At 68.7% G+C, this 57,671-nt stretch carries 41 protein-coding genes (2 of these 41 running past the window's edge); 30 read left to right on the top strand and 11 right to left on the bottom strand.

The features are described 5' to 3' along the window. The 4 genes in view from H0A72_RS06080 to H0A72_RS06065 are tightly spaced (at most 27 nt apart) and all read right to left on the bottom strand, a layout consistent with a single transcriptional unit that may run on beyond the window. A protein-coding gene (locus H0A72_RS06080; RefSeq protein ID WP_180154179.1) for an amino acid adenylation domain-containing protein crosses the window boundary here: on the bottom strand, positions 1–4,751 show its 5' portion. The gene continues 4,345 nt to the left of window position 1, outside the view; 4,751 of the gene's 9,096 nt are visible here — the first part of the coding sequence; the start codon lies at positions 4,749–4,751; its stop codon lies off the left edge, out of view. Further along, positions 4,748–6,886: an AMP-binding protein gene (locus H0A72_RS06075; RefSeq protein ID WP_343060148.1), complete on the bottom strand. Its 2,139-nt coding sequence runs from the start codon at positions 6,884–6,886 to the stop codon at positions 4,748–4,750. The genes H0A72_RS06080 and H0A72_RS06075 overlap by 4 nt, the downstream gene beginning before the upstream one ends. A 15-nt stretch (positions 6,887–6,901) precedes the next feature. Next, positions 6,902–9,715, bottom strand: a complete 2,814-nt coding sequence (locus tag H0A72_RS06070; RefSeq protein WP_180154178.1) for an ATP-binding cassette domain-containing protein — start codon at positions 9,713–9,715, stop codon at positions 6,902–6,904. Positions 9,716–9,742: 27 nt separating this feature from the next. Beyond that, positions 9,743–10,480 carry a thioesterase II family protein gene (locus H0A72_RS06065; protein WP_180154177.1) on the bottom strand — a complete coding sequence of 246 codons (738 nt, stop codon included), beginning with the start codon at positions 10,478–10,480 and terminating at the stop codon, positions 9,743–9,745. Positions 10,481–10,715: 235 nt separating this feature from the next. Between H0A72_RS06065 and H0A72_RS06060 the strand changes: the two genes are divergently transcribed. The 4 genes from H0A72_RS06060 to H0A72_RS06045 all read left to right on the top strand — a co-directional run bounded on the left by H0A72_RS06060 (position 10,716) and on the right by H0A72_RS06045 (position 22,449). After that, positions 10,716–11,558 (top strand): phytanoyl-CoA dioxygenase family protein, encoded by an 843-nt coding sequence (locus H0A72_RS06060; RefSeq protein ID WP_246436867.1) that lies wholly within the window; start codon positions 10,716–10,718, stop codon positions 11,556–11,558. A gap of 188 nt (positions 11,559–11,746) precedes the next feature. After that, positions 11,747–12,073, top strand: coding sequence for an antibiotic biosynthesis monooxygenase family protein (locus H0A72_RS06055; protein WP_180154176.1), 327 nt, complete (start codon positions 11,747–11,749; stop codon positions 12,071–12,073). Between the two features lie 117 nt (positions 12,074–12,190). Further along, positions 12,191–15,436: a non-ribosomal peptide synthetase gene (locus H0A72_RS06050; protein ID WP_180154175.1), complete on the top strand. Its 3,246-nt coding sequence runs from the start codon at positions 12,191–12,193 to the stop codon at positions 15,434–15,436. Further along, positions 15,433–22,449, top strand: a complete 7,017-nt coding sequence (locus H0A72_RS06045; protein ID WP_180154174.1) for a non-ribosomal peptide synthetase — start codon at positions 15,433–15,435, stop codon at positions 22,447–22,449. Before H0A72_RS06050 ends, H0A72_RS06045 begins: the two co-directional genes overlap by 4 nt. On the opposite strand, the gene H0A72_RS06040 is transcribed toward H0A72_RS06045, so the two are convergent. Further along, positions 22,438–23,211 (bottom strand): 4'-phosphopantetheinyl transferase family protein, encoded by a 774-nt coding sequence (locus tag H0A72_RS06040; RefSeq protein WP_180154173.1) that lies wholly within the window; start codon positions 23,209–23,211, stop codon positions 22,438–22,440. The genes H0A72_RS06045 and H0A72_RS06040 overlap by 12 nt on opposite strands. A 137-nt stretch (positions 23,212–23,348) precedes the next feature. Between H0A72_RS06040 and H0A72_RS06035 the strand changes: the two genes are divergently transcribed. Genes H0A72_RS06035 through alr form a run of 3 tightly spaced genes read left to right on the top strand, consistent with a single transcriptional unit; the run spans position 23,349 to position 26,757 of the window. Beyond that, entirely contained in the window at positions 23,349–25,121 is a 1,773-nt protein-coding gene (locus H0A72_RS06035; protein ID WP_180154172.1) for a solute carrier family 23 protein, read from the top strand. Between the two features lie 20 nt (positions 25,122–25,141). Continuing rightward, entirely contained in the window at positions 25,142–25,579 is a 438-nt protein-coding gene (locus H0A72_RS06030) for an ATP-binding protein (RefSeq protein ID WP_180154171.1), read from the top strand. After that, on the top strand, positions 25,576–26,757 hold the full coding sequence (alr, locus tag H0A72_RS06025) for an alanine racemase (protein WP_180154170.1): 1,182 nt from the start codon (positions 25,576–25,578) through the stop codon (positions 26,755–26,757). The genes H0A72_RS06030 and alr overlap by 4 nt, the downstream gene beginning before the upstream one ends. Here the strand turns inward: alr and H0A72_RS06020 are convergent. Beyond that, positions 26,694–29,144, bottom strand: a complete 2,451-nt coding sequence (locus H0A72_RS06020) for an MFS transporter (RefSeq protein WP_180154169.1) — start codon at positions 29,142–29,144, stop codon at positions 26,694–26,696. The two genes, alr and H0A72_RS06020, sit on opposite strands and share 64 nt — an antisense overlap. Before the next feature lie 147 nt (positions 29,145–29,291). Between H0A72_RS06020 and H0A72_RS06015 the strand changes: the two genes are divergently transcribed. After that, the gene (locus H0A72_RS06015) at positions 29,292–31,316 is read left to right on the top strand and encodes a SpoIIE family protein phosphatase (RefSeq protein WP_180154168.1); all 2,025 of its coding nucleotides are present in this window, start codon (positions 29,292–29,294) and stop codon (positions 31,314–31,316) included. Next, a complete protein-coding gene (locus H0A72_RS06010) occupies positions 31,313–32,488 on the top strand; it encodes an ABC transporter substrate-binding protein (protein ID WP_180154167.1) in 1,176 nt (391 codons plus the stop codon). The genes H0A72_RS06015 and H0A72_RS06010 overlap by 4 nt, the downstream gene beginning before the upstream one ends. Positions 32,489–32,533: 45 nt before the next feature. On the opposite strand, the gene H0A72_RS06005 is transcribed toward H0A72_RS06010, so the two are convergent. After that, positions 32,534–33,466: a LysR family transcriptional regulator gene (locus tag H0A72_RS06005; RefSeq protein ID WP_180154166.1), complete on the bottom strand. Its 933-nt coding sequence runs from the start codon at positions 33,464–33,466 to the stop codon at positions 32,534–32,536. A 133-nt stretch (positions 33,467–33,599) separates the two neighbouring features. Between H0A72_RS06005 and H0A72_RS06000 the strand changes: the two genes are divergently transcribed. Genes H0A72_RS06000 through H0A72_RS05980 form a run of 5 tightly spaced genes read left to right on the top strand, consistent with a single transcriptional unit; the run spans position 33,600 to position 38,657 of the window. Further along, a complete protein-coding gene (locus H0A72_RS06000) occupies positions 33,600–35,186 on the top strand; it encodes a class I adenylate-forming enzyme family protein (RefSeq protein WP_180154165.1) in 1,587 nt (528 codons plus the stop codon). 39 nt (positions 35,187–35,225) lie between these two features. After that, positions 35,226–36,206 (top strand): Bug family tripartite tricarboxylate transporter substrate binding protein, encoded by a 981-nt coding sequence (locus H0A72_RS05995; protein WP_180154164.1) that lies wholly within the window; start codon positions 35,226–35,228, stop codon positions 36,204–36,206. 29 nt (positions 36,207–36,235) lie between these two features. Next, on the top strand, positions 36,236–37,123 hold the full coding sequence (locus H0A72_RS05990; RefSeq protein WP_180154163.1) for an SMP-30/gluconolactonase/LRE family protein: 888 nt from the start codon (positions 36,236–36,238) through the stop codon (positions 37,121–37,123). Between the two features lie 2 nt (positions 37,124–37,125). After that, positions 37,126–38,256 (top strand): thiolase family protein, encoded by a 1,131-nt coding sequence (locus tag H0A72_RS05985; protein ID WP_246436868.1) that lies wholly within the window; start codon positions 37,126–37,128, stop codon positions 38,254–38,256. Continuing rightward, positions 38,253–38,657 carry a Zn-ribbon domain-containing OB-fold protein gene (locus H0A72_RS05980; RefSeq protein WP_180154161.1) on the top strand — a complete coding sequence of 135 codons (405 nt, stop codon included), beginning with the start codon at positions 38,253–38,255 and terminating at the stop codon, positions 38,655–38,657. The genes H0A72_RS05985 and H0A72_RS05980 overlap by 4 nt, the downstream gene beginning before the upstream one ends. Here the strand turns inward: H0A72_RS05980 and H0A72_RS05975 are convergent. Together H0A72_RS05975 and ilvA are read right to left on the bottom strand one after the other, a co-directional pair. Then, positions 38,644–40,179, bottom strand: coding sequence for a glutamate-cysteine ligase family protein (locus H0A72_RS05975; RefSeq protein ID WP_425502487.1), 1,536 nt, complete (start codon positions 40,177–40,179; stop codon positions 38,644–38,646). The two genes, H0A72_RS05980 and H0A72_RS05975, sit on opposite strands and share 14 nt — an antisense overlap. Before the next feature lie 4 nt (positions 40,180–40,183). Further along, positions 40,184–41,692 (bottom strand): threonine ammonia-lyase, biosynthetic, encoded by a 1,509-nt coding sequence (gene ilvA / locus H0A72_RS05970; RefSeq protein WP_180154159.1) that lies wholly within the window; start codon positions 41,690–41,692, stop codon positions 40,184–40,186. A gap of 127 nt (positions 41,693–41,819) precedes the next feature. Here ilvA and H0A72_RS05965 point away from each other — a divergent pair, with 127 nt between their 5' ends. Continuing rightward, complete coding sequence (locus H0A72_RS05965) at positions 41,820–42,341, top strand: YqaA family protein (RefSeq protein ID WP_180154158.1); 522 nt, start codon at positions 41,820–41,822, stop codon at positions 42,339–42,341. Between the two features lie 77 nt (positions 42,342–42,418). Then, positions 42,419–46,360: a DUF3683 domain-containing protein gene (locus H0A72_RS05960; protein WP_180154157.1), complete on the top strand. Its 3,942-nt coding sequence runs from the start codon at positions 42,419–42,421 to the stop codon at positions 46,358–46,360. An 18-nt stretch (positions 46,361–46,378) separates the two neighbouring features. Here the strand turns inward: H0A72_RS05960 and H0A72_RS05955 are convergent, their stop codons facing one another. Further along, positions 46,379–46,927 carry an adenine phosphoribosyltransferase gene (locus tag H0A72_RS05955; RefSeq protein ID WP_180154156.1) on the bottom strand — a complete coding sequence of 183 codons (549 nt, stop codon included), beginning with the start codon at positions 46,925–46,927 and terminating at the stop codon, positions 46,379–46,381. A 68-nt stretch (positions 46,928–46,995) separates the two neighbouring features. Here H0A72_RS05955 and H0A72_RS05950 point away from each other — a divergent pair, with 68 nt between their 5' ends. The 10 genes from H0A72_RS05950 (at position 46,996) to H0A72_RS05905 (ending at position 54,780) form a co-directional block, all read left to right on the top strand. Beyond that, entirely contained in the window at positions 46,996–47,985 is a 990-nt protein-coding gene (locus tag H0A72_RS05950; protein WP_180154155.1) for a KpsF/GutQ family sugar-phosphate isomerase, read from the top strand. After that, a complete protein-coding gene (locus H0A72_RS05945) occupies positions 47,982–48,587 on the top strand; it encodes a KdsC family phosphatase (protein ID WP_180154465.1) in 606 nt (201 codons plus the stop codon). The genes H0A72_RS05950 and H0A72_RS05945 overlap by 4 nt, the downstream gene beginning before the upstream one ends. 4 nt (positions 48,588–48,591) lie before the next feature. After that, a complete protein-coding gene (gene lptC, locus H0A72_RS05940) occupies positions 48,592–49,215 on the top strand; it encodes an LPS export ABC transporter periplasmic protein LptC (RefSeq protein WP_180154154.1) in 624 nt (207 codons plus the stop codon). Continuing rightward, the gene (lptA, locus tag H0A72_RS05935; RefSeq protein ID WP_180154153.1) at positions 49,212–49,826 is read left to right on the top strand and encodes a lipopolysaccharide transport periplasmic protein LptA; all 615 of its coding nucleotides are present in this window, start codon (positions 49,212–49,214) and stop codon (positions 49,824–49,826) included. The genes lptC and lptA overlap by 4 nt, the downstream gene beginning before the upstream one ends. 29 nt (positions 49,827–49,855) lie before the next feature. After that, a complete protein-coding gene (gene lptB / locus H0A72_RS05930; RefSeq protein WP_246436869.1) occupies positions 49,856–50,665 on the top strand; it encodes an LPS export ABC transporter ATP-binding protein in 810 nt (269 codons plus the stop codon). Positions 50,666–50,888: 223 nt separating this feature from the next. Then, a complete protein-coding gene (gene hpf / locus H0A72_RS05925; protein ID WP_180154152.1) occupies positions 50,889–51,218 on the top strand; it encodes a ribosome hibernation-promoting factor, HPF/YfiA family in 330 nt (109 codons plus the stop codon). A gap of 155 nt (positions 51,219–51,373) precedes the next feature. Further along, complete coding sequence (locus tag H0A72_RS05920; protein ID WP_180154151.1) at positions 51,374–51,829, top strand: PTS sugar transporter subunit IIA; 456 nt, start codon at positions 51,374–51,376, stop codon at positions 51,827–51,829. Between the two features lie 20 nt (positions 51,830–51,849). After that, on the top strand, positions 51,850–52,779 hold the full coding sequence (gene hprK, locus H0A72_RS05915; protein ID WP_180154150.1) for an HPr(Ser) kinase/phosphatase: 930 nt from the start codon (positions 51,850–51,852) through the stop codon (positions 52,777–52,779). A gap of 91 nt (positions 52,780–52,870) precedes the next feature. Next, positions 52,871–53,743 (top strand): RNase adapter RapZ, encoded by an 873-nt coding sequence (rapZ, locus tag H0A72_RS05910; protein ID WP_180154149.1) that lies wholly within the window; start codon positions 52,871–52,873, stop codon positions 53,741–53,743. Beyond that, positions 53,740–54,780 (top strand): septal ring lytic transglycosylase RlpA family protein, encoded by a 1,041-nt coding sequence (locus H0A72_RS05905; protein WP_180154148.1) that lies wholly within the window; start codon positions 53,740–53,742, stop codon positions 54,778–54,780. The genes rapZ and H0A72_RS05905 overlap by 4 nt, the downstream gene beginning before the upstream one ends. On the opposite strand, the gene rsmI is transcribed toward H0A72_RS05905, so the two are convergent. Then, on the bottom strand, positions 54,763–55,704 hold the full coding sequence (gene rsmI / locus H0A72_RS05900) for a 16S rRNA (cytidine(1402)-2'-O)-methyltransferase (protein WP_180154147.1): 942 nt from the start codon (positions 55,702–55,704) through the stop codon (positions 54,763–54,765). The two genes, H0A72_RS05905 and rsmI, sit on opposite strands and share 18 nt — an antisense overlap. Positions 55,705–55,749: 45 nt before the next feature. Here rsmI and H0A72_RS05895 point away from each other — a divergent pair, with 45 nt between their 5' ends. The 4 genes from H0A72_RS05895 to H0A72_RS05880 all read left to right on the top strand — a co-directional run. Continuing rightward, entirely contained in the window at positions 55,750–56,247 is a 498-nt protein-coding gene (locus H0A72_RS05895; RefSeq protein WP_180154146.1) for a YraN family protein, read from the top strand. 107 nt (positions 56,248–56,354) lie between these two features. Then, positions 56,355–56,948, top strand: coding sequence for a phosphoheptose isomerase (locus H0A72_RS05890; protein WP_180154145.1), 594 nt, complete (start codon positions 56,355–56,357; stop codon positions 56,946–56,948). Further along, entirely contained in the window at positions 56,948–57,655 is a 708-nt protein-coding gene (locus tag H0A72_RS05885; protein WP_180154144.1) for a BON domain-containing protein, read from the top strand. Before H0A72_RS05890 ends, H0A72_RS05885 begins: the two co-directional genes overlap by 1 nt. Further along, on the top strand, positions 57,652–57,671 hold the 5' portion of the coding sequence (locus H0A72_RS05880) for a TlpA disulfide reductase family protein (RefSeq protein ID WP_180154143.1). 475 nt of this gene lie beyond the right edge of the window; the window shows 20 of its 495 coding nt (coding positions 1–20); its start codon is at positions 57,652–57,654; its stop codon lies beyond the right edge, outside the window. The genes H0A72_RS05885 and H0A72_RS05880 overlap by 4 nt, the downstream gene beginning before the upstream one ends.

Genomic DNA, 57,671 nt, shown 5'->3' with positions numbered 1-57,671 from the left:
GCCGACGCTTCGGGGCTGAACGCCGCCAGCATGCGCAAGGCGGTCTGGCCCGGCGCGGCGGGCAGGACCTCGGGCCCGGACGGCATGGCCATGAGCGCCTTGGCCTCGGGCGCCGGCGCGAACGCCTGCGCCGGCGTCTGTGTCGATGCCCGCGCGGGCGCCAGCATGCCGGCGGCCCGCATGCCGCGGACGGAATCACGCACGGCGTCCTCTATCGTCAGCAGGTCTTCTTCGCTGTGCGCGGTGGAAAGAAAGCAGGTGCGCCCTTCCCAGACGTAGACGCCGTTCTGGATCATGTGGTTGTAGAACAGGTCGCCGGCCCCGATGAAACGGAACAGGGAGGAAAAACTGTGCACCGATATGCCGCATGCTTCTTCCGCCAGCATGCGGTTCAGCCGCTCGGCGAATGCGCGCGTGCGTTCGTTCAAGGTTTCCTGCAGCCCGGGGCCGGCGGATTCCAGGTGTTCCAGCACGGCCAGGGAAGCGGCCATGGCCAGCGGGTTCTTGTTGAAGGTGCCCGCAAAAAAGGTGCGTTCGCCCCGGGGCGAGCCCGCGGCGTCCAGCGGCCAGGCGCCGCCGTCCAGGGCATCCAGGTAGCGCGCCTCGCCGGCCACGACCCCTATGGGCAGGCCGCCGCCCACGATTTTGCCGTAAGTGACGAGGTCGGCGCGGACATCCGCCCAGGCCTGGGCGCCGCCCAGCGCCACGCGGAAGCCCAGCAGCACCTCGTCGAAGATCAGGGCCGTGCCCGTCGAGCGGGTCAGCGCCCGCAAGCGCTGCAAGAACTCCCGCGGCTGCCGGTCGGGGCGGCGGCCCTGCACGGGCTCGACCAGCACGGCGGCCAGCGACTGCCCTTCGCGCGCCAGGCGCTCCAGCGAGCCGGCTTCGTCGCCGTAATCGAGCAGCAGGATGTCCTCGGCCATGCCGGGCGGGGTGCCGCCCGCCATCGGCGCGGCCTTGCCATCCGGCCCCGGCTGGGCGAGCACCCCGTCGAAATGGCCATGGTAAGACCCTTGGAACATGGCGATGCGCCGGCGCCCGGTGGCGTGGCGGGCCAGCCTGAGCGCGGTCATGACCGCCTCGGTGCCGCTGTTGCAGAAGGCGGCGCGGGCGTTGCCGGTCAGGCGGCACAAGCGCTGCGCCACGTCGCCGGCCAGGTGCGCCTGCGGACCGATGAACAGGCCGCGTTCGCCCAGGTGCCGGTTGATGGCCTCGGCGATGAAGGGCGCACTATGGCCGAAGAGCTGCACGCCGAACCCCATGGCGATGTCGACATAGCGATTGCCGTCCACGTCGAACAATTCGCTGCCCTGCGCGCGCGCGCCCACGATGGGGTACAGCATGTTCTTGGTTTCGGGGCGGAACCCCGCCACGGCGCGGCTGTCGGCCAGATGGGCGCCGTAGCGGATGCGCTGGTCGCGCGACGCCCGGCTGCGCTGAATGTAGGCCTGGGAAAATTCGGCCAGGCCGCTCGCCTGCTCGGCGCCGAGCTCCAGGCGGGCAAGCGTCGCCGGCACGGACGCGGCAAGCGACGCGGGCGCATTCGGCGCCTGGGCGCCCGGCGCGCCCGCAAGCGCGGCCCTGGCGTCCGGCACGGCGGCATTCGCCTCGGCGTCCGTCACCGGCGCCGGTGCCGCGGCAGGCGCCGGCGCGGCGGGCCGCTTGCCGCCGACTTGCGCCAGCACATGCTCGATCAGGCGCAAAGGAGTGTTCAGGGCCTCGAACAAAGCCCGGCGCGGAATCGAAATGCCCCACTTGCGCTCCATGGCGGCGACCGCCTCGGTGAGCGCCAGGGAATCGACCCCCATTTCCAGGAAGCCGCGGTCGGAACGCTGGTCGGCGGCCGGTAGCTGCAGGGCGCGCGCCAGGAAGGCGGCGATGTCGTCCGCGAGCGCCACGGCGGGCTGGGCCGCGGCCCCGTCGGCATCCGTGGCCGTGGCTGCAACGGCGGTCGCCGGGACGCCGGCCGTCGGGGAGCCGATCGCAGAAAATTCAGCCGCGCCCTCGGCGGCGGACAGCGCCATGACCGGTGTTTTTGCGATCCAGTGGCGGCGGGGCTCGAAGGGATAGCCCGGCGTCTCGCCGCGTTCGGCCGGGTCATAAAGCGCTTCCCAGCGCAGCGGCACGCCGGCCGCGTACAACTGGGCCAGCATGCCGCCCAGCGAGCGCCAGGCGGGCTGGTTGCGGCGCAAGGTCGGGACCAGCACCGGCGGCGCATCCGCGTAGCCCGGGCAGCGCGCCGCCGAGCCGACCAGATTGGGCGCCGCGCCCACCTCGATCAGCACGTTCGCGCCCATGCGGGCGAGCGCGCCTATCCCATCGGCGAAACGGACCGGCTGCCGGATGTGGTCCGTCCAGTACTCAGGCGTATCGAAAGCGGCGTCCGCCGTGCCGGTCGAATTGGAAATCAGGGCCAGCCGAGGCCGCGACAAGCGCAGGCCGGACAAGGCCCGGGCGTAGGGCTCGAGCGCGGGCTCCATCAGCCGCGAATGGAAGGCGTGCGAAGTCCGCAAGGCCTGGGATGCGATGCCCCGGGCTTCCAGGGCCTCGCACACCCGGCCGACGGCGGCCGACTCTCCGGAGATCACGCACTCGTCGGGCGAGTTGACGGCGGCAAGATCGATGGCGGCCGCAAGGCCGCCGGGCAGTTCGGACAAGCAGGAGGGCGGCGCGAAGACCGCCGCCATGGCGCCGCCGGGAGCGGCCGCCCCCATGAGGCGCCCGCGCTCGGCCACCAGACGGAGGGCGTCCTCCAGGGAAAACACCCCGGCCCGGCAGGCCGCCACGTATTCGCCCAGGCTGTGCCCCATGACGAACTCGGGCTCGATGCCCCAGGCCGCCAGGCGCTCGGCCAGCGCATAGCCAAGCACGAACAGCGCGGGCTGGGCGATGCGCGTGTCGGTCAGGGAAACGCCCTCCTGGGCGGATGCGTCGTCGAACATCAGGCGCGTCAAGGACGCGCCGATCAAGGGATCCACCACCGCCGCGCAATGGTCGACGGCTCGCCTGAACACGGGGTCGTCCTGGTACAGACCCTTGCCCATGCCGGGCCATTGGCTGCCCTGCCCCGTGAACAGGAAAGCGATGCGCGGAGCGGCCCGCATGGCCGTTCCACGGGCGCCGCCGGCGGGCGCCTGCCCGGCCGCGACCTCGTTCAGCCCGGCCAGGAGCGCTTCGGCGTCCTCGCCCGCGACCGCCGCCCTGAACGGATGTCCGCCGCGCCCCAGAGCCAGGGAGGCCGCGACGCCGCGGGGATCGGGCTGCTCTTGCGCCATCCATGCGGCCAGCCGCCGGCCCAGCCGCGCCAGCCCCGCCTCATCGCGCGCCGACAAGGGAAGCACCAGCGGGCCGGCCCGCTCCGCGGCCGCCGCGGACGGATCGCGCGGCGGCGCGGCTTCGAGTATGAGATGGGCGTTGGTGCCGCTGAAACCGAAGCTGCTGACCGCCGCGCGCCGGACGGGCGCCGGCGGCCAGGCCTGAGCGCGATCCACCACCCGCAAGGGCAGCCGGTCCCAGGGGATGCGGGGATTGGGCGATGACTGGTGCAAGGTGGGCGGCAGCCGCCCCGCTTCCAGCATCAGCACGAGCTTGATCAGGCCGGCGATGCCGGCGGCCGCCTCCAGATGCCCGATATTGGTCTTGACCGCACCCAGCAGCAGGGCCTCGCCGCGCCCGGGGCCGTAGGCTTCGGCCAGCGCCTGGGTCTCGATGGGATCGCCCAGCGGCGTGCCGGTCCCGTGGCATTCCACCACCTGCACGTCGGCCGGCCGCAGACCGGCGTCTTTCAGCGCCGCGCGTATCAAGCCCGCCTGCGCGGATGCATTGGGCGCCGTCAGGGAGCTGGCGCGCCCGTCATGGTTGACCGCGCCGCCGCGCACGACGGCCCGGATCCGGTCGCCGTCCCGCAGCGCGTCGGACAGGCGTTTCAGCACCACGAAACCCGCGCCTTCGCCGCGCACATAGCCGTCCGCGGAGGCGTCGAAGGTACGGCAGGCGTGGCTGGGGCTGAGCATGCCCGCCGCGGCGAAGCCGCGCGTCAGCGCATCGGAGACCAGGGCGTTGACCCCGCCGGCGATCGCCATGTCGCATTCGCCGGCCTGCAGGCTGCGGCAGGCCGCATGCACGGCCACGAGCGACGAGGAGCAGGCGGTGTCGATGGCCAGCGCCGGGCCGGTGATGTCGAGCAGATGGGCCAGGCGGCCGGCGGCCGCGCTGGCGGAATTGCCGGTCGTCGCCTGCGGCGTGAAGCCCTGGCCGGGCGCGTGGAAGCGCGCTTCGTAGTCATGGGTGCTGATGCCGACGAACACCCCGGCCGCCCGCGGACGCCGCCCGGGATCGGCCGCGCCGGCGTCTTCGAGCGCATGCCAGGCGACTTCGAGCAGCATTCGATGCTGCGGATCCATGTGGGCGGCTTCGCTGTCCCGCATGCCGAAGAACGGTGCATCGAAGCACTCCACGCCCCGCACATAGCCGCCGCGCGGCAGCGTATCGCGTTCGGGGCGGTCCGGCGGCGGCTCGCCGATCGCGTCCGCGCCTTCCTGCAGCAGGCGGCGGAAGGCGGCGGCGTCCTCGGCCCCCGGGAAGCGGCAGCCCAGGCCGATCACGGCCACCAGCGACGCGTCGTCCCGGCCCGCCTGGTCCGCGCGCAGCGCATCGATGCGCTGCTGCAGGCCGGTGACCAGCGCAACGACCTGGTCGGCGTCCAGCCGCGAAATGCGCTCGCGCAGCGCCTGCCTGGCTTGGTCCGTCACGGCTCCCCCCTTTCAATCGCGCTCAACAAGTCTTCGAGATCGCCGCCCTCGGACGGCGGCGCCGCAACCGGCTGCTTGGCGCCGGCAGGCGCGGCGGCGGCCCGCTCGCTGGGCGCGAAGTGCGCGACCAGCCGCGCAATGGTCGGATGATCGAAGGCGATGGTTTCCGGCACCTCGGCGCCCAGCCTTTCCCCCAATGCCAGCGCCAGTTCGGCGGAGCCGAGGGAATCCAGGCCCATTTCGGCGAAGCCCCGGCCCGCGTCCAGCGCGCGTTCCGGCAGCCCGAGCCGCCCGGCCAGCCAGCCCGTCAGCCAGCCGGTGAGGGAGGCCGCGTCCATTGCGCCGGCCGGCGCGGATGCGGCCGCGCCGGCCCTTGCGGGTTCCAGGCCCATGCGGCGCCAGCTTGCGATAATGGGCAGGCTGCCTTCCAGGAAGGCGCGCTTGTTCGCCAGGCGCTGGATCTTGCCGCTGGAGGTGCGCAGCACGGATCCGGGCATCACCAGCGCCACGTGCGCCAAGGGCAGCTCCAGGTTGCGCCATACCGATTCGACGATGGCCTGGATGATGGGTTCGGGCGCTTCCCCGCGCCGCGAACGCTCTAGCTCCTGCACCAGCACGACCTGCTCGCGCCCGCCCTCCACGTCGTCGGACGCGATGGCGAAGGCCGCGCCGTTGTCGCGGCGCAAGGCATCGTGGGCGTTCTGCGCCACCCGCTCGATGTCGTGCGGGTAGAAATTGGCGCCGCCGAGAATGATGAGGTCTTTGATGCGCCCCGTCACGAATAGCTCGCCGTCCTTCACGACGCCCAGGTCGCCCGTGCGCAGATACTGCGCGCCGTCCGTTTCGCCGGCGATCCGGGCGCCGAAGGTGTCCCGGGTTTCGTCCGGCCGCCGCCAATAGCCCGCGGCGATGGTGGGCCCGCCGACCCAGATTTCGCCGATTTCATGCGGCCCGCGACGCGCCAGGGTGTCGGGATCGACGATGGCGATGGGCACGTCGGGCAGCGCCCGGCCGCTGCCCGGCATCACGCGCCCGCCCGGGGCGCCGTCGGGCAGGATACGGGCCTGGCCGCGCTCCAGCGCCGCAACGTCGAAGCTGCGCATGACGGGGGCCGCGCCCACCGGGTTCGCCGTGACGGCCAGCGTGCTCTCGGCCAGGCCGTAGGCCGGGGCGAAGGCCTCGCGGCGAAAGCCCCGGGGCCCGAAGGCGAGCGAGAACTCCTCCAGCACGGCGGGGTTGATCGGCTCGGCGGCGTTCATGGTCATGGCGAGGCTGCTCAGGTCCAGGCCGGCGCGGTCCTCGGGCGCGATCCGGCGGCAGCAGAGATCGTAGGCGAAGCTGGGGGCGGCCGAGTGCGTGCCCCGGTAGCGGGTGATCGCCTGCAGCCACAGCGCCGGCTTCTGCAGAAAGGCATTGGGCGCCATCTGCACCGATGCGCAGCCGGAAAACAGGGGCTGCAGCAACCCGAAGATCAGCCCCAGATCATGGAAGGCCGGCAGCCAGCTGACCATGACCGAGGACGGGTCCAGCGCCCAGGCCCGCTGCATGCGCGCCATGTCCTCCACCAGATTGCCGTGGCTGACGCGCACGCCTTTGGGCGAGGCGGTGGAGCCCGAGGTGTACTGCAGGAAGGCGATGTCCGTGGCCGGGACGTCCGCGGGCTCCAGGCCGTTCGCCTCGGGCAGGCCGTCGGTCGGAATCCAGTCCAGCGCGCCGAGATGCCGGCTGGATTGGCGCCATTCCGCAATGGAATCGATGAGGTCCGCGCTGGTGAGCGCCACGCGCGCCGAGGAATCCACGGCGACGGCTTCGAGCCGCTCGATCAGGCGATTGCGCCGCGGCGGGTTGATGGGCGTGGCCAGGCGGCCGCTCCAGAGGCAGCCCATGAAGGCGGCGAGGAAGGCCGGCCCGGCCTGGAAGACCAGCAGGACCGGCTCGCCCGGCTCGGTGACCCGCATGAGGCGCGCCGCAACGGCCCGCGCCCGCGCCGCGAGTTCGGCGGCATTCCAGCGGCACTGCTCGCCGCCCTGGCTGTCCAGGAAAACATATGACCAGCGATCCGCTGGATCGGCCGCCCGCCGCGCGAGAATGCGCGGCAGCATGGCGGGCTCGGCTATCGGGGCGGGCGTCTTCACGATGGCTCCTCGAAGTCAGTCGGCGGCCTGGGCGGGCGCGGGCCTCTTGGGGTTGGCGGACCCCAGGCGACGGCTCATGAGCTCGTCCAGCTTGGCATCCAGCCGGCGGTCCAGAGTGGCGGCGATTTCTTTTTCCAGGTCGGACTGCTCGCTCGTGCTGCGATGCAGATCGGCGATGTGGCGCAGATCCTGCCGGCTCAGCGACAGCAGCAGGCAGGGGTGGCGCGTCCGGCAGGTGGTGGGGTTGGGCAGCCCTTCGATCAGGGCGAACTCGCCGAAGAAGTCGCCCACTTCCAGGATCTCCATGGTCAGCGAGCTGCCGTCGCCCAGCAGCACCGAGCTTTCGACCGTGCCGCGCGCGATGATGTAGAAGCGCCCGGCGGTCGTGCCTTCTATGCTCAGCACGGTATCGGCCTCGACCTCCTCGACGCGCAGCTTGCCGCGTATGCGTTCCAGGTCCGCGTCCGGCACGTTGGCGAACAAGGGGATCTTGCGCAGGCGGTCGACGGTGATCTCGACGTCCTGGCCGGCGTTCGCGATGGAGATGTCGGCCTGCTTCTCCCACATGCCCGCATAGACGCCGCCCAGCCGCAGCAATTCATCGTGCCTGCCCTGTTCGACCAGCCTGCCGTCGCGGAAGACGCAGATCAGGTCCATGTCCGGGCATGACGCCAGCCGGTGGGTGACGGAAAACAGCGCGCGGTCGGCGCTGACTTTGGCGAGCGTGCTGTTGATGGCCGCCTCGGCTTCGGCATCGAGCGCCGAGGTGGCTTCGTCCAGCAGCAGTATCTGGGGATCGCGCAGCAGCGCCCGCGCGATCACGATGCGCTGGCGCTGCCCGCCGGACAGCAGCTTGCCGCCTTCGCCCACGTTGGTGTCGTAGCCGGCCGGCAGGGACGCGATGAAGTCGTGGATTTCGGCCGCTTTGGCCGCGCGCCGCAGCTCCTCGTCGCTGGCGTCCATCCGCCCGATACGGATGTTGTAGGCGATGGAGCCTTCGAACAGCGTGGTGTCCTGGTTGACCACGGCCATCAGGGAGCGCAGCGACCGGTTGTCGATGTCGCGGATATCGGTGTCGTTCAAGTAGATGCTGCCGCTGGTGGCGTCGTAGTTGCGGGACAGCAGATTGATGACGGTGCTCTTGCCCGAACCCGACGGGCCCACCAGGGCGATGCGCCGCGGCGTGGGCGTGTCGAGCGAGACGTCCTGCAGGTTCAGGCGGTCGCCGCTGTAGCTGAAGGACACGTTGTCGAACGCCACGCGCTCCAGGGGCGCGTCGAAAACGGTTCCCGCCGCGGCCTCGGGGATGTCGTCGGGCTGGGCGAGCACGGTCGAAACGCGCTGCCAGCTGCCCACCGCCTGTATGGCCGGCGGCAGCAGCGCGGCGATGGCGCCGGCGGAGCCGCCGAAGGCCAGCAGCAGGCCGATGTAGGCCACCACCACGCCGCCCGAGACCGTGCCGTTGAGCGACAGGATCGCGCCCAGCCCGATGATGCCGAGCTGGGCCGCGCTGATGGCGAACACCGTCACGCGCCCGGTCAGTTCGCCCATCAGGAACTGCCGGTGGCTGGCCTGGTAGATGTCGTCGATGTGGCCGTCGAACTGTTCGCGGCGGTGCGCGCCTATGCCCAGTATGCGGATCACCGGCAGCAGCTGCACGGACTCCCGGATGAAGCCCGCCAGCTTGCCGTCCTCGACCTTGCGCGCGTAAGCCGCCCGCACGGCCAGGCGCCCCACCCGGCGCGGCAGCCAGAAGGCGACGACCAGCAGGGATATCGTGGCGATCGCCATGCGCCAGTCGAGTATGACCGCCGTGATCAGCGAGCCCAGCATCAGGAATCCCTTGGACACGATGCCGGGCACGGCGCGCACGATCGCGTTCTCGATGACCTGCATGTCGGCCGAGAACATGGAGACGATGTCGCCGCTCTTGAAGTGATTGAGGGAGCGCGAGGACAAGGCGAGCAGCTTGCTGAACACCTGGGTGCGCACGTCGTTCAGCGCCCGCGGCCCCAGCGTGGAGACGCTGAAATCGATGGCGACGCCCGCGGCCGACGTGACCAGGAAGCCGCCCACCAGCAAGGCCAGCGTGCGCCAGATGACGGCGGCATTCTGGGCCGTGATGCCGTCGTCGAACAAGTCGTTCAGCCAGATGGGCATCATGGTGGCATAGGCCGTCTGGATCAGTATGCCCACGACCAGCAATATGCAGAACAGTCGATAGGGCCGCAGCAGCCCGACCGTCCAGACCACGAAGGGCCACAAGCCCTTGGCGGGCTGCTCCCGCGACAGCGTTTCGCCCCACTGGAGCTCCAGCATGGCCAGCGACTTGCCGGTCGCCTTGCGCGCGACCTCGTCCAGCGGCACGCCTTTTTCCATGCCGCGGGCGAACGCCAGCATGCCTTCCAGGCCGTAGGCGTCGAGCAGGAAGCGCGTGAAGGCGCCGGCGCGCAAAGCGTCTTCGGGGCCGGCGGCCTTGAGGTCCAGCCGGGCGGCGAGCCCTTCCACGTCGCCGATGTCATCCAGCCCGACGTAGCGCGATTCCTCGGACTTGTGGGTGGCCAGGTGCAATATGCCCACGCCGAACAGGCCCAGGGCCCGCTGCGGGCAGGCCAGCCGTTCAGCCAGCAGATGCTGGACCAGGGCCAGCGCCGGATCCTGGTCGCCCCGGCCGGCGGCGCCCGCACGCAAGTTCGCCGACAACCGCTCTTCCGGCGACTCGGGCGGCTCCAGCTCCAGCAAGGCGCGGACTTCCTTCTCCACCTTATCCAGTCGGCGGATGTTCGAGTTGAGCCCGCCTTGCAGTAAATCCCGTAGCTGTTGTTTCACGGTTGGCTCCATGCAGGGCCTGCGGCCCTAAGTTGCCTGCGTCAGATGAACGAGAGTGCGGGCGATGAGTTCCGGCGCCTCCGCCCAGGGAAAATGGCCCGCCGCGCAATCGGCCATGCGCAGCGGCCGGTCGGTGACCGATTGCCAGGCGCGGAGGTCTTCCAGCGGCGTGGACGTATCGCGCGTCAGGCGCAGGACGTCGATCGGCAGGGGCAGCCGGCCGGCGCGCGCGTGCCGGTAGGTGTCGCAGGCTTGCAGATCCGCCCGCAAGGCCTCCGCCCCGAGTTCGCCGCCCCATGCGGAACCGCCGTCGTCGTGCGGCCCGCCGTAGCGCGCGCTGAGCTCGGCGCGCAGCTGCGGCAGGGGCAGGCGGTATAGGGGCGGGTCCGCCGGAGGCAGGACGGGCGCGCGAAAGCCCGACACGACCAGGCGTTCGGGCGACAGCGCCGTGTCCAGCAGATGCCAGGCCGTTTCATAGGCCAGCAAGGCGCCATAGCTGTTGCCCACCAGCACCAGCCTGGGCGCCCGCGCATCCTGCTCGAACAGCGCCGCCAGGCCTTGCGCCAGCGCCTGGGCGGCGGCCGCCGCCTGCCGTGGAGGCGTGCCGTCGTCGAGCCCGCCGCCGCGGGGCAGGTCGGCCACGGCGACGCCCGCTTGCGGCGGCAAGGCCGTCAGCAGTCGGCCGATGGACAGGGCGGTGGCGCCGGCATGGGGAAAGAATGCGAAGGTGGGCTCGGCCGGCCGCGCAGGGCGGATGCGCAGCATCCAATATGCCCTTGTTACATCCGGCCGCTGGTCGCATTCCTCCGTATATGGCATTGATTCCCCATTGCGCTAACAAGTTGTAGCAATTAAATTGGATTCTATCAGCGAAGCGCGATTATCCCATTTTTATATAAATTTAGATACAAATTATTTCAAACTTGGCTATACGTTGACCAATGCCCGCGCCGCGGCGGCATAGCACCGCCCGCTCGCACGGCCCAACCCAAGGAAAGACATGATGGCGACACGGCCCGACTACATGGACGATTACGACGCGCACGGCGTCGTCTGCATACGCCAGGCTTTCCCGGAAGAATGGGTGGAACTCGTGCGCCGGGGCATAGAGCGCAACATCCAGGCGCCCAGTCCCTTCTTCCGCAAGCTCGACGACGGCAGCGGCGCCTTCCTGTCCGACAGCTGGTCGCGGCGGCACATCCCCGAATTCGAGCGCTTCTGCCGCGAATCCCCGGCGGGGCGCATCGCCGCGCACGCCCTGGCTTGCTCCCGGATCCGGCTGGCGCAGGACACCTGGTTCGTCAAAGAGCCCGGCACGTCGGACCGCACTCCCTGGCACCACGACACCGTCATCCAGGGGCCGTTCTGCTCCATCTGGGTGGCGCTGGACCCGATTCCCCGCAGCGCCACGCTGGAATTCGTCCGCGGCTCGCATGCCTGGGGCAAGATCCTGATGCCCAAATCCTTCTTCGCGGACGCCTCCAGGCATTCCGCCGCCGATGCCTATTACGCCGAGTTCCATGGCGACAAGTCCCGCCTGGACGCCTCGCTGTTCGGCGAGATCCCCGACATCGAGGCCGACCGCGCCGCCTACGACATCGTGAGCTGGGACATGGAACCCGGCGATTGCGTGCTCTTCGATGCGCGCACCGTCCACGGCGCCCCGGGCAACCGGACCTCCCGCGTCGCGCGTCGCTTCGTCACCCGCTGGGTCACGGACGAGGCCTATGTGGCGCCCCATGCCCAGAACATGGTCGACGCCCTGGAAAAATTCGGCCTGGAGGCCGGATTGCGCGTCGGCGGCCCCATACGCAATGCCTTGTTTCCCGAATTCCAGTATTGATCCAGGCCAATGATCCGTGCTTTATTTGTAACTAAATGATAAAATAGTTTTCAAGCGCTGGCCGATACGGCTCAACGCGAATACACTGCCCGTGTGCCAAACCCGGATACAGAAGTAACATTCAGACAGCGGCTAGGCATGGCAGTCTCCCTCGTTGTTCCCATCTAACCAGAAGGAGTATCACCATCATGGCTGGAATGTTTCTCACTATCACTCGCGCCAACATCAAGGCCGGAAACGAAAAGGACGCACGAGCCCTCCTCGAAAAATCCCTCCTGCCCAACGACGGCTCCAAGCCGGGCGACCATATTCCGGGCCTCATCGGTTTCGGTCTCATGCGCTCCAAAAAAGATCCGTCCATGTTCGGCCTCGCCACCGTCTGGAAAGACGAAGCCTCGTTCGACGCCCTGGCCCGCAACCCCAACGCCAAGACCGGCGGCCACTGGGTCGAAAAGTTCATGAAGTTCACTGACGGCGAAGTCAAGGGCGAAGGGTTCTACATAGAAAGCCTGTAATCGCCTGCCGAGAGCACGGCGCATGCAGGCCCGCCGCCTTGCCGGCACAGGCATGCGGCGCCGTCCCTCTCCTTCGTTTCACAATCGATATCCGCCGCCAGCCGGCCGCGCATGCCCATGACCGCGACTCCCATTTCCTCGAACGGCAGTTCCGCGCAGCGCCCCATCGAAGACGCCTACCCTCTTACCCGCATGCAGCAGGCGCTGCTGCTGCGCTGCGTCACCTACCCGGACCAGCCCCTGTACATGGGCCAATGGTGGGCGTTGCTGGAGGGCGAGCTCGACGCCCCGGCATTCAGCCTTGCCTGGCAAGCGGTGGTGGACCGCCACACCGCGCTGCGCAGCGGCTTCCACTGGGACCTCAAAGACCAGCCTTTCCAGGTCGTCCACCGGCAGGCCGCGCTGACCTTCACCGACATCGACTGGACGGGCGTCGGCGACTGGCAGGCCGCCCTGCGGGAATTCCTGGCCCTGGACCGCGACCTGCCCTTCGACATCAAGAAGCCGCCGCTCATGCGCCTGGCCTTGATCCAGCTGGCGCCCGCGCGGCACATCGTCGTCTGGACCCGCCACCACCTGACGGTCGACGGCTGGTCGCTGGGCATACTCCTGGATGAAGCCTTCACGCTGTACAAGGCCGAAGTGGCCGGGCGAGCCCACGGCCTGCCGCCGGCGCCGCCGTTCCGGAATTACGTCGAATGGGAAAAGTCCCTCGATCGGGACCGCGCCCGCGAACATTGGCGCTCGGTGCTGGCCGCCATGCCGGACGCCGACCTTGCCCCGCGGCAAGCCTTGTCGCTGAACGACACGCGCCGCCCCGACATCCACAACAGCGTCCGCCGGCTGCCGGCCGGCCTCGCGGCCCGCCTGCAAGGCCTGGCGCGCGACACGCAAGTCACCCTCGGCACCGTCCTGCAGGCCGCCTGGGCCCTGGCGGCCGACCGCCTGGCGAACCAGGCTGCCGTGCTCTTCGGCTCGGTCGAGACTGTGCGGCCGCCCCACCTGGAACAGGGCGGCGGGCCGGCTCTGGTGGGCATACAGATACAGGTGCAGCCCATCGTCGCGCGGGTCGACGCCACCCCGCTGGGCGCATGGATGCAAGCCCTGCAGGCCGCGGCCGGCGCCGCGCGCGAGGCCGGGCCGCTGGGCATGGACGACTTGCGCCAGCTGCTGTCGCTGCCGTCCGACAGCCTGCCCTTCGACAGCCTGGTGGGCTTTCAGAACTATCCGCTGGACGAGGCCGCCGCGCTGCGGGGCAGCGGGCTGGCCATGGCGGACAACGGCGACGCCACCGTGCCCGACATGCCGCTCAACCTGATGGTGGAGCGGCAATCCGACGGCGGCCTGAGCTTGCAGCTGATGGCCGACCGGCGCTACGTCGGCGCCGAAGAAGCCGCCTTGCGCCTCGACATGCTGGCGCACACCCTGTCCCTCATGCCGGACGCCGCCCACGCGCCGGCGGCCGGCATCGACGCCTTGCCGCCGGCGCTGCGGGCGTCCTTGCTGCATGCAGTCCCGGACGCGCGGCTGCTTGCGCCGCGCCCGCCCGTCATCGCCGCCATCGCCGGCCATGCCGCCGCGCATCCCGAAGCGCCGGCCGTGGTGCACGGCCAAGAACGACTGAACTATGGCGAGCTGATGGCCCTGGCCCGGGCGGTGGCCGGCCGTCTTCAAGCCCAGGGCGTCGCCCCGGGCGCGCGGGTGGGGCTGCACATGGAACGCAGCCCGCTCGCCATCGCCGCCATGCTGGGCATCATGCTGTGCGGAGCCGCCTACGTGCCCCTGGACCTCAACGCTCCCGACGAGCGCAAGGCGTTCATGATCGCCGAAGCGGCGCTGAGCGCGATCGTCTGCGCCGCGCCCGCCTCCATTGCCGGCAAGCCCGGCATCGCCCTGGGCGACCTGGCTCCGGCCGCCGCCGCCCAGCCGCAACCGGCGGACGCCGGCCATGCCTGGCCCGCCGGCGCCGACGAGGCCTACGTGATCTTCACCTCGGGCTCCACGGGGCGTCCCAAAGGGGTGTCGGTCACGCACGACAACCTGTCCTATCACGTCGAGGCCCGCAAGCAGGCTCATCCCGGCATGCCCAACCGCAGCCAGCTGCTGACCTTCCCGCTGATTTTCGACGGCTCCGTCACCTGCATATTCGGCGCCCTGTCGGTGGGCGGCAAGCTGGTGCTGCCACTGCCCGAAGAAGCCACGGATCCCGACCGCCTGGCCGAGCTGGTGGCGCGGGAAGGCGTCACCCAGACCATCATGATTCCCTCGCAGTGGGCGCTCATGCTGTCGTCCGGCCGGCCCGAGCGGCTGTCCGGACTGGAGCTCGCCATCGTGGGCGGCGAAGCCTGCCCGCGCGAGCTCGTCGAGCAGCACTACGCGGTCTTGCCGGGCACGCGCTTCTGCAATGAATACGGCCCCACCGAAACCACCGTCTGGGCCACCTTCGAGCTCTGCGTGCCCGGCGAGTCCGGCCCCGTGGCCATCGGCCGCCCCATACCCGGCATGCGCGCCTACGTCACCGACCGCCACGGCAGGATCTGCCCGCCAGGCACGACCGGCGAGCTCCTGATCGCGGGACCCGGCATCGCCAAGGGCTACGTCGGCCGGCCCGAACTGACCGCCGAACGCTTCGTCGCCAACCCCTTCCATGACGACGACGGCTACCGCAGCGTCTATCGCAGCGGCGACCAGGTCGCGCGGGGCTTCGACGGCAAGCTGCGCTTCCAGGGGCGCGCCGACGACCAGGTGAAGATCAGCGGCTACCGCATCGAACTCGACGAAATCAGCGCCTGCCTGCGCGGTTGCGACGGCGTGTCCGAAGCGGCGGCCGTCGTTCATCAGTCGGGGCCGCACGCCATGCTGGTGGCCCACGTGGCCGGGCCCGGCCCGCTCAGCCGCGAGGCGCTGCTGGACCACGCCCGGCGCGGCTTGCCCGCGTACATGGTGCCCCACGACATCGTGTTGCACGAGCGCCTGCCCCGCAACGCGGCCGGCAAGCTGGACCGCCGGCAATTGCCCGCTCCGCGCCCGCCCGACACCGCGGCCGCCGCCCCGCAGGGCCCGACCGAAACGCTCATCGCCCAGGTGTGGCGCTCCGTGCTGTCTCGGGACGGCATAGGCCGCCATGACGATTTCTTCGCCATCGGCGGGCGCTCGCTGGACGCCATGCAGGTGGTGTCCCGCTTGCGGCGCGAACTCAAGGCGCCCCTGGACCTCATCGATCTCTTCGAAACCCCCCGGCTGTCGGAGCTGGCGGAGCGGCTGCTCCAGCGCCAGGCCGGCCAGGCGGCGGCGCCCGCCGCCATACCGAAGCGGCAGCGCGCCCGGGTCGACCTGCCGGCGGGGGCGGAGCCCCGTCCATGAGCAGCGGATACATCGCCGCCGCCGCGTTCGCGCAGCGCCAGCTGCGCTACCTGGACTTGCTGCAGCCCGGCCGGTCCGATTATGCCGTGCCCCTTCTGGTCGAAATCAGCGGCCCGGTCGATGAAACCGCCCTGCGCGCCGCCTTCCAGGCCGTCATCCAACGGCACGACGGCCTGCGCGCCAGCTTTCCCCTGGTCGACGACACCCCCTGCCAGGCCGTGCGCGACGAGCTGCGCATTCCCCTGGACACCACGGCGCTGGCGGCCGGCACACCCGCCGCCTGGCGGCGCGAGCTGGCCGCCGCCCTGTCGGCGCTGGCCGCGCGCCCCTTCGACCTGGAACATGGCCCGGCGCTGCGGGCCGGCCTGTTCAAGCCCGGCGACGCGGGAGCCGGATGCAGCCTCGCCCTGGCCGTGGTCTTCCACCATGCCGTCGCCGACGGCTCGTCCCTGCCGATCTTTCTTGCCGATCTCGTCCAGGCCTACGACGCCGCCCGCGCGGGCATGGCTCCGGCCTGGGCCGAGCTGCCGCTGCAGTATCCCGACTACGCCGACTGGGAACAAGAACAATTCGGCGATCCCGACTCCCCCGCGCTGGCCGAAGCGCTGGACTACTGGCGCGAACAGCTGCGCGCGGCGCCCTCGCCGCTCGAACTCCCGCTGGACCGCCCGCGCGGCGCCCAGGCCGCGCGGGCCGCCGAGGCCGGCGTCCGGCTGGCCTTGCCCGCGTCCGTCGGCACGGCGCTCGCCGAAACCGCCAGGCAGCGCGGCGCCACGCAGTTCATGGCCTTGCTGGCCGTTTTCTTCGCGGTCCTGCATCGCTGGAGCGGCCTCGAAGACCTGGTCGTCACGGTGCCCGTGTCCAAGCGCACGCGGCCGGAATTATCCGGGCTGGTGGGGCTGCTGGTCGACACCCTGCCGCTGCGCGTGCCATGCGCCGCCGACACTCGCTACGAAGCGCTGCTGGACGGCGTGCGGACGGCTTTCCGCGATGCCTTGCGCCACCGCGACGTGCCCTTCCAGCGCATCGTCCAGTCCATCGACATCGAGCGCCGCCCGGGCGCCATGCCGCTCATGCAGATCCTGTTCGGCAGCCTGGAGTCCGACGCCGGCCCGCTGGCCGCCCGGGACGGCGCCCGCTTCCAGGTTCTGGACGACCAGACCGAACAGGCGGCGAAATCCGATCTTTCCTTCGTCTACCACCAGACGCCCGAACACCTCGAACTCTGGTGCCGCTACGAACCGGCCATTTTCGACCGCGCCACCATCGAGAACCTGCTTGCCTGGTTCGGCACGCTGGCCCGGGCGGCGGCCCAGGCGCCCGGCGAATGCGTGGCCGACCTGCCGCTCATCGGCGAGGCCGAAGGCCGCGCCCTCATCGCGCGCTTCAACGACACCGCCCGGCCCTATCCAGCCGGCAAATCCGTGGTTCAGCTGTTCGATGAAGTCGCCGCGGAGCACCCCGGCCAGGCAGCCATCGAAGAAGGCGAGGAACACATCGACTACGCCCGGCTGCGCGCCGCGTCGGCGTGCCTGGCCGCCGCGCTGGCCCAGGCGGGCGTCGGACCGGGCGATCCCGTCGTGCTGGTGCTGTCGCCGTCCGCCCGCTTCCTGACCCTGGTGCTGGCCATCCTGCGCACCGGCGCGGTCTATGTGCCGCTGGACCCCGCCCACCCCCATGCCCACCGGCGGCGGCTCGCGCAGTCCATAGGCGCCCGCGCCGTGGTGCTGGCCGCCGGCGACGACACCGACTACGGCGGCATTCCCGTCCTGGACGCCGCCACGCTGGAAGCCCGAGCGGCGCGCCTGCCGGAACTGCCGGCGCACCCCGCGGCCCCCGGGGACACGGCCTACATCATGTTCACCTCGGGCTCCACGGGCGAGCCCAAAGGCGTCGCCGTCCCCCACCGCGCCATCGTCCGGCTGGTGCGGAACACCGACTACATCCGCTTCGGGCCGGATACGCGGGCCGCGATCTACTCCAATCCCGCCTTCGACGCCTCGACCGTCGAGACCTGGGGACCGCTGCTCAACGGCGGCACCGCCGTCGTGATCGAGCGCGCCGCCGTGCTCGACATCGCCCTGCTGGGGCGCGTGCTGGCGGACCACGCCATCAGCTTCTGCTGGATCACCACGGGCCTGTTCCACGAGATCGCCGCCATAGATCCGGGCGTTTTCGCCGGCCCGCGGACGGTCATGACGGGCGGCGACACGACCAGCGCCGACCTGGTCCGCGCGGTGCGCGACGCCTGCGCCGGGTCCGGGCTGCGGCTGCTGCATGCCTACGGCCCCACCGAGAACACCACTTTCAGCACCTGTTTCGACGCCGATGAGCTCGCGCCCGGCGATGCCGTCATTCCCATCGGGCCGCCCATCGCCAACAGCACGGCATATGTGCTGGACCGGCGCGGCAGGCCGCTGCCGGCGGGCGTCAACGGCGAAATCTACGTCGGCGGCGACGGCGTCGCCCAGGGCTATGTCGGCGACCCGCAGCGCACGGCTTCCGCCTTCCTGCCCGACCCCTTCCTCCAGCAGGGCCGCCTCATGTACCGGACGGGCGACTTCGGCCGCTGGCGCGCCGACGGCGCCCTGCTGTTCGCCGGCCGGTCCGATGACCAGGTCAAGGTGCGCGGGTTCCGCATAGAGCTCAACGAGATCGCGGCCGCGCTGGGCCGCCACCCCGAATTGCGCACGGTCTACGTCGCGGCGCCCCGGCAGGAAAAAGCCGAAAGGCAGATCATCGCCTATGTGGTGCCGGAGCACATGCCCGGCCCCGGGCCGGCCGAACTGCGCCGCTTCCTGCAAAGCCGCCTGCCGCCGCACATGCTGCCGCATGCCTACGTCACGGCGCCCGCGCTGGCCCTGAACCTGAACGGCAAGGTGGACCGCAAGGCCCTGCCGCCGGTCGAGGACCACCATTACGACCGCTCCGGGACGCTCGTCGAACCCCGCAGCGAAGAAGAGGCGACGCTCCACGCGCTATGGAAGGAGCTCCTGGGCCTGGACGCCGTCGGCGTCACCGAGAACTTCTTCCACATCGGGGGCGACTCCATACTGGCCATACGCATGGCGGCGCGCGCCGGCAAGGCGGGCTTGCCGATCACGCCGTCCGACGTCTTCCAGCTGCAAACCATCGAGCGCCTCGCCGAGCTGGCCGGCGCATTGCGGCCCCGACAGCGGCGCGGCGCCGACCGCGTCTTTCCGGCCGCTCTCCTGCCCGAAGCCGCGGCGGGCCAGGAGCCGGCGCCCGCCTGCCTGATCGCCAGCCTGGTCCTGGACGCCCACATCGGCGCCGTCGAGCTCGCCCTGGCGGTGCACCGCCTGGCGGACCGGCACGACGCCCTGCGCCTGCGCTGGGTGCGTGACGGGCAGGCCAGCCACGTCGAGATCGCCGCCTACGTCGGCCGGCTGCCCATCCGCATGGTGGAAGTGCCCGGCCTGCCCGACGCGCGGATCGACGCCTGGGTCGCCGAGCACGCCGCCCGCATCGCGCGCGGGCTGGATACCGGCAGCGGCGTCACCCTCGCCACCACGCTGGTCGACCGCGGGCCGGTCACGCCGCCGGTGGTGGTCGTGGCGCTGCATCCCGGCATTGCCGACTACACCGGCGCCATGCTGCTGCTGAACGAGCTGCAGACGGCGCTGGCCAGCGGCGCGGCGGCCCTGCCCGCCCTGGACGACACCCCGACTTACGCGGACTGGCTGGACTGGCTCGAAACCCATGCCGACGCCCAGGCGGCCGGGCCCGGACTGGCCGCCCTGGAGACCGCCCAGATGCGGGCGGCGTCCCTGCCCGCGCAGCGCGAGCCCGCCACCCGCGCCCTCCCCGTCGTTGCGGAGCGATGCCTGGATCCCGCCCTGGGCGCCCGCCTGTATCATCAGGCGGCGGCCAGGCTGGCCGTTGCGCCGCTGGACATCCTGGCAAGCGCGCTGGCCTCCGCCGCCGGGCCCGGCGGCCTGGGCGGGGCGCTGCTGCTGGAAGGCGTCGATGCCGAGCGCCGCCTGCCGCCAGGCGCTCCGGACACGGCGCGCATCGTCGGCAAGATGGACGGCGTCCTGCCCATCCTGGCGCCGGCGGGCGGCGGCGCGCCCGCCGACACCCTGCGCGCCGTCAAGGCCGCGCGCCAGGCCGTCGCCGCCACCGCGCCGGTCTATCGCACGCTGGGGCAAACCTTCGACTTGCCGGCGGCGGCGCTAGGCCTGGCCTGGCCCGCGCCCGACCCGGCGCCCGCCATGCGGATGCACACCCCGCCCGGTTTCGGGCCGTCGGTGGAAAGCGCCCTGCTGGCGCGGCTCTCCGAAGCAGGCTTCAAGCTGGCCTGGGCCGGCGCCGAGCCTCCGGGCGGGGCGGCGGCCATGCTCGAACGCGTCGCCCGCGCGCTGGAAGAGATCGCGGCGCTGGCCGACCGGGAAAGCCGCCCGCTGTATACGGCGCGCGACTTTCCCCTGGCGGACCTGCCCCAGGGCGAACTTGCGGCGCTGCTGGCTTCGGCCGACGACATACAGGACGTCTATCCGCTGTCGCCCATGCAGGAAGCCATGCTCGTCCATACGCTGGCCGCCGCCGGATCGGGCGTGAACTTTGAACAAAGCTGCGTGCGCATTCGCGGCCCGCTCGACATCGACGCTTTCCGGCATGCCTGGGCCACGGTGTTCGAACGCCACGACGTGCTGCGCACCGCCTTCCATTGGCGCGGCCTGTCCCGCCCCATGCAGGTGGTGCACCGCCATGTCCCGCTGCCGCTTTCCATCCAGGCCTGGCCCGCCTTCGACGAGGACCGGCTCCAGGCCTTCCTGGCGGCGGACCAGGTCCTGGGCTTCGAACTCGAACGCGCCCCGCTGGTGCGCATGACGCTGATCCAGGCGGCGCCCGAGGACGTCTACCTGGTCTCCAGCTTCCACCACTTGCTGGTCGACGGCTGGTGCCTGGCAAAGCTGGAACGCGAAGTCCGCGCCGCCTATGAAAGCCATCGCAACCGCCGCGCGCCCCTGTTCGACGCGCCGGTCCCCTACCGCGACTACATCGCCTGGCTGCAACGCGCCGACCAGGCGGACGGCCGCCGCTTCTTCGCCGAACTGCTGCGCGAACTGCCCGAACGCCGCGCCCTGTTCGCGCCGCCGACCGCCGTCGCGCACGGCTTCACCACCCATCGCCGCGCGCTCGGCCCGGCGGCCAGCCGCGCCCTGCTGGCCTTCGCCCGGCGCCGCGGCCTGACCCTCGCCACGGTCATGCATTTCGCCTGGGCGGCCTGGCTGTCGGCCCGCCTGGGCGTGCGGGACGTCGTGTTCGGCACCACGGTTTCGGGCCGCCCGGCCGGCGTGCCGGGCGTGGAGCACATCGTCGGCATGTTCATCAACAACCTGCCGGTGCGCGTGCGCGTCGCGCCCGAGGCCGCGCCCGCCGCGCTGCTGGCCGAAATCCAGGCGCTGCTGGGACGGCTGCAGCAGCATGCGCACCTGGCGCCCGCCGAAGTGGCCGCCATCGCCGGCAAGCAAGGCCAGGCCGGCCCGCTGTTCGACACCCTCGTCCTGGTCGAAAACCTGGCTTCCGGCACCAGCGCCTGGAGCGGCGCCGAGGCGCTGACGGTCGAAGCCGTCCACTCGCGGCTGAAGACCGCCTACGACCTGACCTTCGTCGCGATTCCGGGCGACTCGATCACGCTGTCCACGGTGCAGCCCGACGACGGGCGCCGGCTGGAAGACGGCGCGGCCTTGCTGGAATCGATCGCCGAATTTCTCATCGCCCTGCCGGAACATGCCGACGGCGCGCTGCGGCGCCTGCCGCGGCCCGAGCCCCGCCCCGCCCCGCCGGCGGGCGGCGGCGTCGCGCCCTCCACGCCCTTGCGCTTCGCCACCCGGCCGCGCAGCACGCTGGAAGCGCGCATCGCCGACGCCGTGGCCGGCATTCTGGATGCCGCCCCGGCCCCGGCAGGCGCCGCCGCCACGCTGGACACCGATTTCTGGCAGCTGGGCTTGAATTCGCTGGGGCTCACGCAGCTGGCCTTGCGCCTGGAAGAAAGCCTGGGCCGCCGCGTGCCCATTTCGCTGCTGCTGGAGCACCGCTCGGTCGCGGCGCTGGCCCGGGCGCTGGAATCCGGCCAAAGCTGGAATCCCATCGTGCCCATGAACCGCCCCCGGGACGACGGCGCCGCCGACGCCCCGCCGCAGCCTTTCGCCTGCGTCCACCCCATCGCGGGCGACGTCAGCGTCTTCCTGGACCTGGCGCGCGCCATGCCGGCCTCCCTCCCCTTCTGGGCCATCCAGGCGCCCGGCCTGGAGCAAGGCCAGGAACCGCTGCGCAGCATCGAAGAGATGGCCGACGCCAATCTGCGGGCGCTGGCGGAACGCGGCGTGCCGCGCCCGCGCCGGCTGGGCGGCTATTCCTTCGGCGGCCTGGTGGCCTTCGAAATGGCGCGCCGGCTTGCCGGCATGGGGGCGCCGCCCGAGCGCGTGGTGCTCATCGACACGCCCGCGCCGCTCGAGCGCGTTTCCATCCTGGAGCCCGACCCCGATCATGCCCACGCCCAATGGCTGGTCCGCATGGCCGACGTCCGCGCCAGGTTCCAGGGCGTGCCGCCGGTGCTGACGCGGCAGGATCTGCTGGCGCTGCCGGCCGGCGGGCGTTTCGCCTTCGCCGCGGCCCGCCTGCACGCCGCCAGGCTGCTGCCGCCCGCCGCCGATGCCGACTGGCTGGCGCGCGCGCACCGGACCAGCCTGGCCCAGTACGAGGCCTACCTGGCCTATCGGCCGCCGGTCCAGGCCCACCCGGGCATCGCCCTGGCCCTGATCCGCGCCGACGCGCCGCGCGACGCCGACCTGGGCGACCTGGAAAATCGTCAGCTGGCGGTTCCCGACATGGGCTGGCAGGCCTTCAGCGCCCGGCCGGTCGAGCTGCGCTACGTGGCGGGCGACCATGTCACGATGCTGGCGGGGGACGGCGCCGGCGCGGTGGCCGCGGCGATCGCCGACTTGCTGCGCGCCGAAGCCCTGGCCTGCGGGAATTCAATCGCCTGAACGATGACGGACGACGGACTGATCGCCCCCTGCAGCCCCGCCGCCGGCCCCGCACAAGGCGAGCGCCGCCGCATACCCTTCCGGCGCCCGCAGGCGGAATACCCGGCATGCGCCCAGGCCGCCGGCTTTCGCTTCGAACGCACCGTCCGGCATCGGGGCGGCGCCAAGCTCGATTTCAGGAAGGCCCAGACCCAAGCCCCGGCCCACCGCCTTGGCGACGGCCTCCTTGGCCGTCCATGACTCGAAAAACGCCCGCGTGCGCGCGTCCGCCGGCAGCCCGGACCAGGCCTCATGCTCGGTGGCGGAGAACACCATGGCCGCCAGCGCATCCAGGTCGGAAACCGGCCGGCATTGCTCGATGTCCACGCCCACGCCGCAGCCGTCGGCCAGCGCCAGCAAGGCATGAGCGCCCGAATGCGCCACGTTGAAATCCAGGGCGCCGGCGTCCTGCAGGGACGGCTTGCCGTAGGCGCCGTAGTCGAAGGCCAGCGCGGCGGGTTCGCGCCGCAGGCATTGCCCCAGCAGCATGCGCAGCGCCGCCCGGGTCTGCACGAAATGGCGGCGGGCAAGCGCCGCCACGAACCGCCCGGCGCGGTCGCGCTCTTCGGCCGACAGCAGCTCGAAAAGCGCCTGTTCGGCATCCGCCTCGCCGGTGAAGGCGAAGAGCCAGGCCCGGCATTGCCCGGGCCCCGGCCCCGGCGTGCCGGGCGGCAGCGCCGGACGCCCGCCCGCCCATCGCAGCGTAAGAAGATCTGGAATCATGTCGATCCGCCGGTGTACGCCATGCCTGTTTTCAGGTGTAATCCGAATTTGCCGCGCCATTGCGGCGCATGTCATTTGGTAACCGGCCATATGATAAGCGACAGCCCGCTCTCTGATCACGAACTCGGAGTTTTCACATGTCCTTGCTCTCTAGGCTCGCCCTGGCGCCCACGCCGCCCTTCAAGCGCCCGCAAGACCTGCTCTACGCCTCGACCGAGCTTCCGCCCGCCGTGCCCCTCATCGGCCTGGCCTTCCAGCACGCGGCCACCGCGCTCGCGCTCATCGCCTACGTGCTGGCGTCCGCCAAGATCGGCGGCCTGGACGCCGAGGCCACGCGCGGCATGGTCACGGCCACCATACTCGGCATGGCGATCGCGACCTTCCTGCAGTCCTGGGGCGGCCGCTTCGGCTCGGGGACGCTGCTGGTCAACATTCCCGACCCGCTGCTGGTGGTGATCTCGGGCACGGTGGCCGCGCAATACGGCCTGGGCGGGCTGGTCCTCGTCGGAGTCGTCAACGGCGCCGTCGCGCTCGGGGCGGGCTATGTCGTGCCGCGCCTGCGGGCCGTGCTGCCGCCGTCCGTGGCGGGCGTCGTCGTCTGCGTCGCGGGCATTTCCCTGGTGTCGCCCGCGCTCACGCACATGGCCGACATGGACGGCGCCGGCGCCATCAGCGCGTACGACCTGCTCATCGGCATCGCCACGCTGGGCATCATCGCGGGCCTGTCGATCTGGGGCAGCCAGCGCATGAAGCTGTTCGCCCTGCTGGTCGGCCTGGCGGTGGGCGTCGTGCTGGCCGCCATGCTCGGCGAACTGGAAGGCGTGGAGCAGCTCGCCCACACGCCCGTTTTCGGCCTGCCCCGACTGCCGGCGCCCGCCCTGAACGTGGATCCGGGCTTGCTGATCGCCGTCGGCCTGCTGGCGCTGATGACCCAGCTGGACTGCTTCGGCTGCGTGGTGCTGATGCACAAGATGAACGACGCCGACTGGCGCCGCCCCGACATGGACATGGTCGGCGGCGGCATACGCGCGAACGGCCTGGGCAACCTGCTGGCGGCCTGGTTCGGCGCCTACCCGGGCGCGACGTCCTCGGCCAACATCGCCCTGGCGCACATCAGCCGCTCGACGTCGCGCTGGATCGGCCTGGCCGCCGGCGCGCTGCTCGCGCTCACCGCCTTTCTTCCGCAAGTAACGCTCGCGCTCACCCTCACGCCCATCTCGGTGATCGGCGCCGTCGAGGTCTACGCCGCCGCCTACCTCATCGTGTCCGGCATCGAACTCATCGCCTCCCGCGCCATGGACTCCCGCGGCATATTCATGGTGGGGCTGGCCTTCATCGCCGGGCTGGGGGTGATGTTCCTGCCCGGCCTTGCGAAGCTGGCGCCCGAATCGCTCCGCTTCCTGGCTGAAAACGGCGTCATCGTCGCCGGCCTGACCGCCATCCTGCTCAACCTGCTGTTTCGCCTGGGCACTTCGCGGCGGGCGCGGCTGGCGGTGAGTCCGCAAAAAACCCATGCCCAGACCGCCCAGGACATCGTCGGCTTCGTCGAGACCCAGGGCGCAGCCTGGAACGCCCGGCGCGACACGGTGCGCCGCGCCGCCTTGGCCGCCCTGGAAGCCGCCGAGGCCCTGCAGGCCGGGTCCGAACGCCGGATCCAGGAAGTGCACGGCAGTTTCGACGAATTCAACCTGGACATCGAATTCGTCTACAGCGGCCCGCCGCTGGTCCTGCAGGCCAAGCCCGCGACCGGGGCGCACGCGCTGCTCGACATCGACGACCATGCTTTCGAAGCGGCGCTCGACCAGGCCCTGTCCGGCGTGTCGCACGTACTGCTGCGGCACATGGCGGACCGGCTGCTCAGCGGAAAACGTGGCGAAAATTCTTACCTTCGATTACATTTTGACCATTGATCCCCGCTGAAGGCTTCGTCATGCAAACGATAGCGTCCCTATCACTCGCTCCCGGCCCGGACGCCGTCCCGCAGGCGCTGGGCTGGCTGGAACAACTCGCCGAACAGCAGCGCTGGCCGCCACGCCTCGGGTTCCAGCTGGGCCTGTGCCTGGACGAAGCGCTCACCAACGTCGTGCTCTACGGCTTCCCGGACCGCGCGCAGGGCGGCGGCCAGGGCCAGCTGCGGGTCGTGCTGTCGCGGCAGGGCCCGGACGTACTGGTGGACGTCATCGACAACGGCGTCGCCTTCGACCCCACGCAACAAGACACGCCGCCGCTCGCCGCCTCCCTGGACGACGCTGACGTCGGCGGCCATGGGCTGCGCATCATGCGCCACTATCTGCGCGACATCCAGTACCGCCGGGAAGGCGGGCACAACCATTTGCGCATGATCGCGGCGCTGGACCAGCCGCAATGACCGGGCATCCCCCGGGGGCCGTGGCGCTGATCGACGCGCAAGCCATCGCACACAATCTTCGTCGCCTGCGCCGGGTGCTGCGCCCCGCCGGCACGCGGCGCGCGCCCCGCATCTGGGCGGTGGCCAAGGCCGATGCCTACGGCCATGGCCTGGAGCACGCGCTGGCCGGCCTGGCCGACGCCGACGGGCTGGGCGTTCTCACGCTGGACGACGCGCTGCGCTGCCGCCGCCTGGGCTGGAAGCGCCCCATACTGGCGATGGGCGCGGACTTCACGCTCGCGGACCTGCGGGATCCGGCCCTGTATCCGCTGCATGTGGTCATCGACCGGCCGGAGCAGCTGGCCGGGCTCGCCGGCCTGCCGCCGCCCCGCATGCCGCACGTCTGGCTGCGCCATTGCGGCGCGCTGAACCACGCCGGCCTGCAGGCCGGCGAATACCGGGCGGCGTTCCGCTCCCTGCATGCCGAGCTCGAAGCGGGGCGGCTAGCCGGCCTGGGACACTTGCAGCACTATGCCGGCGCCGAAGACCCCGAGCAGCTGCCCAGGGAACGCCGCGCCTTCCATGAACTGATATCCGGCATGCCCGGCCCGCTGTGCACCGAGAACTCCGCCGCGGTGCTGTCCGACCCGGCATCCGCCTGCCTGACGGACTGGGTGCGCTGCGGCATCGCGCTGTACGGCATCAGCCCCCTGCGCGGGCTGACCGGGCGCGCGCTCGGGCTGCGCCCCGCCATGGCCTTGCAAGCCCCCCTATATGCCACGCAGGCGGTTCGCGCCGGGCAAGGCGTGGGCTATCACGGCGGCTTCCGGGCGGAACGCGACATGCGCATCGGCCTGGTGCGCTGCGGCTATGCGGACGGATACCCGCGCACGGTGCAAGGCCCCTGCCAAGCCGGCGTCCAGGGCCGCATGGCCGCCATCGTCGGGCGGGTGTCCATGGACACGCTCGCCGTCGACCTGAGCGCGCATCCCGACGCGGGCCCGGGCGATGCGGTCACGCTATGGGGGCCGGGCGGGCCCGAGGTCGAATCCGTGGCCGGATGGGCCGGCACCATCTCGGCGCATCTGTGCGTGGGCCTGACGGCGCGCGTGCCCAGGATCTTGCGGCCCGAGGCTCAAGAGCCGTCGCGGCCCGTTGCCGGCGCGACCAGGAAGAAGGCCAGGGTGGCCAGCAAATAGAACGCGCCGGTCACGGCCAGCCCGCCCGATATGCCCATGGAGGCGAACAGCCCGCCCACGGCCAGCGGCCCCAGCATTTGGCCGAACTTGTCGGCGGCGCGCATCACGCTGGTGGCGCCGCCGGGGCCGTATTGCTGGACGTCCTTCAGCGACAGCATGTAGGCGGTCTGCGCCCCGCCCGCCAGGCAGCTGGCCAGGGCAAGCAGCACCACCGCCACGGCGGCGGCGTACACACCCGTGGCGAAGTACAGGGACAGCAGCCCGGCGCCGCCCACCAGCCCGCCCAGCGCGATCCAGCGCTTCTTGTCGGCGCTGCGGTCCGCCAGCCGGCCCATCCAGGGGCCGATATAGATCACGCAAAACCCGTACAGCATCAGCACGCGGCCGACGCTGGCCGAGGTCCCGCCCTGCGCCTCCATGTACAGCGGCAGCGCGTAGGTCAGCATGCCCACCTGCGCGATCGAGAACGGCACGATGCTGCCGGCGAGCAGCATCCCGAAGTCGCGCGTCGCCAGCAGCCGCGCCACGGCCGACCACGAGCGGGCGGGCCGGCCGGCCGCGGCGCCGGCCGCCGGCCGGCCGGCGGCATGCCGGTACGGCCACATCAGGGTGAACACGCCCAGCGCGGGAAGTGCGAGCAGGAAGGCGCCGACGGCGAACACCGCGCTGGCGCCCAGCTGCTGGGCCAGCATGGCGCCCACCGCCGCGCCCGACAAATGCCCCGCGAACAGTCCCGCGATGACCGTCGCCATGTTGCGCCCCCGATAGGCGGCGGGGCTGCGTATGACGATGAAGCCCTGCAGGCCCATCCAGGTGAGGCCGTAGCCCAGGCCCACCAGCGCCCGCGCCAGCGTGAGCGCCGTCAGCGTATCGGCGAGCGCGCATGCCAGGTTGCCCGCCACCGCCACCGCCAGCCCGGCCAGCACCGGCCACTGCCAGCCGCGGCGATCGGCCAGCCGGCCAGCCAGCAATGCCGTCAGCAGCCCGCAACCCATTTCCGCCGCGATGGGCAGCGCCATCAGCAGCGCGGCCTCGCGCCCCAGGTCCGCCAGCGGCATCAGCGAGCGGGCATAGATGGGCAGGAAGCTGAGCGGCAGCGCCATGGCGAACAGAAAGCCGAACATCACCGGACGCACCAGGGCGCCCACCTTGGTCTGGTCGTCCAGCCCGTCGGGGTCGCCCGGCGCGCGCCCGGCCGGCACCGCAAAAGCGCGGTCCATCAGCAGCGCGAGCAATAGCAGGAGCTCGATGGCCGCGACCATGGCGACCGCGACGACGGTCGCCGCGTCCAGGATGCGGGCCCGCACGCCGGCCGAGATCCGCGCGTCGTCCAGGAAGATTTCCAGCGTGGCCAGCGCCGGCCCTTCGCCGCCCGCGCCCAGGGGAAACGCCAGCCTGTTTCCATCAGGCAAGGGCTGGCCCACCGGCAAGGGGCCCCGGGCGTCGGCCCGGTTCAGCACCCGCCCTTCCGGAGACGTCAGGCGCAATTCGGCGATCACCGGAAACGAGGCCGCCAGCCGGGCCATGGGCTGTTCCACGCCGCGCAGCGCGGCGGGCGCGATGCCGTAGCCCAGGACCCGGTTCAGGTCGCGCTGCAATCCGCCGCCCACGATCTCGGTGTTGCCGCGGGTGACGTCCACCCAGACATCGCGGAAAGTATGGATGGTGTAGGCGGCGTACACGCCCTGGGCCAGCAGCAGGATGACGAGCGGAACCGCCATTCTCGCGCGGCTGGCGGCGGCGAGCTCGTACAAAGGCATCGCATAGCGGAATGCGAGGGCGAGCAGCAGCGCGGCGGCCAAGGTGACGCCCGCCAGCACGCGGGCGTTCTGCACCAGCAGCCCGGCCTCGCGCATGTCGCGCGGCGCCACCCGCAGCACGACGGCGCCGGCCACGCCGGCATCGGCCCGCAACAAGGGCACGGCAACGGCGACGCCGTGCTCGTCCGTCTCGTGGACAGCGCCCGCCGCGGTCCTGGACACCCCCTCGGGCTCGGCCCCGGCCGGCCGGGACAAGGCCGCAGGCATGTCCTGAAAGCCGTCCGGATCGCCGATGGCGTCCAGCACCGTGCCGTCGGCCAGCACCACGGCGGCGGCGCTGAAGTCCGGTACCCGTAGGCGGAGCTCGTCCAGCAGGGCGGGCAAGCCGAAGAATTGCGCCAGAGGCTTGCCCAGGTCCATGCCGGTCTGTATCTGGGTGGAGGTGCGGCGCGCAAGCAGTTCGACGCGCTCCGCCGTGTTGTCCGCCACGAGGCGGTTCAGGGCGGACAGGCTGAGCGCCCCGATCAGGCCTTGCGCCAGCAGCAGCACCACCATGCACGCCAGAAGAACGTCGCGCAGCGGCCGCCGCCGGCGGGTTTCGGTTACGGGTCGTGATAGGACGGTCATGGTGGATGTGCCTGGTATCGGTGCGAAGAACGGCGCGCGGCGCGCAAACCGCCGATGCCGGGCGCGTCCGCGCGCCGGAAAGGCCAACGCAGACATGCAATAGTAATTTACAATCCCATGCAAATGAATACCGAGCCGGTGTCTTCTATGCGATTGACCTCGCTGCGCAGCAAAATATTCCTGCTGGTCGGCCTGACCCTGCTGGTCGTCGCCGTGGCGGTGCTCCTGGTCACCCAGCGCAACGTCACCCGCAGCGTGGTCGCCAGCGAACAGCAAGCGGTGCGCAACGTGCTCAACCTGCTGGTGCGCGACAGCGAGGCCCGCTGGGGCGCGCTGCTGAACGACAAGATCCTCACCGTGCGCAACGGCAGAAGCCATCTGGTGCAGCTGGGCGCCACCGTGCGCTCGGTGCTCGACATGTTCGCCGAACAGGTCGAACGCCGGCAGATCACCACCACCGAAGCCCAGGACCTGGCCAAGAAATGGATCAACGGCCTGAACCTGGACAAGGGCCGCTACGCCTTCGTCTTCAACCGCGACCTCATCGCCCTGGCCAGCGGCAAGCGCGAACTGCTGGGCATGAGCCTGGCGACCGTCAAGGACTTCAAAGGGCACGACCTGGCCGCCTCGGCCTACCAGGAAGCCCGCACCACCGGGCAAAGCTTCGCCATCTACCGCTGGCCGTCGCTGGCCGGCGACGGCCAGGGCGAATTGCGCTACGCCTATTTTGCCTATTTCGAGCCCTGGGACTGGATCTTCGCCATCACCGACAGCGCGCGCGAAGTCTCCGAGCAATTCGACCGCCGGCGCAACGAAATGGAAACCGCCGTCAGCGAGGCCCTGGGTTCGCTGCGCCTGGCCGATTCGGGTTTCGCCTTCATTCTGCGGGACGACGACGAACTGGTCTCCCCCTTGCCGGCCATGCACGCCGGCATGCTCGACGAGCGCGAGCCCGAAAGCCGATCGACGCTGCGCGACCTGCTGCGCCGGATCCCCCCTCCCAACGGGGACATCGCCACCTTCACCTTCGACAGCCCGGAAGACAAGAGCGACTGGGAAATCAGCGCCTCCCGCTTCAAGCCCCTGGGCTGGACCATCGTGGCGGCGGTGCCCACCGACGACCTGACGCGTCCCGCCACCGCCCTGCGCTTCCGACTGGGCACCATCTTCCTGGGCGTGCTGGGCCTGTCCCTGCTCGTGGCCTGGGCCATGTCCGCCCGCATCACGCGGCCGCTGCAGCAGCTCAGCGACTTCGCCCGCAAGCTGCCCGAGCAGGACCTCAGCGCGGCGGCCGACATCCCCGACCACATCGCGCAACTGCCGCGCAAGCAGCCGGACGAGGTCGGCAGGCTGGCCGCCACCTTCATTTTCATGGACCAGCAGCTGCGCGAGAAAATCGCCAGCCTGGTCCAGGAGACCTCCAGCCGCGAGCGGCTGCAAAGCGAACTGAGCATCGCCCACGACATACAGATGGGCCTGCTCCCCGTGCCGCTGGAACAATCCATCCTCGACAAGATCGACCTCTATGCCACCATGCTGCCGGCCAAAGAAGTGGGGGGCGATCTCTACGACTACTTCCTGCTGAACAACGGCAAGCTCTGCTTCGTCATCGGCGACGTCTCCGACAAGGGCGTGCCCGCCGCCTTGTTCATGGCCGTCACACGCACGCTCGTCCGCGCCTGCGCCGAAGACGAGACCGACCCCGCGCAACTGATGGAACGCGTGAACAACCGCCTGGCCGAGAACAACCCGAACCTCATGTTCGTCACCTTGATACTCGCGGTGGTCGACCTCGAATCGGGCGAGCTGGCCTGGGCCAACGCGGGCCATCCGCCCTTGTGCGTACTGCAGCGCAACGGCGAACTGCGCATGCTGGAAGGGCGCAGCGGCCCGGCCTGCGGCGTCCAGGACGGCCTGCCCTACCGCCTCTTCACCGCCGTGCTGGAGCCGGGCGAAACGGTGCTGGGCTATACCGACGGCGTCACCGAGGCGCTCAACCCCGCGGGCGAGCTGTACGGCGAATCCCGGCTGTTCGAATTCCTTGCCCGCCGCCCGCCCGCCGATGCCCAGGCCACCACCGACGCGCTGATCCGGCACGTGCGCGAATTCGCGCACGACACCGATCAATCGGACGACATCACCGTCATCGCAGCCAAAAGGGCCGATCCATGATTTCACGCTACCTCGCCGCCATCTTCGCCGTGCTGGGCCTGCTCTGCACGCCGCTCGCCCAGGCGCAGGGCGGCGGCGGAAAGGCCGCCGCGGCGCCCCAGGTGTTCATGACCTCGCCGGTCGGCAAGCCCGACGGCTCCCGCTGGCGCCTGGGCTATGTCGAAAGCGGCGAATACAGCGAGTACCCGCGCACGCTGGACGCCATCGTCGAAGGCCTGCAGCGCCTGGGCTGGCTGGGCCTGAGCGAAGACATGCCCGCCGGCATGACGGGCCGGGAAATGTGGTCCTGGCTCAGCCGGAACGTCCGCAGCAACCACCTGGAATTCGTCGAGGACGCCTGGTGGCAGCCCGGCAACTTCGATGCCGAGCAGCGCGCCCCCATGCGCGAGGCCATCATGCGCCGCCTCAACGACAAAAAAGACATCGACCTCATCATTGCGATGGGCACCTGGGCCGGCCAGGACATGCGCGCGCTGGGCCCGCCCGTGCCGACCATCGTCGGCTCGGCCAGCGACCCCATCGCCGCCCGGATCTCCGACAGCGCCGCCGACAGCGGCCGCGACAATCTGCATGCCCGCGTCGAACCCGAACGCTTCCAGCGCCAGGTCCGGCTCTTCCACGGCATCGTGCCTTTCAAGAAACTGGGCATCGTCTATGAAGACAGCGACGCCGGCCGCAGCTACGCCGCCGTCGACGCCGTGGAGCAAGTGGCGGGCGAGCTCGGCTTCGCGGTCGAGCACTGCCACGCCCGGTCCAGCAGCATCAGCACCGAAGCGGCCATCGAGAACGCGCTGAACTGCTATCGCCAGCTGTCGAACAAGGTCGATGCCTTCTACGTCACCCTGCATCGCGGCATCACCAGCGCGTCCATCAAAGACCTGGCGCACATCCTGGAAAAAGCGAAGATCCCCAGCTTTTCCATGGCGGGCTCGCAAGAAGTCGAGCAAGGCATATTGCTGAGCCTGGCCCGCGCCGACGTGTCCTACGTCGGTCTGTTCCACGCCGAAACCATCGCCCGCATCCTCAACGGCGCCAAGCCCCGGCAGCTCAGCCAGCTATGGGTCGACCCGCCCAAGATCGCGCTGAACCTGGGCACCGCGCGCATCATAGGCTTCGACCCGCCCGTCGACATCCTGCTGGCGGCCGACGAGGTCTACGAGAAAGCGCCCTGACGGGCCGCCCGCGCAGCGTTTCATTCCCCGAGCCCGCGCGACGGGTCAGCGCATCAAAGCAGGCATGCAATCCTGGATCATGGCCATCATCAATTTGGCCGCCTGGGTATTCTGGCCATGCCTGCGAAAGGCCATCGACATCGGCCATGTCATGCTCGCGTCCGCCAGCCTGGCGAATTTCATGGCGGACCCGTTGCGGGCGCCCAGCTTTGCGCGTTCCGTGATGAAGATGCATCCGAAGCCGGTCTCCACCAGGCTCATTTGCAGCGCCAGGCTATTGATCTCGATCGCGATGTTCGGCCGCAGCCTGGCCGCATGGAACGTCCGCTCTATCAAGGGGCGCAGGCTTTGTTCGATGCTCGGCGCGATCAATGGCAGCAGCGCCGCTTCCTTCAAGGATATCTCCTCGGGCACCGGGTAGCCCAATGGGCTGCGCCGGCTCCAGGAGGCGGGATACAGGATGCCCAGCTCATGGTCCGCAAGAGGAACGAGCTCCACATTCGGGGAGCTGAAATGGCCGAACAGAATGGCGATGTCGATCCGCTTGGCCATGAGCTGCTCGAATAGATCCGCGACATATCCCTGCTCCACCCGGACGAAGATGCCCGGATAGCGGTCCCGGAATGCCGGCACGAGCAGCGGAAGCAGGCGCTCCCCGGTGCTCTGCGGCACGCCGATGGCCACCGAGCCGGTCGGCCTTTCGGAAAAATGCAGCGTCGACTCGGTCAGCTGGTCGACAAGGCTGAAGATCTGCTCCGCCCGCTCGCACAAGGCGCTGCATGCATCCGTGGGAAAGAAACGCTGCCCGTCCCGGCGGAAAAGCTTGGTGCGCAACTTCCGTTCAAGCGCCGTGATGCGCTTGCTGACGGCGGGCTGGGTGATGCCCAGCTTATGCGCCGCGCGCGTGTAGCTCAGGCATTCAGCGACCGCCAGGACCACGCGCAGCGTGCCGAGGTCTATTTCAAAGTCTTTGTTCATCGACGGCCTTGGCTCTCAACGAGGGAATGAATAACTTTACGGAATAAAAAATATAACAGCAAATAAGCTTGTTGCATGCATTCGCGCTCCTTAGAATTTCAGTAATTCCAACACATCATGGCGAACGACACGCATGAACCAACGGCCCGGATCAAAAACCATACCGCGTCTGCTGAGCGAGCAGGCGGACGCCTATCCCGCCGCGCCGGCATTGATCTGCGGCGGCCGCACGCTAACGTACGCCGAACTCAAGGATGCCGTGTGGGAAGCGGGGCGATGGCTGATCCACCTGGGCGTGGCGCCCGGAGACAAAGTCGCGGTGCTCATGGGAAACCGGATCGAGTGGGTCGTGAGCGCGCTCGCCATCGCCGGCATCGGGGCAACGGCGGTTGCCCTGAATACCTGGGCAACGCCTCGTGAACTCGAATACATGCTTGAACATTCGGATGCCAAGCATCTCATTCTTCAGCGCAGATTTCTCAAAACGGACTACGCGGACGTATTTTCCGACCTGGAAGCGATACGGGCGAAAGCGCCCTTGCTGGAGCGCGTGATCGGCGTCACCGACGACCTGCCCAACGGCTGGCTGCCGTTTCTGGGCAGGATCGAAGGGGCCGAATGGCCAAGCGAGCCCACGCTGCGGCATCGCATGAGCGCGGTGCGGGGGGACGACGTCGCCATCCTGCTGTACACCTCGGGCTCCACGGCCCGCCCCAAGGGCGTGCAGCTGCAGCACTACGCCCTGATCGAAAACACCTGGAACATCGGCGAACGGCATCACGTGACTCGCCGCGACCGCTTATGGCTTGCGGTCTCCCTCTTCTGGGGATACGGGTGCTCGAACGCCCTGATGAACATGCTCACCCACGGCGCGGCCATCGTGCTCCAGGAACATTTCGACGCCGGCGCGGCGCTGGAACTGATCGAGCGGGAGCAGTGCACGCTGATCTATGCGACCCCCAATATGGCGCAGGCGCTATACGACCACCCGGACCGCAAAAGAAGGGACCTCTCGTCGCTGCGCGGCGGGTCGGCCTCCGGGAATCGCGAGCAAAGGATCCGGGCGATCGAAATGGCCCCGCAAATATGCAATCTCTACGGCCTGAGCGAGGTCTATGGCAATTCCCATGTCACCGACGTCGACGATCCCCTGGAATTGCGCCTGACCTCATGCGGCCGCCCCCTGCCCGGTGTCCTGCAAAAAGTCGTCGACCCCGACGGCAAGCGGCTTCCCCCGGGGCGGATCGGCGAACTCTGCCTAAAGGGCTATGTGACTCCCGGCTATTACAAGGATCCGGAACAGACGGCCAAAGCGTTCGACGACGAGGGCTATTTCAGGACCGGCGATCTGGCCTATGTCGACGAACAAGGATTCATGTTCTTTCAAGGCCGTCTGAAAGAGATGGTCAAGACCGGCGGGATAAACGTGTCTCCCGCGGAAGTGGAGGCCGTCCTGCTGCAGCATCCGGCCCTCTACCTGGCGCACGTGGTCGGCTTGCCGGACACGGTGCGGGGCGAGCTGCTTGCAGCGGTCGTGGTGAAGAAGCCCGGCACGGCCGTGACCAGCGACGAAATACTTTCCTTCTGCAAGAGCTCGCTGGCCGCCTACAAGGTGCCGCGCAAGATTCGGATAGTCGCCGAACACGAACTGCCGTTGACGACGACCAAGAAAGTGCAAAAGAACAAGATCGGCGAGACCTTTTTCTCGACCAGCACATGAACCCCAAGTGGCCGGAAGCATTCACAAAAGGAGAACAGCATGAAATTCAATCCACTCGCGCGACTGGGCAGGCTCATCGTCGCCCTGCCCCTGGCAATTGGCGCATTGACGGCCGCCGCCGCGCCCTACCCGGCCAAGCCCGTGCGCATCGTCGTGCCCGCGGGGGCGGGTTCGAATCCCGATCTGATCGCGCGCATCTATGCGCAAAAGCTGAGCGAGCTGTACGGCCAGTCTTTCTACGTCGAAAACAAGCCGGGCGCCGGCGGCAGCATCGGCTTGGCCTATGCGTCCAAGCTTGCGCCGGACGGGTATTCGCTCGTCATCGGCGCGCTCGGCAATCTGGCGATCAATCCAAGCGTATACACGCGCCTGCCCTATGACGCGCAGCGCGACTTCGCGCCGGTCGCGCAACTGGTCAAGTCTCCCCTGGTGCTGGCCGCCGCGAAAACCTCATCCATCCACACGCTGGCCGATCTCATCGAGCAGGCGAAGGCCAAGCCGACCAAATTGACCTTTTCCTCCGGCGGCAACGGGACCGGGCAGCATCTTTCCGGCGAATATCTCAACACGAGCGCCGGGATCACGCTGACCCATATCCCGTTCAGCTCCACCCCCGCCTCGATAGTCGGCGTCGCCGGCGGCGAGATCGATATCGTTTTCGGCAATCAGGCCGGCGTATGGCCCTTGGTGCAAAGCGGAAAACTCACCGCGCTCGCGGTGACCAGCGATACGAGGCTGTCCCGCTACCCCGACACGCCGACCATGGACGAAACGCTCAAGGGCTTCGAAATCTATGACTGGAGCGGATTCCTGGTTCCCGCGGGAACCCCGTTGGAGATCGTCCAGGACCTGCATGCGAAACTCATGAAAATCCAGGAGATGCCGGATGTCAGGAATCAACTGGAGGCCAGCGGATTCATCATCGTGGAATCGACGCGCGACGAGTTCCGTGATTTCATCGCCAACGAGCGGCGGAAATGGGGCGGCATAGCGAAACAGGTCGGCATCAAGCTGGATTGAAGCCTCCCGACTCCAATGAGAGCTTGCAAGTGAAACTGGACTCCAAACTGACGTGGCGCTCCGACGCGGTCTGCATGCTGGGGGAAAGCCCTGTCTGGGACCCTCATTCCGGCACGCTCCACTGGATAGACGTCGTTGACCCGGCAATCTATGCGTATGCGAACCACGCGCTGCGGCGCTATGCCATGCCGAAACCGGTGGCCTCGATCTACCTCGCCCAGCCGGGCCGCCTGCTGGCGGCCTTGCGCTCCGGGTTCGTCTGGCTGGATCTCTCCGACGCATGCGTCGCTCCCCTGGCGGGCGCATGGCCCATGTCGCCGGACGAACGCTTCAACGACGGCCGCTGCGATCGGCATGGCGCCGTCTGGATCAGCACCATGGACCGGCGGTGCGTATCCAGGATCGGCGCCATCCTTCGCATCGCCTCCGCGACGGACGCCCGGGCCTTTCCCAGCCACGCCATTCTGGGAAACGGCATCTGCTTCAGTCCGGATGACCGGTTTCTCTACTTTTCCGACACGCATGCGCGAACCATCCATCGCTACGAAAAGGCCGGGCTCATGGACGGCCAGGCGGCGGACGGGCGGCTGTTCGTCCAGGCGGCGGGCGGGTCGGGCAAGCCCGACGGCAGCGCGATGGACTCCGACGGCTGCCTCTGGAGCGCCAGCGTGGGCGGAGGGCGCATCGAACGGTATTCACCCGAAGGCTGGCTGGTAGGGGTTCTGGACCTGCCGGTTTCCCACCCCACGCATTGCGCGTTCGGCGATTCCGACCTGCGTACGCTCTTCGTGACGACCATGGGCGATCCGCGCATCGCGCCGGCTCTGGCCGGCCAGCCCCTGGCCGGGCGCGTGCTGGCGTTCCAGGTCCAGGCGCAAGGCATGCCGGAGCAGCGCTTGGCGGCGACTTGGAGATGAACATGCGCAGCAAAGCGATCATCACCGGCATCGGCGCCACCGAATTCGGCGCGTTGAGCAATGAAAATTCATACACGCTGGGCGCGCGGGCATTATCGGCCGCGCTGGACGACGCGGGCATGGCCAAGTCGGACATCGACGCCCTGATCGTCATGCGCATCCCGGAATACCTGCGGTTTGCGCAGTTGTTCGGCATCGAGCCGGGCATCGCCATGCCCTTGCCGGGGCAAGGCAGGATGAGCGGTCTTGCGGTGCGCCTGGCCAGTTCGCTCATCGCCTCCGGCGAGGCCGCCAACGTTGCCATCGTGTACGGCAATGACGGCAAATCCGCCGGGGCGAAATACGGCGGGTCGGGGGACCGCTATGCGGGAAACGATGGCGCGGTCTGGTTCCCATACGGGATGACCTCGCCCGGCGCCGTGCACGCCATGATGTTTTCAATGCATGCCCACCAGTACGGCACGACGCCCGACGCGCTGGCCGCCATCGCCACGACCTTTCGCCGGCATGCGCTGCTGAATCCGGCGGCCGTCATGCGCAAGCCCATCACCCGATCCGATTACGAGCAAAGCCCTTTCATCGCCGAGCCTTTGCGCCTGTTCGATTACTGCCTGATCAACGACGGCGGCGTCGCCGTCATTCTTTCCAGCGCGCATGCCGCGCGCGACCAGAAGAATCCGCCCGTCTACGTACGCGCCTGCGCAAGCGCGCTGGCCCCCGGAGACTCAGGCTTCCCGCCTTCCGACTACTGGCGCGCGCCCATGCAGACCGTCGCGGCATCGGTGTACCAGACAGCCGCCCTCGGTCCCGACGACATGGGCGCGCTGATGATCTACGACAATTTCAGCCCCACCGTGCTGTTCACCCTGGAAGGCTTCGGCTACTGCGGCCATGGGGAGTCCGGCCCGTTCGTCATGCAGGGAACGCTGGCTCTGGACGGCGGCCGATTCCCCGCCAACACGAACGGCGGCCATTTATCGGAAAGCTATATGCAGGGGTGGGGACTCATCGCTGAAAGCGTCAGGCAAGTCCGAGGAACGGCCGGTGCGCGGCAAATCGGCGGCCCTCGAAATGTCCATTACATGTGCGCTGCGCCGTTGAGCAGCTCCATCATATTTTCGGATTCTCCATGATGGCCGGCTTGCCAGGTTTGATGTCCGCGGACGATGCGAATTGCGTTCATTGGGAAGGCGCCCGCATGGGCCGGATTCGCGTGCAGCGATGCGGCCGATGCGCGCAGCTCCGGTTTCCAGCGGCCCCCCTCTGCTCGAAATGCGGAAGCCAGGCATCGACGTGGGTGGAAATCGGAACGACCGGACGCGTCCTGGCATGGTGCCACTTCCATCGCGCCTATTTCAGCGAGTTCAAAGACAAGCTGCCCTACACCGTTCTCTTGGTTGAACTGGAAGGAGGGATTCGCCTGTATGCGAACCCTGCGGCGGAAGCGGGTGATTCGATGCCGGTGATCGGCTCGACCGTCACGGCGGTTTTCGAACCCGTGAACGAGCGGTTCGGCTTGGTCAAGTTTCGCTGACGCGGCTTTTCCTTGGATCGGCGCCGCGCAGCGCATCCGGATGCAGGGCCGCATGCCTGGCCAAGACCGCCCGCATGCGCGCCTCGGGCGCGCCGGCGGCGGCATTCCAGGTGTCCAGCAAGCGGTCGGCCGCGCTGCGACCGGTGGCCAGCATGAATTCGGGATAGGCCAGCCAATGCCGGTCGGCGGCGTCCAGCCCGTCCCGGGCCAAGGCCAGGACCTCGGCGCATAAAGTCCGGACGCCCTCGTGCGCCAGGCCCAGCCGCATCGCAGGCTCGCGCAGGGCGCCCAGGCCTTCCCAAGTGTAGTCTCGCAGCAGCCGGCAGGCCTCGTCCAGATTGGCCAGCAAGCCGGCCTGTAAGGCCGACGGCGCAACCAGCACGCTGCGCGCCGCCTCGTCCCCGGCTTCTTCGAGCAAGTCCGCGTCGGCAAAGGCGGCGCCCGGCCCGCGGGCCTCGATGTAGGGATCGGCGCCGCAGCGCTCGAACAACTCTTCCAGGCCGCCGTCGCGCTCCCAGGCCCGCATGATTTCGTCCAGGGAGGGCGGCGCGTGCAGCTTGTAGCGCAGCCTGGCGTCGAGAAACTGGCCGATCTGCGAATACTCGAAATGTCCCGCATGCGGCACGAGTTCTTCCGGCCGGCCGGTGTCCATGCGCCGCGCGGGCCAGCGCTCGGCGCGAAGGAAGTCCAGCAGGCACGGGTCGCCTTCCGGCAAGGCGGTCGGGACCGATTTGTAATCGTCGGACGGCTCCAGCGGCAGGCCGCGGGTGACCGTGCCGGGGCCGAACATCCAGTGGAAGAAGTCGGCCAGATCGCGAAAAGGCCGGGCCGGATACCGGCACAGGCGCAGGTCTCCGGGAAAGCGCGCCGGGGCGAACACGCGCGGCCAGAGCCGCATGCGGTTCTCTTTGTAGCCCGCTGCCCGCCCGGATTCGATCGGACTGTTGGCGAACAAGGCGATGCCGGCCGGCGCGAGGGCGACCGCCACGTTCAATGCGCGGATCGCGTCGCGGACCGGAACCGAGGTATTGGCGCCGTTCTGCGCCTTGGCGTCTATGCCTTCCCAATGATGCCAGCCGCGGTATTCGCGCAGTTCCCGGTAGATGGGCCGGGGCACGCAGACCCGCCCATACCATTCGGCGTCGCGCCCGCAGGTGGGGTGTTGCGATGCGCTGAGCACGCAGGCCCCGTCGGCCCGCAAGGCGTCCAGCGTGTCCGCCAGTTCGGCGTGCGCCGCGTCGGCCAGGCGCTGCAGGCCGCCGGGCCCGCCTTCCACCGGCGCGAGCGCGGTTTCCAGCAGGTTGAAACCGTTGTCCAGGCCGCAATCGGCCGGGGGCGTGCTCAGGCCCACGCAGCGCCCGCCGAGGTAATAGGGTTCGCATGCGACGCCCCTGCGCCGCTTCGCCTCGGCCAGCGCGTCGAAATAATCGCGCACGGGCAGGCTGGCGCCGGACCCGGCGTCCGCCACCACCATTTCCATTTCCAGCCCAAGCCGGGGCCGGTAGACGAACGACGCCGCCATCCGCTCAGAGGAAGAGCCGGTATGCGGGGTTTTCGCTTTCATTCCAGTACGGATAGCCCAGGCCGTCGAGGAAATCCTTGAAGGCTTTCTTGTCGGCGGGCGGCACCTGTATGCCGACCAGGATGCGGCCGTAGTCATCGCCCTGGTTGCGATAATGGAAGAGGCTGATGTTCCAGTCCGGGCTCATGGCGCCCAGGAACTTCATCAGCGCGCCGGGGCGCTCGGGGAATTCGAAGCGGAACAGCATCTCGTGGTTGGCCAGCGCGGAACGCCCGCCCACCATGTAGCGCAAATGCGTCTTGGCCATCTCGTTGCTGGTCAGGTCCAGCGTGGGGAAGCCCTTCTTGCGGAAGTTCACGGCCAGCTTCTCGATCTCGGCCTCGGAACGGATCTGCAGGCCGACGTAGACATGGGCCTGCTCCGCGTCGGAGATGCGATAGTTGAATTCGGTGACGCTGCGGTTGCCCACGGCCTCGCACAGGCGCAGGAAGCTGCCGCGCTTCTCGGGCAGGGTCAGGGCGAACAGCGCCTCGCGCGCCTCGCCGACGTCGGCGCGCTCGGCCACGAAGCGCAGGCGGTCGAAATTCATGTTCGCACCGCAGGCGATCACGACCAGGTTCTTGTCCTTCCATTTGTTGACCGCCGCATAGCGCTTGGCGCCCGCCAGCGCAAGCGCGCCCGCGGGCTCGAGCACGCTGCGGGTGTCCTGGAATACGTCTTTGATCGCGGCGCAGATGGCGTCGGTGTCGACCAGCACATAGTCGTCGACGAACTCGCGCGCCAGCTTGAAGGTCTCCAGGCCGACCTGCTTGACCGCCGTGCCGTCGGAAAACAGGCCGACGTCGTTCAGCGTGACGCGGCGGCCCGCCTTCACGCTGCGCAGCATGGCATCGGAGTCGAAGGTTTCGACCCCGATGATCTTGATCTCGGGCCGGAGCTGCTTGACGTAGGCCGCCACGCCGCCGATCAGCCCGCCGCCGCCGATCGCCACGAAAATGGCGTCGATGGGGCCGGGATGCTGGCGCAGGATCTCCATGCCTATCGTGCCCTGGCCCGCGATCACGTCGGGGTCGTCGAAAGGATGGACGAAGGTGAGCTTCTCTTTCTTTTCGAGTTCCTTGGCGTGCTCGTAGGCGTCGGAAAAGCTTTCGCCGGCCAGCACGACTTCGCCGCCGAAGCCGCGCACGGCGTCGATCTTGACCTGCGGGGTGGTGACCGGCATGACGATGACGGCGCGGCAGCCCAGCCGGCGGGCCGACATGGCCACCCCTTGCGCGTGATTGCCGGCCGAGGCCGCAATGACGCCCCGCTTGAGTTCCGCGGGACTCAGGTTGGCCATCTTGTTGTAGGCGCCCCGCAGCTTGAAGCTGAACACGGGCTGGGTGTCTTCACGCTTGAGGTAGACGTTGTTGTGGACTCTTGCGGAAACCTGGGGAGCGAAATCAAGAGGGGTCTCGACGGCCACGTCATAGACCTTGGACGTCAGGATGCGCTTTAGATAGTCAGTCGACATGAGAGAGTGCGGTGATACGAGGGCGGGAAAATGCGGCGGAGTTGTAGCAAAAGGATACCATAGCGCAATCCACGGCCTCGATCGTTTTCGGCGATAAACTAGCGCCACCTCATTTCACGGATTCCTTATGGAAGCCTGGCTGCAACATTCGATACATTGGCTGCTCGTCACCCTGGCGCTGCCCAGCGTCGGGCTGAGCGCCATCTTCGTGGTGAGCCTGGTGTCGGCGACCCTGCTGCCCATGGGGTCCGAGCCGGCGGTCTTCGGCTACCTGAAGATGGCGCCCGACATGTTCTGGGCCGCCATTCTCGTCGCCACGGTCGGCAACACGCTGGGCGGCGCCATCAGCTACGGCATGGGCCTGGGCGCGGAAAAGGCCTACGAGCGCTGGCGCGAAACCCATCCGCACAAGGTCAAGAACCGTGCCGGCGGCCGCTGGCACGACTACGTCAGCTACTGGCTGCACCGGCTCGGCCCGCGCGCCTTGCTGTTTTCCTGGCTGCCGCTGCTGGGCGATCCGCTGTGCGCGGTCGCCGGCTGGCTCAAGCTGCCTTTCTGGCCCTCGGTGCTGTACATGGCCATCGGCAAGTTCCTGCGCTATGCGGGCATGACCAGCATCCTGCTGTGGATCTTCCCCGGCAGCTACTGAGGCCGGCCGGGCGTTCTGGTTTAAACTCGCCCTTATCCCTTACACTGTGTCTTTAAGGGCCATCCTTTTCTCTTGTCATGAACGCCCCCGTCGCCAGTCATCTGCTTGCCTCACAGGCACCTCTTGCCGCCACCCCGCGCCTGCGCGAAATCCCCTACAACTACACCTCCTACTCCGACCGTGAAATCGTGCTGCGCCTGCTTGGCGAAGAAGCATGGCAGATGCTGTCCGAGCTGCGGGGCGAGCGCCGTACGGGCCGGTCCGCGCGCATGCTGTTCGAGGTGCTGGGCGACATCTGGGTGGTCAGGCGCAACCCCTATCTGCAAGACGACCTGCTGCACAATCCCAAGCGCCGGCAACAGCTCATCCACGCGCTGAACCACCGCCTGAACGAAATCGACCAGCGCCGCGACACCAGCTGCACCGAGCGCGACGGCAAGGTCGCGAAGCTGCTGGGCGCGGCGCGCTATGCCGTGGCCAGCTTCGAAGAAGAATTCGTGCAAACAACGGAATTGCGCAAGAAAGCCGTCAAGCGCCTGGGCCGCATCACGCACAAGGACAACATCAAGTTCGACGGGCTTTCCCGCGTGTCGCACGTCACCGACGCCACCGACTGGCGCGTGGAATACCCCTTCGTGGTCCTCACGCCCGACACCGAAAATGAAATCGCGGCGCTGGTTCGCGCCTGTATCGAGCTGGGGCTGACCATCATTCCGCGCGGCGGCGGCACCGGCTACACCGGCGGCGCCATCCCCCTGACCGCGCGGTCCGCCGTCATCAACACCGAAAAGCTCGACGCCATGGGCCCGGCCGAACCGACCCGGCTGCCCGGCGTCGCCGAACCCGTCCACACCATACTCACCGGCGCGGGCGTGGTCACGCGCCGCGTCGCCGAAGCGGCCGAAGCCGCCGGCCAGGTCTTCGCGGTGGACCCCACCTCGGCCGACGCCTCCTGTGTGGGCGGCAACGTCGCCATGAACGCGGGCGGCAAGAAAGCGGTGCTGTGGGGCACGGCGCTGGACAACCTGGCCTGGTGGCGCATGGTCGACCCCCAGGGCGACTGGCTGGAAGTCACCCGCCTGGAACACAATCTCGGCAAGATCCACGACGCCAAGGAAGCCCGCTTCGAGCTCAAGTGGTTCGACGGCCGGCACGCCCCGGGCGCCGTGCCGCTGCGCAGCGAGCTGCTGGTCATCGAAGGCGCGCGCTTTCGCAAGACCGGCCTGGGCAAGGACGTCACCGATAAATTCCTGGCCGGCCTGCCCGGCGTACAGAAGGAAGGCTGCGACGGCCTGATCACCTCGGCCCGCTGGATCGTGCACCGGATGCCGGCCCACACCCGCACCGTCTGTATGGAATTCTTCGGCCAGGCGCGCAACGCCGTGCCGTCCATCGTCGAGGTCAAGAACTACCTCGACGGCCCGGGCAAGGCGCTCGGGGCCATCCTGGCCGGGCTGGAGCACCTCGACGAGCGCTATCTGCGCGCCGTCGGCTATGCCACGAAAAGCAAGCGCGGCGTGCTGCCCAAGATGGTCCTCATCGGCGACATCGTCGGCGACGACGCCGACGCCGTGGCCACGGCGGCCAGCGAGGTCGTGCGCATCGCCAATTCCCGCCACGGCGAAGGCTTCGTCGCCGTCAGCGCCGAGGCCCGCAAGCGCTTCTGGCTCGACCGCGCGCGCACCGCGGCCATCGCGCGCCACACCAACGCCTTCAAGATCAACGAAGACGTCGTGATTCCCCTGAACCGCATGGGCGAATACACCGACGCCATCGAACGCATCAACATCGAGCTGTCCACCCGCAACAAGCTGCGGCTGCTGGACCAGATCGAAGCCTTCCTGCGGGGCGACCTGCCCATCGGCAAGATCCAGGACCACGACGACGCCGAGCACACCCGCGAGGAAATCCTGGCGGGGCGCACGCGCGACGCGCTGCAAAGCGTCGGGGCCGTGCGCGAACGCTGGAACTGGCTGCTGAACGGCCTGGACCTGCCCCTGGCCGGGAACGTCGGGACGCTCTGCGGGCTCGGCCTGCAGCACCTGCGCCCCGTGCTGGAGGAAAGACTGGCCGAGCAGCCCGGCGCCACCATCTTCGACCTGGTGCAGGACCACACCCTGCGCATTTCCTGGAAGACCGAGGTCCGCGCCCTGATGGAGCGCTATTTCGCGGGCGCGGACTGCGCGGCGGTCCTGGCCGAGATCCAGGCCATCCACGACCGCGTGCTGAAGGGCCGCGTCTTCGTGGCCCTGCACATGCACGCCGGCGACGGCAACGTCCACACCAACATCCCCGTCAACTCGGACGACTACGAGATGCTGCGCGAAGCCAACGAGGCGGTGGCGCGCATCATGCGCATCGCGCGCAGCCTGGACGGCGTCATTTCCGGGGAGCACGGCATCGGGCTCACCAAGTACGAGTTCCTGACCGAGGAAGAGCTCGCGCCCTTCCAGGACTACAAGCGCCGCATCGACCCCAACGACCACTTCAACGCCGGCAAGCTCATGCCCGGCGCCGACCTGCGCAACGCCTGGACGCCCAGCTTCAATCTGCTGGGCTACGAATCGCTCATCATGCAGCGCAGCGAAATCGGCTCCATCTCGAACGCCATCAAGGACTGCCTGCGCTGCGGCAAATGCAAGCCGGTCTGCGCCACCCACGTGCCGCGCGCCAACCTGCTGTATTCGCCCCGCAACAAGATCCTCGCGACCTCGCTGCTCATCGAAGCCTTCCTGTACGAAGAGCAGACCCGGCGCGGCGTGAGCCTGAAGCACTGGGAGGAATTCGAGGACGTGGCCGACCATTGCACGGTCTGCCACAAGTGCTACAACCCCTGTCCGGTCGACATCGACTTCGGCGACGTGTCGATGGAAATGCGCTCGCTGCTGCGCCGCATGGGCAAGAAGTCCTTCAATCCCGGCACGACGGCGGCCATGTTCTTCCTGAACGCCAAGGACCCCGCCGTGATCAAGGCGACCCGCAAGGCCATGATCGACGTGGGCTACAAGGCGCAGCGCCTCGCGCACGACGTGCTGGCCGGCAGCGCGCGCAAGCAGGTGGCGCAGCCGCCCGCCACGCAGGGCAAGGCCCCCATACGCGAGCAGGTGATCCATTTCGTCAACAAGAAGATGCCCGGCGGCCTGCCCAAGCAGACCGCGCGCAAGCTGCTGGACATCGAAGACCCGGACTACGTGCCCATCATCCGCAACCCGGCGGCCACGTCCGCCGACACCGAGGCCGTGTTCTATTTCCCCGGCTGCGGTTCGGAAAGGCTGTTCTCGCAAGTGGGCCTGGCCACGCAGGCGATGCTCTGGCACGCGGGCGTGCAGACGGTGCTGCCTCCGGGCTACCTATGCTGCGGCTATCCGCAGCGCGGCAACGGCATGTCGGACAAGGCGGAAAAAATCATCACCGACAACCGTGTGCTGTTCCATCGCATGGCCACCACGCTGAACTATCTCGACATCAAGACGGTGGTGGTCAGCTGCGGCACTTGCTACGACCAGCTGGCCGGCTATGAGTTCGAGAAGATCTTCCCGGGCAGCCGCCTGATCGACATCCATGAGTACCTGCTGGAAAAAGGCATACAGATCAATGGTGTGCAGGGCGTGCGCTATATGTACCACGACCCCTGCCACACGCCGATGAAGCTGCAGGACCCGATGAAGACGGTGAAGGCGCTGGTGGGCGATGCGGCGATCAAGACGGACCGCTGCTGTGGCGAGTCGGGCACGCTGGCCGTGTCGCGGCCCGACATCTCGACGCAGGTGCGCTTCCGGAAATCGGAGGAACTGGTGAAGAACACGCAGGCCATACGCGCCGACGGGTACGCCGGCGAGGTCAAGATGCTGACTTCGTGCCCGTCCTGCCTGCAGGGATTGTCGCGCTACCAGGGCGAAACGGGGATGGAAGCGGACTACATCGTGGTCGAGATGGCCCGCCACATCCTGGGCGAGGACTGGATGCAGAATTACGTGCGCGACGCCAATGCGGGGGGAATCGAGCGCGTGCTGGTCTAGGGCAGGGCCGCCGCGGCGCTACCCGCCTTCGTTGAAATCACAAACGGTATAGATCGGCAGCCCCGTTTTCCTGAGGACCGCCGAACCGCCCAGGTACGGCAGGTCGATGATGGCGGCGGCCTCGATCACATTCGCCCCGAGGCGCTGCAGCAGCCTGGAAGCGGCCATCATCGTCCCGCCCGTGGCGATGAGGTCGTCGATCAGCAGCACCCGCTGCCCCGGCCGCACCGCATCGGTGTGCATCTCGACCGCGGCATTGCCGTATTCCAGCGAATATTCTTCGGCCACCGTCCGATAAGGCAGCTTCCCCTTCTTCCGGATCGGCACGAACCCCAAGTTCAGCTCATAGGCCAGCACCGACCCCAGAATGAAGCCGCGCGCGTCGATGCCCGCCACCAGATCCAGCCGCTGGCGCATGTAGCGGTACACGAACAGGTCGATCAGCACCCTGAAGGACCGGGGATCTTGCAGCACCGGGGTAATATCGCGGAAAGTGACGCCGGGTTTCGGCCAGTCAGGCACGCTACGTATCGCGCTGCGCACGTAGCTGACAGGATCAATATGCATGGAATTCTTGATTAAAAGCAAAACGGCCCAGCGCTGAGTATAAGCGCTTCTGTGATTAAAATCGGCAAATGGAAAATCCTCCCAATCCCGACCCCCGCGAGGCGCTGGCTTCGGCCCATCGCACTTTCGCCACGGAAATCGAGGCGCTGCGAGCGCTGGACGCCCGGCTGGACGACTCCTTCGGCCGCGCGGTGGAAATGATCCTGGGCTGCCGCGGCCGCGTCGTGGTGACCGGCATCGGCAAGTCCGGGCACATCGCCAAGAAAATCGCGGCCACCCTGGCCTCCACCGGCACGCCGGCGTTTTTCATGCACGGCGCCGAAGCCATCCACGGCGACCTCGGCATGCTGACCGCCCAGGACATCGTCCTGGGCATTTCGTACTCCGGCGCCGCGAACGAGCTGCTGACCGTCCTGAGCGTCGCCAAGCGCATGGGCACCCGCCTCATCGCCATCACCGGCCATCCGAACTCCGACCTGGCCCGCAACGCCGACCTCCACCTGGACGCCCACGTCGCGCACGAGGCCTGCCCGCTCAATCTGGCGCCCACGGCCAGCACCACCGCCGCCCTGGTGCTGGGCGACGCCATCGCGGTCGCATGCCTCGAAAGCCGCGGCTTCAGCCGCGAGGATTTCGCGCGCTCGCACCCGGGCGGCGCGCTGGGGCGCAAGCTCCTGACCCGGGTGCGCGACATCATGCGCACCGGCGCCGCGCTGCCGGTCGTGCGCGCGGACACGCCCATCGCCGACGCCCTGGCCGAGATGTCGGCCAAGGGCATGGGCATGACCATCGTCGTGGACGACGCGCGGCGGCCGGTGGGCATCTTCACCGACGGCGACCTGCGCAGGCTCATCGCCAGGCACGGCGACATCCGCCCGTTGACCGTCGCGGCGGGCATGACGCACGGCCCCAAATCCGTCGCGCCGGGCGCGCTGGCCATCGAGGCCGCCGCCCTGATGGACTCGGGCCGCCTCAGCCAAATGCTGGTGGTGGATGACGGCGGGCTATTATTAGGCGCTTTACACATGCACGATCTGCTTGCCGCCAAGGTTATCTGACCATGAATCCGCCCAAACTGACCCACCCCGCCGAAGCATTGATTCTCGCCAAGCTCGCGCCCGCCGTCATCGACAGGGCGCGGCAGCTGCGCCTCATGATCTTCGACGTCGACGGCGTGCTGACCGACGGCCGCCTCTGGTACGGCGAACACGGCGAGCTGATGAAAGGCTTCCACGCCCTGGACGGGCACGGCCTGCGCCTGCTGCGCGAAAGCGGCATCGAAGTCGCGCTGATGACGGGGCGCGAAGGCCCCATCGTGGCGCGCCGGGCCGCCGAACTCGGCATCTCCCTGGTGTTCCAGGGCGTGCGCGACAAGGGCCAGGCCATCGTCGCCCTGGCGCAGGAACGCGGATTCGAGCTGTCCGAGGTGGGCTATATGGGCGACGACATCATAGACATGGCCGCGCTGCAGCGGGTGGGCTTCGCCGCCAGCGTGCCCGACGCCCCCGCTTACGTCAGCCAGATCGTCCACTGGGTATCGAACCGCCCCGGCGGCTCGGGCGCCGTGCGCGATTGCTGCGACCTGATTCTTGCGGCGCAGGGCCGGCTTGGCGGCTTCCTGGCCGGCGGCACCGCGCGCCTGAGCGGCGCGATCCAGTAAGCCCATGAAAGAACGCGCGCCGGCCATCGTCGCCATCCTGCTGCTGCTCGCGCTGGTCGCCGGCACCTGGTGGGCGGCCGATTACGCCCGGCGCTCCATCCCCATCGACCCGCCGCGGCGGATCACGCACGAACCGGACTCCTGGGCCACCGATTTCACCATGGTGCGCACCGACGAGAAAGGCATCGCCATCAATCGCCTCGAAGGCGAGCGCATGCAGCACTACCCGGACGACGACTCCTACGAAATCACCCGGGCCCGGGCCGTGGGGCAGCAGCCGGGCTCGCCCATTACCGTGGGCACGTCGAACACCGCCGTCATGGACCAGAACGGCGACCGCATCATCATGAAGGGCGACGCGCACGTGCGCCGCCAGCCCGGCCAGGACGTCCCCGTGCTCGACGTCAAGAGCGACGAGCTGACCCTGCTGCCCGACCAGGACGTGGTCTTCACCGACCTCCCGGCGCTGGTCGTGCACGGAAAATCCGTCATGAACGGCACAGGCATGCGGTACGATAACAAGACCAGGCAATTGCAAGTGTTTTCGGCCACCGACGTCAAGATCTCAGGCGAAGAATCCCGTTCCAAACGCGGCACATCCTCCGGACGAACAGAAAAAAAACCATGAATCCACAAAGACCCTCATTCCTAGCCGCTCTCCTGCTCGCCTCCGCCGCCCTGCTCGCGCCGGCGTCGGGCCTCGCCCAGGCAAACGGCGGCAAATCGGCCAAGCCGGCGGAAGAACCCGACACCCTCATTCTTTCCGACACGCTGAACTACGACGACATAAAAAAGGAAAGCGTCTTCACGGGCAACGTCATCCTGACGCGCGGCCCCATGACCTTGCGCGCCGACAAGCTGGTCATGAGCGAGGACGCCGAAGGCTTCCAGCACGGCACGGCCACGGTCGAGCCCGGCAAGCTGGTGTTCATCCGCCAGGAGAACCCGGAAAAGTTCGAGATCCTGGAAGCCAAGGGCACGCGCGCGATCTACAACGGCAAGACCGAAGACATCGAAGTGATCGGCCAGGCGGTGGTCACGCGCTTCATCTGCGGCAAGCCCTTCGACAACATCCAGGGCGAACGCATCGTCTATCGGCAAAAGACGGAAACCTATCAGGCCTTCGGCGGTCCAAACTCTGCGGCGCAAGGCGGGCGGGTGCGCTCCCTGGCGCAGTCGCGCGCCAAGGCCGACGCGGCCGCCGCCGCATGCAAACAGAAATCCGCGTCGGGCGGCTAGCCGCCCGGCGCAAACCACAGACGACGTTTATGTTCCAATCCAACAAGCTGGATTCGGGCGCGGGCCGCCCCGGCAGGGTCCGCCCGCCCCGTTCAGCGCAAGGCAGCCTGCGCGCCACGGGGCTGCGGAAAACCTATGGCAAGCGCACGGTCGTCCAGGACGTCTCGCTATCGGTGGACAGCGGCGAGGTCGTCGGGCTGCTGGGGCCGAACGGCGCGGGCAAGACCACGAGCTTCTACATGATCGTGGGCATCGTCCCCACCGACGCCGGCCGCATCGAGATCGACGGCGTGCCCATCACCAGCATGCCGATGCACAAGCGGGCGCGCCTGGGGCTGTCCTATCTGCCGCAAGACGCTTCGGTCTTCCGGCGCCTGACGGTCGAGGAAAACATCCGCGCGGTGCTGGAATTGCAGCTGGACGAGGCGGGCGCGCCGCTGACATCGGCCGCCATCGGCGAAAACCTGGAGTCCTTGATCGACGAGCTCCAGATCGGGCACATCCGCAACAATACGGCGATTTCGCTGTCGGGCGGCGAGCGCCGCCGCGTGGAGATCGCGCGCGCGCTGGCCACGCATCCGCGCTTCATTCTGCTCGACGAGCCGTTCGCGGGGGTGGACCCGATCGCGGTGATCGAGATCCAGCGCATCGTGCATTTCCTCAAGAGCCGCAACATCGGCGTGCTGATCACGGACCACAACGTGCGGGAAACGCTGGGCATTTGCGACCGGGCCTACATCATCAGCGAGGGCAAGGTGCTGACCGACGGCCATCCCAACGAAATCATCGACAACGAAGCGGTGCGGAAAGTCTATCTGGGCAAGAATTTCAAGATGTAGCCCGAGGGCGGGCCGCCGCCCGGCGAGCGCCCTTGATTTAGCTCAAACCCCCGTCATTCAGTCCATCCGCAACGTCCAAACCCGCGCCGCCCCCGGCGCCCGCCACTTGATTTCGGCCGCATAATCTATACACTGGAATCATGACGAACAGATTAGAAGGAGTCCTGCCATACACACATGACGCGCATCCGCGCCCCGTTTTTTCTAGCAAGGAGAGCCCAATATGAACCTGAGCATCAGTGGTCGTCACCTGGATGTAACCCCCGCAATTCGCGAATACGTACTCAACAAGATGTCGCGGGTATCGCGCCATTTCGATAATGTCATCGACACGCAGGTCATACTCTCGATCGAACGCCTCAAGCACACGGCTGAAGTCACCATGCGCCTGCGCGGCAAAGACATACACTGCGCCGCCTCCGATGAAAACCTCTACGCCGCAATAGACCTGTTGGCCGACAAGATCGACCGGCAAGTCATCAAGTACAAGACCAAAGTCCAGGATCACGCTCACGAGCCCGTCAAACGGCAAGACGTGTCCGCCATCGAGTAACACTCGCTCCCATCGCGCCCGGCTGCCGCAGGCCCGATACGCCTGCCAGGAACAGCGCTGCCGTCCGATGGCATCCGGCCTCGATCGCCCCGCGTGATTGAGGCCTTAGTTATGCCACTTTGATGCAAAAGCGCCAAAGCTCATATAATCACCTTATGAACTTATTGTCGCGTATCCTGCCGCTGTCGAACGTCGTGCTCGATCTTGCTGCCACCAGCAAAAAGCGCGCCTTCGAACAAGCGGGCCTGCTCTTCGAAAACCACCAAGGCATCGCCCGCACGGCGGTTTTTCACAGCCTCATCGCTCGTGAACGCCTGGGGTCCACGGCATTGGGGCACCACGTCGCCGTCCCCCACGGCCGCATCAAGGACCTGAAAGAGCCCTGTGCCGCTTTCATCAGGCTGGCCGACCCGGTGCGCTTCGACGCCACCGACGGGCGCATGGCCAGCCTGCTGTTCATCCTGCTGGTGCCTGAAACCGCCACCCAGCTGCACCTGGACCTCCTGGCGGAAATCGCCCGCCTGATGTCCGACCCCAGCCTCCGGCAGGCGCTGTCCACCGAAACCGATCCCGCCGTGATACACCGGCTCCTGACCGGCGGCGGGCAATAACCCCCAGGGCGGGCCCCAGCATGCTTACCATCCAAGACCTCGTCAGCGACAATGCGGAAAAAATCCCGTTCGCCTGGGAAGCCGGCCTGGAAGCAGCGCACAGGCTCGTCCCGGACATCGGCAAGTCCGGCGCCGACCTCGTGGGGCACTTCAACCTCATACACCCGTCCCGCATCCAGGTCTTCGGGACCGAAGAGCTCGCCTTCTACACGCGTTCCGACGCCGGCCGGCGCCGGCAGTTCCTGCAGGACCTGCTGGCCGGCAACGTGCCCGCCATCCTGATCGCCGAAGGCCGGCCCATTCCCGAAGAAGTGCAGGCCTTCTGCAACCAGCAGCAGATACCGCTGCTGTCCACCCCCATGGAAGCCGCGCGCGTCATCGACTTGCTGCGCATCTATCTGGGCAAGCGCCTGGCCCCCAAGACCACCGTGCACGGCGTCTTCATGGACGTCCTCGGGCTGGGCGTGCTCATCACGGGGGAATCGGGCCTGGGGAAAAGCGAGCTCGCCCTGGAACTCATTTCCCGCGGCCACGGCCTGGTGGCCGACGACGCGGTCGAACTTTCGCGCACCGCGCCCCACATCATCGAAGGGCATTGCCCGCCCCTGCTGCAGAATCTCCTCGAAGTCCGGGGCCTGGGCCTGCTGGACATCCGCACCATCTTCGGCGAGACCTCGGTGCGGCGCAAGATGACGCTCAAGCTCAAGGTGCAGCTGGTCCGCTCCAATGCCGACACCTTCGAACGCCTGCCCGTCCAGGACCAGACCGAGGAAATCCTCGGCCTGCCCATCAAGCGGGTGATGCTGCAGGTGGCGGCGGGCAGAAACCTCGCCGTGCTGGTCGAGGCCGCGGTGCGCAACACCATCCTGGCATTCCGCGGCATCGACACCATGGGCGAATTCATAGAACGCCAGGCGCTGGCCATCATGGAAAGCAGCCGGCAAGAATAAGGCCCTGCCGGTCCGCGACGACGGCGGCAATCTATCGTGTTCCGGGGCCGCGCCCATGCGACGCGCCCCACCAAGTGGAAGCTCTCTCGTCATGCTCAAAATCGTGCTCATCACGGGGATATCCGGCTCGGGGAAGTCCGTGGCCCTGCGCCTGCTCGAAGATGCGGGCTATACCTGCGTCGACAATCTGCCTGTGCGCTTTCTGCACGATTTCATCGCCAGCACGAGCGAAAGCGGCCTGGAGCGGGTCGCCGTGGCGATCGACGTCCGCTCGCCCGGCGAACTGGACGACCTGCCCGGCGTCATCACCAGCCTGCGCGCCATGGGCATGGCCTTCCGCGTCATTTTCCTGGACGCGAACGATCACACCCTGCAGCAGCGGTATTCGGAGTCCCGCCGGCGGCATCCGCTCACCGACCGGCTCCAGAAGGACGGCAAGTCGCCGTCGCTGCAGGAATGCATAGACACCGAACGCGAACTGCTCGCGCCCCTGCGTGAGCAAGAGCACGTCATCGACACCTCGGACCTCACCCCCGGGCAGCTGCGCGCCTGGGTGCGCGACCTGGTGCAAGCCGACCGCGCGCCGGTCGTCCTGACTTTCGAGTCCTTCGCCTACAAGCGCGGCGTGCCGGGGGACGCCGACCTGGTGTTCGACGTGCGCTGCCTGCCCAATCCGCACTACGACCGCAACCTCAGGCCGCTGACGGGCCGCGACCCCGCGGTGGCGGAATGGCTGGCGCAGTTCGGCAGCGTCGAAGCCATGATCGAGGACATCGCCGGTTTCATCCGCCGCTGGCTGCCGCTGTACATGCAGGACACGCGCAACTACCTCACCGTGGCCATCGGCTGCACGGGCGGCAAGCACCGCTCCGTGTACGTCACCGAGCAGCTCGCCCTGCGTTTCGCCGACCACTCGCCCCTGCTGATCAGGCATCGAAACCAGCCGCCGCCCGATATCCCATGACCCGGCTCCGCACGTTCGCCCACCTCTGGCTGTGTCTCGCGCTCGCCGTGCTGGCAGGCTGCTCCAGCACAGGGGGAGGGCGCGGCGGCTACTACAAGGACGACGGGCCAGGCTCGAACATCCCGGTCGACATCGACTCCATTCCCGACGCCCAGCCCAGGATAGAACGGCACTCCCCGGCCAATTTCAAGCCTTACGTGGTATTTGGCAAGCGCTATGTTCCGGTGCGCGACGACCGGCCCTTCCGGCAGCAGGGCACCGCGTCGTGGTATGGGCGCAAGTTCCACGGCAAGAAGACGGCCAACGGCGAAACCTACGACATGTACGCCATGACCGCCGCGCACCCCACCCTGCCTTTGCCCAGCTACGCGCGCGTGTCGCATGCCACCACGGGCCGGTCGATCATCGTCCGCATCAACGACCGCGGCCCCTTCCACAGCTCCCGCATCATCGACCTGTCCTACGTGGCGGCGGCCAAGCTCGGCCTGACCGGGCCCGGCAGCGGCCAGGTGGTCGTTGAGGCGATCACCAACGACGACATCCGCAGCGGCCGCTACGCTCGCCCGCCGACCAAGACGCCGGCCCCCGCCGCGCCGCGCCCCGCGCCGCTGGAGCCCGCGCCGGCGCCCGACGCGCCCATCCTCATCGCGCGGCAAGCCGGCCCGCCGACGCCCAACGCGCTGGACGCGCTCAAGCACGATGGGGCCGCAGGCGGCGATGTGATCCCGGGCGTGTCGCAGCCGGCCGCCGCCGCGGATGCTTCCCGGCCCGCCGCCGGCACGCCGCCCGCCTCGGCGCCGGGGGCCGACGTCTTCCTGCAGTTCGGCGCGTTCAGCGCGGCCCAGACCGCCGTCAATCTTGCCGGCAGGCTGAACCAGCAGATCGGGCAGTTCGAGTCCCGGCAAGCCTATGTCCAGGAAGGGGACGGCCTGCACCGCGTGCGCATCGGGCCCTATCCTTCGCGCACGGCCGCCGTCAATGCCGCCATGCGCATACAGCAGGAAACCGGCCTGCAGTCCTCAATGGCCCTGCGCTGACGCCTGCCGGGCCAGCGCCCGCGCATACAGGACGTCGCGCGGCGCGCCGCTGACCTTCGCGGCGATGCGGGCCGCGTCCCGCACGGAAACCGTTTCCAGCAAGGCGTCCAGCAAGGACAGCGTGGCGGAATCCAGCTCCTGGTCGTCCGCCTCCTGCTCCGGCTCGTGCACGATCAGCACGAACTCCCCCTGGCCGCGATGAGGGTCGCCTTCCAGCCATGCCTGGGCCTCGCCCAGGGTCAGGGTATGGACCTGCTCGAACCGCTTGGTCAGTTCGCGCGCCACGGTCAGTTCCCGCTGCGCGCCGCAGACGTCGTGCATGTCGCGGATGGACGCCGCCAGCCGGTGCGGCGACTCGAACATCACCACCGGCGCCGGCAGCGCGCACCAGCGCTGCAGCCATTTGCGCCGCGCGCCCGGCTTCGCGGGGATGAAGCCGGCAAAGGCGAAGGCGGGATTCTCGTCCGACGTTGCGCCGCTGGCCATCAAGGCGGTGATGACGGCGCTCGGGCCCGGTATGGCGGTCACGCCGTAGCCGGCGGCGCGCACGGCGCGGACGATGCGCGCCCCCGGATCGCTGACGGCGGGCGCGCCCGCATCGGAGACCAGGGCCACGCGCTCGCCCTTGGCCAGCCGTTCGAGTATCGACTGCGCCGCCTGCGCCTCGTTGTGGCGATGCGCGGCCATCAGCGGCGTGCCGATGCCCCATGCCTCGAGCAGGGCGCGGCTGACGCGGGTGTCTTCCGCGGCGATCACGTCGCAGCGCGCCAATGCCTGCCAGGCGCGCAAGCCGAGGTCCCCCAGGTTGCCGATGGGCGTGGCCACCACGTACAGCGTCGCCGCGGGCCAGTGCTGCGCGCCGACGCGCTCCGCGAGACGTTTCCATGACGGCGAGAGGTCGGAAAATTCGGGGGTTTCGGTCATACTGGGCAATGAGACGAGCTCAATGGAAATGAAAGGCAGACGGACATGATAGACGAAACGGTCTTGTATGCCCTGGCCGCCGGCGCCCAGCAGCGCGCCGCCAAGGCAAGGCGCCGCAAGGCGGCGCGAGCCGCGGCCGGCCCCTCCGCATCCGCAAGCGCCGATGCCGCCGCGCGCTATTCGCCCACGCAAAGGGCGGGCCGCCATTTCGAGGGCCTGGCCATGCGCCATCTGCAGGCACAGGGCTTGCGCATCCTGGAGCGCAACCTGAGCTGCAGGGCCGGCGAGATCGATCTGGTCGCGCGCGACGGGACGGTGCTGGTGTTCATCGAAGTACGGCGCCGCGGCTCGTCGCGCTACGGCGGCGCCTCCGGCAGCGTGGACGGCTTGAAACAGGCGAAGCTGCTGCGCAGCGCGGGCTATTTCCTGCCCATGCTGGTGCGCCGCCATTTCGGAGGCCGCACGCCCGTCTGCCGGTTCGACGTGGTCAGCGTGGAACCAAACGCGCTGGAATGGATCAAAAACGCTTTCACCGAAAGCTGAAAGCGCCCCGGGGCCAGTCGGCGCCGAAAGCCGGAAGGCCCCGGCCGCCGCGGCGGGGCTTACGTTCTTTGACATCGTTTCAATACGAACATGAGATAATTCCCCTCATGGATATGACCTCCCACATGGCATCGCACTTCGACGACGCGATCGACACCTTGAAAGCCAGTTCCCGCGAACTGGCGGAGCCGCTGTCCGTGGCGGTCGACATGCTGTTCGGGGCGCTGGCCAACAACGCCAAGATCCTGGCCTGCGGCAACGGCGGGTCCGCGGCCGACGCCCAGCACTTCATCGCCGAACTCGTCGGCCGCTTCGAGCGCGACCGCCTGCCGCTCGCCGGCATCGCCCTGAACACCGACACCTCCATCCTCACCGCCGTGGGCAACGACTACGGCTTCGACGCCGTCTTCGAGCGCCAGGTCAATGCGCTGGGCCAGCCGGGCGACATCCTGGTCGCCATTTCCACCAGCGGCAATTCGCCCAACGTCATCAAAGCCATCGAGGCCGCGCACGACCGCGAAATGTCCGTCATCGCCCTCACCGGCAAGGGCGGCGGCGGCATCGCCGGCCTCCTGCAAGAAACCGACATCCACTTGTGCGTCCCCCACGACCGCACCATGCGCATCCAGGAAGTCCATATCGTCCTGCTCCATGCGCTGTGCGACGGAATCGACGCCCTACTCCTGGGAGACACCCTCTAATGCGCAGACCGTCCAACACGCAACGATACCTGCTGGCGGGCATCGCGCTGGCCGGGCTCACCGTCCTGTCGGGCTGCGGCGCCCTGGTGGTGGGCGGCGCGGCGGCCACCACCGCCGTCGTCGCGACAGACCGGCGCACGACCGGCGAGCAGGTCGAAGACCAGACCATCGAAATGAAGACGGCGGCCGACATGCGCAGGCTCTTCGACGACCGCGGCCGGGTCAACGTCGCCTCCTACGCCGGCCTGGTGCTCCTGACCGGCGACGTCCCGACCGCGCAGGACAAGCAAAAGGCCGAGGAAGCCGCCAAGCAGGTCGAAAAAGTGAATCGCGTCGTGAACGAACTGCGGGTGGGCGACATCACCCCCATCAGCGTGCGCACGAACGACACCTGGCTCACTTCCAAGGTACGCAGCGCGCTCATCAACACCAAGGAAGTCCCCAGCCGCACCATCCTGGTCACCACCGAAAGAGGCGTGGTCTACCTGCTCGGCAAGGTCACCGACGCCGAAGGCAAGCGCGCCGCCAAGGCCGCCGCCGCGGTCGGCGGGGTCAACAAGGTAGTAAAATTGTTCCAGATCGTCTCGCCGGAAAGCATCGCCGCGCCCGACTCGCCCGCCGTGGTCGAAGAAAGGCCGCCGGCCGATCCAACCCCCGCCGCGCCCGCGTCCGGCATGGGCGGCGCTGAAGCCATACCTGTCCAATGAAAAAGATACTCCTAGG

It is taken from the genome of Parapusillimonas granuli (genome assembly GCF_013416525.1).
In the GTDB taxonomy this organism is placed as follows: domain Bacteria; phylum Pseudomonadota; class Gammaproteobacteria; order Burkholderiales; family Burkholderiaceae_B; genus Parapusillimonas; species Parapusillimonas granuli.
Note: the sequence above shows the minus strand (reverse complement) of the source record. Positions and strands in the feature narration are given on the sequence as shown.

Bases quoted from the DNA above. Each gene is read 5' to 3' on its own strand.
- H0A72_RS06005 (WP_180154166.1), bottom strand. From the start codon at position 33,466: ATGAACAAAGACTTTGAAATAGACCTCGGCACGCTGCGCGTGGTCCTG.
- H0A72_RS05905 (WP_180154148.1), top strand. From the start codon at position 53,740: ATGACCCGGCTCCGCACGTTCGCCCACCTCTGGCTGTGTCTCGCGCTC.
- hprK (WP_180154150.1), top strand. From the start codon at position 51,850: ATGCTTACCATCCAAGACCTCGTCAGCGACAATGCGGAAAAAATCCCG.
- H0A72_RS06015 (WP_180154168.1), top strand. From the start codon at position 29,292: ATGCGATTGACCTCGCTGCGCAGCAAAATATTCCTGCTGGTCGGCCTG.
- H0A72_RS06000 (WP_180154165.1), top strand. From the start codon at position 33,600: ATGAACCAACGGCCCGGATCAAAAACCATACCGCGTCTGCTGAGCGAG.
- H0A72_RS06030 (WP_180154171.1), top strand. From the start codon at position 25,142: ATGCAAACGATAGCGTCCCTATCACTCGCTCCCGGCCCGGACGCCGTC.
- H0A72_RS06050 (WP_180154175.1), top strand. From the start codon at position 12,191: ATGACCGCGACTCCCATTTCCTCGAACGGCAGTTCCGCGCAGCGCCCC.
- H0A72_RS05975 (WP_425502487.1), bottom strand. From the start codon at position 40,179: ATGGCGGCGTCGTTCGTCTACCGGCCCCGGCTTGGGCTGGAAATGGAA.
- hpf (WP_180154152.1), top strand. From the start codon at position 50,889: ATGAACCTGAGCATCAGTGGTCGTCACCTGGATGTAACCCCCGCAATT.
- H0A72_RS05890 (WP_180154145.1), top strand. From the start codon at position 56,355: ATGGATATGACCTCCCACATGGCATCGCACTTCGACGACGCGATCGAC.
- H0A72_RS05955 (WP_180154156.1), bottom strand. From the start codon at position 46,927: ATGCATATTGATCCTGTCAGCTACGTGCGCAGCGCGATACGTAGCGTG.
- H0A72_RS06010 (WP_180154167.1), top strand. From the start codon at position 31,313: ATGATTTCACGCTACCTCGCCGCCATCTTCGCCGTGCTGGGCCTGCTC.
- H0A72_RS06020 (WP_180154169.1), bottom strand. From the start codon at position 29,144: ATGACCGTCCTATCACGACCCGTAACCGAAACCCGCCGGCGGCGGCCG.
- H0A72_RS05885 (WP_180154144.1), top strand. From the start codon at position 56,948: ATGCGCAGACCGTCCAACACGCAACGATACCTGCTGGCGGGCATCGCG.
- alr (WP_180154170.1), top strand. From the start codon at position 25,576: ATGACCGGGCATCCCCCGGGGGCCGTGGCGCTGATCGACGCGCAAGCC.
- rsmI (WP_180154147.1), bottom strand. From the start codon at position 55,704: ATGACCGAAACCCCCGAATTTTCCGACCTCTCGCCGTCATGGAAACGT.
- H0A72_RS05995 (WP_180154164.1), top strand. From the start codon at position 35,226: ATGAAATTCAATCCACTCGCGCGACTGGGCAGGCTCATCGTCGCCCTG.
- H0A72_RS06045 (WP_180154174.1), top strand. From the start codon at position 15,433: ATGAGCAGCGGATACATCGCCGCCGCCGCGTTCGCGCAGCGCCAGCTG.
- H0A72_RS06040 (WP_180154173.1), bottom strand. From the start codon at position 23,211: ATGATTCCAGATCTTCTTACGCTGCGATGGGCGGGCGGGCGTCCGGCG.
- H0A72_RS05985 (WP_246436868.1), top strand. From the start codon at position 37,126: ATGCGCAGCAAAGCGATCATCACCGGCATCGGCGCCACCGAATTCGGC.
- H0A72_RS05920 (WP_180154151.1), top strand. From the start codon at position 51,374: ATGAACTTATTGTCGCGTATCCTGCCGCTGTCGAACGTCGTGCTCGAT.
- lptC (WP_180154154.1), top strand. From the start codon at position 48,592: ATGAAAGAACGCGCGCCGGCCATCGTCGCCATCCTGCTGCTGCTCGCG.
- rapZ (WP_180154149.1), top strand. From the start codon at position 52,871: ATGCTCAAAATCGTGCTCATCACGGGGATATCCGGCTCGGGGAAGTCC.
- H0A72_RS06035 (WP_180154172.1), top strand. From the start codon at position 23,349: ATGTCCTTGCTCTCTAGGCTCGCCCTGGCGCCCACGCCGCCCTTCAAG.
- H0A72_RS05980 (WP_180154161.1), top strand. From the start codon at position 38,253: ATGATGGCCGGCTTGCCAGGTTTGATGTCCGCGGACGATGCGAATTGC.
- ilvA (WP_180154159.1), bottom strand. From the start codon at position 41,692: ATGTCGACTGACTATCTAAAGCGCATCCTGACGTCCAAGGTCTATGAC.
- lptB (WP_246436869.1), top strand. From the start codon at position 49,856: ATGTTCCAATCCAACAAGCTGGATTCGGGCGCGGGCCGCCCCGGCAGG.
- H0A72_RS05950 (WP_180154155.1), top strand. From the start codon at position 46,996: ATGGAAAATCCTCCCAATCCCGACCCCCGCGAGGCGCTGGCTTCGGCC.
- H0A72_RS05960 (WP_180154157.1), top strand. From the start codon at position 42,419: ATGAACGCCCCCGTCGCCAGTCATCTGCTTGCCTCACAGGCACCTCTT.
- lptA (WP_180154153.1), top strand. From the start codon at position 49,212: ATGAATCCACAAAGACCCTCATTCCTAGCCGCTCTCCTGCTCGCCTCC.
- H0A72_RS06065 (WP_180154177.1), bottom strand. From the start codon at position 10,480: ATGCTGCGCATCCGCCCTGCGCGGCCGGCCGAGCCCACCTTCGCATTC.
- H0A72_RS05965 (WP_180154158.1), top strand. From the start codon at position 41,820: ATGGAAGCCTGGCTGCAACATTCGATACATTGGCTGCTCGTCACCCTG.
- H0A72_RS05895 (WP_180154146.1), top strand. From the start codon at position 55,750: ATGATAGACGAAACGGTCTTGTATGCCCTGGCCGCCGGCGCCCAGCAG.
- H0A72_RS06060 (WP_246436867.1), top strand. From the start codon at position 10,716: ATGATGGCGACACGGCCCGACTACATGGACGATTACGACGCGCACGGC.
- H0A72_RS06055 (WP_180154176.1), top strand. From the start codon at position 11,747: ATGGCTGGAATGTTTCTCACTATCACTCGCGCCAACATCAAGGCCGGA.